We start from the raw sequence: 55,416 nt of genomic DNA, 5'->3' as shown, positions 1-55,416 counted from the left end.
ATCCGGGCCGAAGCGTCGGGTCTGATGGCGGATGGCGAGAAGAAATACAATCTCGGCGTCAGCGACTATGTGACCAAGCGGGCTGCGGACGCAAAGGTGAAGGCCGCCGCGGCGAATTGAGCCGCCATGGCGGTCAAGCCCTTCGCGCCATCGGAAAGAAGCCATGCACAAGATCGAGGTCACGTCACGGCGAGCGCCGCGGGTGGTGGAGCAGGCCCTGTGCCTGAACGATTTCGAGCCGCTCGCCGAGCGGAAGCTGCCACGGGCGATCTTCAAATACGTCTCCGGCCATGCCGAGGACGGCGCGACGCATCGCCGGAACCTGAAGAGCTTTGCCGAACGCTCCTTCGTTCCGAATGTTCTTGTCGACGTCTCGCGGACGGATGCCTCGACCCGCATCTTCGGGGTCGATTATGCCAGTCCCTTCGGGATCGCCCCCATGGGGTTCAGCCGGCTGGTGGCGCCGGATTGCGACGTGCTCTTCGCGCAGGAGGCGGCGCGGGCGAGGCTTCCGTTCATCCTGAGCGGAGCGTCCCTGACCCGGTTGGAGGAGGTGCGGCAGGCCGGGGCGACGAGCTGGTTCCAGGCCTACATTCCGGGCGACGAGACGCGGATCCTTCCGCTGGTCGAACGGGTGGAGCGGGCGGGATTCGACACGCTGGTGGTGACCGTCGATACGGCGGTGCATGGCCAGCATGAACTCGCCGCGCGCCATGGCTTCCGCTCGCCGGTGCGGCCGACCGCCGATCTTGCGTGGCAGGGAGTGACGAGGCCGGTCTGGCTGTGGCGGGTGCTGCTGCGCAGCCTGTTGACACGCAACGCGCCGCATTTCGAGAACATGGATGCGGAGCGTGGGCCGCCGGTGTTCTCCCGGACGCTCGTCCGCGACATCGGCCTGCGGTCGAGCCTGTCCTGGACGCATATCGAACTGCTTCGCCGGCGCTGGACGGGCAAGCTCGTCCTCAAGGGGGTGATGTCGGCCGCGGACGCGCGGATGGCCGAGAAGGTCGGTGTCGACGGCGTCATCGTCTCCAACCATGGCGGCCGGCAGATCGACTGCGCCCAAGCCTCGCTCGACCTGCTGGAGCGCATCGCCGGTCAGGTCGACCGTCTGGCCGTGATGTTCGACGGTGGCATCCGCCGTGGCAGCGACGTCCTGAAGGCGGTGAAGCTCGGCGCGCAACTCGTCTTCGTCGGGCGGCCTTTCCTGCTGGCTGCGGCGGCCGGCGACCGGGTGGGGGTGGAGCATGCCATCGCCCTGCTGAAGGACGAGATCACCCGGACCATGGCGTTGTTGGGCATCAACCGGCTCGACGAGTTCGACGACATTCCACTCATTCGTGACAGCCGGGGCTGAGCGCATGCGGACACCTGTTCGATTCCCGATTGCAGGAGCACCGGCATGACGCTTGATTTCAGCTGGCTGCTCGACCCGCTCTATCAGACATGGCTGTTGCGCGGCATCGGCACGACGATCCTGCTCAGTCTGCTGGGCATGGTCCTGATGTTCGCCATCGGCATCGCCGGCGCCGCCTGCCTTCACCTGAAGCTGCGGTTCCTGCAATCGCCGGTCACGATCTTCGTCGAGCTGTTCCGCAACACCCCGCCGCTCGTCCAGCTGTTCTTCCTGTATTTCATGCTGTCCGAGATCGGCCTGACGCTGACCGATCCGGTGACGGGCGGCCGGATCCCGCTGTTCACCGGCTTCACCTGCGTGGTGCTGTCGCTCGGCCTCTACAATGGGGCCATCGCGGTCGAAATCATCCGGTCCGGCCTGCTGGCCGTGCCGGCCCAGACCGTCGAGGGCGCCCGCTCGCTGGGATATTCCCGCCTGCAGACCTTCCGCTACGTCGAATTGCCCATCGGCCTCAGGATGAGCATCCCGCCCATGACAAGCAACATCGTCAGCCTGATCAAGACCTCGTCCCAGGCCGTGCTGGTGGCCGTGGCGGACATCATGTACGGGGCGACGCAGATCATGCTGGAGACGTTCCGCAATCTGGAGGTCATGCTGCTGATCTGGGTCATCTACCTCGTGATCGCCAGCCTTGCCGTGCTGGTGGTGCGAAGGATCGCCGCCCTCTTCCGCATCCCCGGCTACGGATCGTGACGGCCATGAATGCGGAGCTCAAGCTTTTCGCCCTCGGCACCGCCGGTGTCACGCTGGTCCTCGCGGCGCTGCTCGTCACCGTCTATGGCGCCGAGACCGGACCCGTCCTCCATGCGCTCGCCGCGCGGACGCCGCTGCTGCTGAGCGGTTCCCCGGACTTCAGCAGGTTCGAAGGAGGTTTCGCTGCCAACATCGTCATCAGCATCTGGGCGATGGCCATCGCCGCCGTCGCCGGCACCGCGCTCGGCGTCGGGATGATCTCGCAATCCTCCCTGGTGCGGACCCCGTCGTTCCTCGTGATGAACGTGCTGCGGAACTCGCCCTGGCTCGTCGTGCTTTACGCGATGCTCTATCTGCTGCCGTTCGAGATCGAGCTGTTCGGCACCGTCTTTTCGTTCTCGCCGATGATCAAGGCGATCATCGGGCTGGCGCTGACGGTGACGGCCAACGTCGCCGAGGTGTTTCGCGGCGGCGTCGAGGCTGTCCCGACCGGCCAATGGGAATCGGCCCGCTCGCTGGGCTACCGTCGGCTGCAGATTCTGCGCCGGGTCGTGGTGCCGCAAGCGATCCAGTTCATGACGCCGAACCTGATGACGACCTACGCGATGCTGTTCATCGGCACCAGCCTGGTCGTGGTGACGGGGGCCGACGACGTGCTGTCGGTCGCCCGCACCGTCATCGCCAGCGACGGCGCCCATTACGCCACCGCGATCTACCTTTACGTGCTGTTCCTCTTCTTCATCTTCTGCTTTCCGATCGCCATCCTGACGCGTTGGCTGGAACAACGGGTGCGAGTTCGCCAATGACAGATCATCAGCAATCCGCCCCGTTCATCGAGATGCGGGACGTCCATAAATCCTTCGGTTCCACCGCGGTCCTCAAGGGCGTGACGCTGTCCGTCCGCGACGGCGGGGTGGTCTGCATCATCGGGCCCTCCGGTTCGGGAAAATCGACGATCCTGCGCTGCATCAACGGCCTGATGACGATCGACCGGGGCACGATCCGCGTCGGCTCCTTCGCGGTCGAGACGCTGAAGAGCGACAAGCAACTGGTTCCGCTGCGGCATCAGGTCGCCATGGTCTTCCAGCAGTACAACCTCTTCCCGCACCGCACGGTGCTGCAGAACCTGACCATGGCGCCGGTCCAGGTGCTGGGCGAGAATCCGGCCGCCGTGCGCGAACGGGCGCTGGCCCTGCTCGCCAAGGTCCGGTTGACGGGAAAGCAGGATTCCTACCCCGGCGAACTGTCCGGCGGCCAGCAGCAGCGCGTCGCCATCGCCCGCGCGCTCGCCATGCAGCCGAAGGTCATCCTGTTCGACGAGGTCACCGCCGCGCTCGACCCCGAGATGGTCAGCGAGGTTCTGAACGTCATCCGCGATCTGGCGCGCGAGGGCATGACCTGCGTGCTGGTCACGCACGAGATGCGCTTCGCCCAGGAGGTCGCGGACGAGGTCTTCTTCACCGACCGCGGCGTGATCGTCGAGCACGGCCCGCCCGGCACGATCTTCCAGAACCCCACCGACCCACGGCTGAAAGCCTTCCTCGACAAGGTTCTGTGACGTCAATTCCAGACAAGAGCAATTCCAGACAAGGGCCATTCCCTCAAGGAACGCGATGACACACCCTCTCAAAATCCTGGTCCCCGATGCCCATCTCCGCGACCTCGACGTCGAGCGCGGCGTCTCGGGCGACCGGCTCGACTATCTCGTGTTCGACGAGACCGACCCGGCGGCCATTCCGGACGAGACCTGGCGCTCCTGCGACGCGATCCTGGTCTGGCACCGCATGCGGATCACGCCGGAAGTCGTCGCGAAGCTCGACAACTGCCGTCTCATCGTAAGGGTCGGCGTCGGTTTCGACAATGTCGACGGCGCGGCGTGCCGGGCGCGCGGCATTCCGGTTTCCAACGTGCCGAACTACGGCACGTCCGAGGTGGCCGACCACGCCCTGGCCATGCTGCTCCACCTCGTGCGCGGGCTGGGATCCTACGAGACCCGGTTGAAGGCCGATCTTGCGGCCGGCTTCATGGCGGAGAACGTTCCGGTGGTGCGCCGGATTCGGGGCGCAACCTTTGGCGCCATCGGCATGGGGCGCATCGGCACCGCGATCATGCGCCGGGCCGCCGCCTTCGACATGAAGGTGATCTACGTCGATCCCTATCTTCCGGAAGGCCATGAACTCGGCCTGGGAATCGAGCGGGTGAGGACGCTGCCGGAGCTGCTGTCCCGCTCCGACGTGGTCAGCCTGCATGTGCCGCTGTCGGAGGCGACCCGCAACCTCATCGGCAGGCCGGAACTGGCGCAGATGAAGCCCGGCGGCATCCTCCTCAACATCGCCCGCGGTGGCCTCGTCGATGTGGACGCCGTGCACGATGCGCTGAAAAGCGGACATCTCGCCGCCGCCGGCCTGGACGTGCTGCCCAAGGAGCCGCCCGTCCCGCCGCCGCCGCTGATCGCGGCCTGGCAGGCGGAGGAACCCTGGCTCGCCGGCCGTCTTGTCGTGACTCCGCACGCCGCCTTCTATTCCGCGGCCGGCTATCTCGACATGCGCACCTTCTCCGCCGAGATCCTGCTCGATTTCCTGTTCGAGGGACGGCTGCGGAACAACGTCAACCCGGGGTGGGACGCGAAGGCGTCCTAAGCCCTCCTTCTTCAGGAACGAGCCATGGCCTTCCAGCAGCACGAAACCCACTTCAGGGCCCTGAGCGACGAGGAACTCGACGCGTGGCGGGCGATCCCGCCGGCGGTCGCCTCGGACTGCATGAACCGCACCCAGGTGATGAACGCCGCGATCAAGCCGATCCGGGACGGCCAGATGCTGTGCGGCCAAGCCCGCACGGTGACGACCATGGTCGGGGATTGCGGCCCGATCTGCGCCCTCATCAGCAACGCCCGGCCCGGCGAAATCGTGATGGTCGATGCCGGCGGGGTCGAGGATACGGCGGTCTGGGGCGGTGTCATGGCGGAAGAGGCGATTCATCGCCGGTTGGGCGGTGCCGTCATCGACGGTGCCATCCGCGATGTCGCCGACATCCGCAAGGCGGGCTTCAGCATGTTCTGCCGGTCGGTGGTGCCGCGTGGGCCCCATCATGGCTTCGGCGGCATCATCGACGGGACGATCTCGGTGGCCGGCGTCCCGGTGCGTTCCGGCGACATCGTCCTTGGCAACGATGACGGCGTGGTGGTCGTTCCCCTGGAGCAGGCGGCCACGGTGCTTGCGGCCGCGCAGGCCCATCTCCTCAAGGAGGAAAGCTGGATCCGGGATATCCGCAGCGGCGTGTCGATCCCGAAGATGTTCGAGCTGCCGAGCGCCAAGTGAAGGCAAGGTCAGGCCGGGCGTAAGGCACCATCGACGTTGCCCATGTCCGGTTCCGCTTCCGCGGATGAAACCAGGCGTCTGGTGGTAAAGCCGTCGGCGATGCACGCGCCGTCGCTGTCCCGCAGGATTTCGAACCAATGGGACAGCGACGCCGTGCCGTCGCGGCGTTGCCCACACAGTCGCACGGTCAGGCGTTCGCCCGGATTGATGTTGCCGTGATAGAACAGGTCGCGGTCGGTGGTGACGGCGCGGGCGCTGACGTTGCGGAAAAGCGCCCATTCCGCGCGGTCCAGGATCGATTGGAAGGACGCGAAATACAGGAATCCCGCCCCGTTGAAATCCCCATGCGGGCATGGGTCGATGGCGACGCTGGCGATTTCCTGGCGGTCGGCGCGGCGGAAGCCGCGATGCTCCAGCCAATCCTTGCGGCGGAACCCCTGGCACAGTCGGGCAAGGGATGAGTCCGGCCCCGAATCCGCCAGCATCGGCGGGCAGGGATGGGGCAGGGCGCGCAGGACGCTGCGGTTGTCGCCCGCCACCGCGCGGCGCAGGAAGATCGACAGCAGTTCCAGCGTGGCGACCGGGCGTCCGTCCGCCGTGACCGTCTGGACGCTCCGATATTGGGTGCGGGACACCCGCGCGATCCGGCCGGCAAAGTGCAGACGGTCATGCTCGGCCACCCGGTCGAGCGCGCCGCCGCTCAGGCGCAGGCCGGTGAAGGTGGCATAGAGCGTGGCGCCGTCCCGGTCGCGGAAGGCCGGAACCGGCAGTCCGAAGGTGTCGGCCAGCATCAGCCAATGACGGTGCCCGGCCTCCTTCAGCAGCCAGTTTTCCGACACCCCGTTGCGGGACAGCTGCGGCATTCCCAGCGTCACGGCGTCGGACGCGGCATCGCGCGGGGAAAGGCCGGGCAAGGGTGGCGCGGGCAGGGCGTGGAACATTGTGGAGGGCCTCCGTGGCGCGAAGCGGGTCAGGCGAAGGCGACGACCCGCACCAGGGCCGCCGAATCCCCGGCGAAACGGGCGGCCCGCGCGTCGATGTCGGCGATCTGGCGCGCGGCGCGCGAGCAGGGAAAGCCGTAGCGGGCCGCCACCCGGTCGCTGGCGACGGTCAGGGCGGTCCGGCTGATCCGGGCGAACTCTGCAACGGGATAGGCCGCGCCCACGCTCAAATGCTCCTGCACGACGAGGGACGGCGAATAGCAGTCGTACACTTCGCCGTCCGGCCATTGGACGCGGAAGATCATTTCAGGCATGGGCGAGGCTCCGCTGCTGGGTGAGGAAGGCGTGGTAGGCGTCGAGATGGCGGCGCGCGCAGGCGTCCCAGCCGAACCCGGCGGCCCGGCGCAGACCGGCGGCCCGCAGCCGGCGGGCTGTGGCGGGCTGCAGGATGTCTGTCATCGCGGCGGCGATGGCGGCGGGGTCGAGCGGGTCCACCCATAGGGCGTCGCCGGGGTGCAGATGCTCGGTGAAGGGGGCGATGGCGGGAACGATGGTCGGGATGCCGCTCGCCATCGCTTCGAGAACCACCAGTCCGAAACCTTCGCGCAGCGATGGGAAGACCAGCGCGTCGGCCAGCCGGAACAGGGCGGGCATGTCGGCGTCGGGCAGCGGGCCGGTGCGGATCACCGACGCGGCGGCGGCCGGGTCGTGTGCCAGCAGCGTGTCGAAGGCGCGGGCCTCGCCGCTGTGGTCGAGCAGGGAAGCTCCGCCCGCGACGACCAGTTGGGCGTCGGGCCGGGTCCGTTTGATCATCAGAAAGGCGTTGAGCAGCCGGGCGCTGTTCTTGCGCGCCTCCACCCCGCCGACCGACAGGTAGACCGGGCCGGGTCCAAGCCCCAGCCGGACCCGCAAGGCGTCGTCGTCCGGCCCGGTCTGCGGGGAAAAGCGTGTCCGGTCGACGCCGTTGCCGACCGGCAGGGCGTCGATGCCATGGTCCCGCGCCAGGATCTCCCGCCATAGGTGGCTGACGCAGAACACCCGGTCGGCATTGGCGATGGCACGCCATTGCCGGGCCTCGACGGCAGGATCGGCGAAGCGGTCGAGGTGATGGACGGTGTAGAGATAGCCGGGGATGCGCCCGGCCTCGCGCAGGCAGGCCAGGGCGTTGCCGCTGATTCCGTCCTGCGCGTGGTGGATGTCGTAGCGGGTGGCGTCGCTCCGGGTGAAGAAGGCCAGATAGTCGGCAATCCGCGCCTCCACCAGGGCGGCCAACCCGGTTCCCGCGACGGGACGGGCGGGCACGCCGACGGTGCCGCAGCGGGTAGGGCGGAAGAAGCCGGCCCCGTTTGGATCTGGCGCGTGGACCACGGCGCGGTGGCCAAGCGCGGTCAGCGCCTCGGCCAGTTCCAGCGCGTGGACCACACCGCCGCGCGGGTTGGTGGAGTGGGCCAGCAGGGCGATTGACAGGCGTTGGGGGGATCGGCTCATGACGCGGCCTCCATCCGGCGGGGACCGCAGCCGATCAGTGGGCTGTCGGCGAAATCCCAGACCGGCAGGGACTCCGCCCCATCGGTCAGGGTCAGGACGGTTCCGTCCTCCACCTCTCCGATGACGGCACAACCCAGGCCGCGCGCATGGAAGCGGGCGGCGACGGTGGCGCAATCCTCCGGCGCGACGCTCAACAGAAAGCCGAAGCTGGGAAAGGACAGCAGCCAGCGGTCGAGCGGCACGCCGGCCGGCCGGGGGATCGCGCGCAGGTCGATGCTGCCGCCGACGCCGGAGCATTCCAGCAGCATCAGCGCGGTGCCGACCAGGCCTGCCATGCTGATGTCCTTGGCGGCACGGCAAAGCCCATCCTCGGCCAGCCCGGGCAGCAGGGCCAGATCGCCGCGCAGCCGGTCGGCCGGGGCGGCGGTGGCGGCGTCGAAGAAGGGGTTGGGCTCGTGGTAGCGGCCACGCAGGTCGATGGCGGCCATCAGCCGGTCGCCGGGTTGGGCGTCGTGGCTGGTCAGCAGCCGTTTTCCCGCCCGCCCCAGAATGGCGACGGCCAGCTGCGCCCGGTCGTTGCGGGTGTTGGAATGGCCGCCGACCACCGGTACGCCGTAAGCAGCCGCCGCCGCCCGCAGGCCGTCGAGGATCGGCTGCGCGTCCGCCGCGCCGTTGCTCCACAGCGCGTCGACGACGGCCAGCGGACGCCCGCCCATGGCGGCGACGTCGCTGACATTCACCATCACGCCGCACCAGCCGGCGAACCAGGGTTCGGCGGCGACGAAGCCGTTGACGAAGCCCTCGGCGGCGAACAGCAGATGGCCCTCGCCGTCGGGGATCGCCGCGCAATCGTCACCCAGGGCGATGGCGGACGCATCCGATACCGGCGGCTTCGCCAACGCCGACACCACGGCGTCGATGTCGCGCTTGTGGGCGAAACCGGGGCTGGCGCGCAGGGTGTCGATCAGGCTGGACAGGCTGCTCATGCCGCCCTCCGCGTCAGCGTCAGGAAGCCCTGGGCGCCGTCAGGCCAGGGCGGGTAATGGGCCAGGTCGGCCTGCATGCGGTGGTGCGGGCGGCCGTGCAACTCGACCTCCTCCAGCGTCGTCCAGCGCAGGCGGCGGAACAGCAGGGCGTTGCGGCTCTGGACATGGGCCTGGAAGCAGCGGCAGCCGCGCGCCGTCGCGGTCGAGACGGCCAGCCGGATCAACGACGCGCCGAGCGATGCGCCCATGGACCCGGCGCGCCGATGCTCCTCCGCCACCGCCAGCCGGGAGCCGATCCACAGGCCGGGTTCCGGCTGGTGGATGCGCACGGTCCCCACCACCGAGTCCGGCATGCCGCACAATTCAGCCAAGGCGACGATGGGAATGGCCTGGGCGTCGATGGTGTCGCGGTCGTCACCATCGAACAGTCCCTGTTCGACGCAGAAGACCTGCCGGCGCAGGGCCGCCGCCCCGGCGACCTCCCACGCCTCGGTGGCGAGCTTGACCCGGTGGGCGCCGGCGACGAAGGGGGGCGGCGGACCATCCATCATGGCGGACTCCTCAAGCGGCGGCGGGCGATGGCGGGGGGAGCGGGTCAGGCGGCGACGGCTTTGCCGGCGTTCAGCCGGGCGTCCATGACCTCGGCCAGATGGGCGGCGTCCTCGGCGATGCCGAGGAAGCGGCCCGATCCCCAGGTGTGCAGCCAGGGCAGGCCGATGAAATACAGCCCCTCCACCGGGGAGACGCCGCGGTCGTATTTCGGTGCGCCGCGTCCGTCGAAGACCGGCAGCTCGATCCAGGAATAGTTGGGGCGGAAGCCGATGGCCCAGACGATGGCGCCGATGCCCTGCGCGGCACAATCGACGGCCAGCGGCGTGTCCTGTGGCTGCCAGACCGGAACGAACGGCTCCTCGACCGGCGCGTCGATGCCCCTGGCGGCGATGAAGGCGTCGATGTCGCGGCGGATCGAGACATAGACCGCGTCGGCGTCGTCGAGGTTGGCCGCCAGATCGTCGGCGAAGCGGACGACGGAGCCGTCGATCCCCGCCATGCTGCCATAGAGCGACACCCCGTCCCGCGCGAAGCGGCGCAGGTCGATCTCATGGCCGCCTGCGCGCCCCGACAGGTAATGGTTGGTCTTTTCCTTGGCCTTCTCGCCCTGCGGGTGCTTGTCGATGGTCATGGCGTAATAGCCCATCTCCATCAGCCACTCGGTCGCCTCCTTGCCGCGATAGACGCGGGGGGAGCGGGGGGCCGGGCCGACGCACAGATGGACCTTGCGCCCGGCCAGATACAGATCCTCCATGATCTGCACGCCCGACTGGCCGGAGCCGACGACCAGCACCTCGCCCGGCGGCAGCTGGTCCGGGTTGCGGTAATCGACCGAATGGATCTGGGCGATGGATTTGTCCAGCCCGTGGGCGTAGGGCGGCACGATGGGCACGTCATAGCCGCCGGTGGCGACCACCACATGGCCGGCGGTGAGCGGGCCTTCGCTGGTCTCGACCTCCAGAACCCCGGACTTGCCGCGGCAGACGCGGGTGACGGCGACGCCCTCGCGGATCGGCGGATCGACCATGCGGGCGAACCCCTCCAGATAGGCGACGATTTCGTCCTTCAGCATGAAGCCCTTGGGATCGTTGCCGGCATAGGGGAAATCGGGCAGGCGGCACTGCCAGTTGGGGGTGACGAGGCAGAAGCTGTCCCAGCGGTCGTTGCGCCAGGAATGGCCGATGCGGTTCTTCTCCAGAACCACATGGTCGACACCGCGCTTCTTCAACTCGTGGCTGACCGACAATCCGGCCTGTCCGCCGCCGATGACGACGACTGGAAAATGGGTGGCTTTGGTCATGGCAGGGGACTCCGCTTACTCTTCGAAGGTGGACAGGGAGGAGCAGGCGCCGCATTTGCCGCAGCCGGCCTTGCTGTCGGCGGCGCGCAGGCCCGCCTGTTTCAGCATCGCGCCCAACGGGGCGAGCAGCGCCCGCATGAAGGCCGGGCTGGGCGCCGGGTGATCCTCCAGCGGGGTGCCGGACACCGGGACGAAGGGCACGACGAAGGGATAGACGCCCATTCCGATCAGACGCTCCGCCATCGCCAGGATGGCGTCCGGCGCGTCGCCCAGCCCGGCGAGGATGTAGGTCGAGACCTGCCCGCGCCCGAACACCGGCACCGCGGCGGCGAAGGCGTCGAAATAGCGCTCCAGCGGCACCGAGGCCTTGCCCGGCATGATGCGGGCGCGGATTTCCGGCGTCACCGCCTCCAGATGCATGCCCAGCGTGTCGATGCCGGAATCGTGCATGCGCCTGAACCAGGCATCGTCGTCGGGCGGCTCGCATTGCCCCTGGATCGGCAGGTCGACGGCGGCCTTCACCGCGGCGGCGCTTTCGCACAGGATGGCGGCGCCGCGATCCGGGGTCGGCGGCGTGCCGGTGGTCATCACCATGTGGCGGACGCCGTCGAGCAGAACGGCGGCGCGCGCCACCTCGGCCAACTGCTCCGGCGTCTTGCGCAGGATGGTGCGGCCCGCCGCCAGCGACTGCCCGATGGAACAGAACTGGCAGGTCTTGGTCCGGCTCTGGTAGCGGATGCAGCTTTGCAGGACGGTGGTGGCCAGTACGTCGGCGCCGTGCAGCACCGCGATCTTCTGATAAGGCACGCCGTCCAGCGTCTGCAGCCCGTAGAAGCGCGGCTGGCGGGGAAAGCGGATCGCGCCGACCGGCAGACCGTCGCGCCGCACCACGCTGGCTCCGTCGTCGCCCGGCCGGTCGGCCTGATAGGGCGATTCGAAGGCGCCCGCCGTGTGGACCGGCACCATCACGGTGCGCCCGTCGATGGTGACGGCCTTGTGGTCGCTCGGCCCGGCGCCGCCGCGCCGGCTGGGTGCGCCGGCGCGCGGGTCAGCCAGCCTGATGCCGAAGGATTGCAACTCGCTGATGAGCAGGCTCGCCGGGGATGGGGAAGCGGGCATCGTCATGGTCGGTGTGCTCCTGTTCGAGCGGGGCGGCGGGAGGGGTCGCGGCGGGGATGGCTGCCGGGATCATGGTCGTCATCGGCATGGCGGGACGGTTGTCCAGCCGCAGCGACAGCAGTTCGGGACGGGCGTAATGGCCGACCGAATCCATCATCCGCTTGCGCTTGGTGATGAGGCCCATGTCGAGGTCGGCGACCAGGATCCCTTCGCCCGAGGTCAGCGGCGGCACGACATGCTTGCCTTCGGGGGAAACGATGGCGGTCATGCAGCCGCCGCGCAGGGCGTTCTGCAGGCCGGGCTCGGGGGTGATGGCGGCGATCTGCGCCTCGGTCAGCCAGCCGGTGGCGTTGACGACGAAGCAGCCCGATTCCAGCGCATGGTGGCGGATCGTCACCTCGATCTGATCGGCGAAGATCTGGCCGACCAGCGAGCCGGGAAACTGGGCGACGTGGATCTCCTCGTGCTGCGCCATCAGGGCGTAGCGGGCGAGCGGGTTGTAATGCTCCCAGCAGGCCAGCGCGCCGATGCGTCCGACCGAGCTGTCCACCACGGTCAATCCGGCGCCGTCACCCTGCCCCCAGATCATCCGCTCGTGATAGGTCGGGGTGATCTTGCGCCGCTTCAGGATCAGGCTCCCGTCGGCGTCGAAGACCAGCTGGGTGTTGTAGAGCGAGCCGTGGTCGCGTTCATTGACCCCGAGGACCACCACCACACCATGCGACCGCGCCGCCGCGGCGACGGCGTCCGTGACCGGGCCCGGCACCACCACCGCGCGCTCGTACAGGGTCAGGTGATCGGCCCCGGCCAGGACGGGCGGACGCACGAAGGAGAAGTAGGGGTAGTAGGGAACGAAGGTCTCCGGGAAGACGACCAGCGCCGCCCCCTTGGCCGCCGCCTCGGCGATGGCCTGACAGACCCGCCCGACCGTGCCGTCGGCGCTGTCCAGGTCGGGGGCGATTTGCACCGCCGCGACCCGCACCGTTCGTTTCTCCGTCATGATCCGCCCTCCGGTGGCCGCGCTTACAGGGTCCAGGTGTTCAGGATGAATGCATTCGATTTCCGGTGGAGCAGGACGATGTCCAGCACGTCCAGCGGATTGATCGGGCGGATGCCGGGGATCAGCGCGCCCTCTCCATGGCCGTACAGCGCCTGGAGCGCGAAGCGGCAGGCATAGACCTTGCCGCCCTCCTCCATGAACTTGACCAGCTGCTTGTTGATCGCCTGATGGCCGGGGAACGCCTCGTCGCCCAGCGTCGGGAAGCCGCGCTGCACGCCCAGCGTCACGCCCGGCCCATAGAGCAGGACCGAGGTCTCGAAGCCCTTGCGCAGCAGGCGGGTGGCCTGGAGCAGGTTGACGAGGCCGATGGAGCCCTCGAACGCCACGGTGTGGAAGGTGACGAGCGCCTTTTCTCCCGGTTCCGCCTTGACGTCCTCGAACACCTTCTCTTCGTAATCGACCAGAACATCGCCCTTTTGGTTCGTGGGCTTGGTCACTGCGGGCATCTCTCATCCTCCTTGCTTCGATGGATCCGGCGTTTGGCGCCGGAGGCCCCTGCCGGAGCGACCGGATGGCCGCTCGGGTGGCTTCCAATCATTAGCAAGCGGTGTGCCAGTCGATTTTAGTGCATGATCACATTCTAATGCAGTCGATAAAGTCTCATTGAATGGTGTTTTTCCCGATATTGACTGCATTGATAGGATCTTGCGTGATGCTTCACGAACGGGCGGTTTCTGGTCAAATGATGTGCGGTCAGCTGATTTGCAGTCGAATTAGGCAGAAATCGGGTGCCGTAGATGATTGGATCGTATGGATCGGTGACGGGGCAAAGCCCGCCGCAGAAGCGGGCAGGCGACGGCGCGAGCGCCTGGAAAGCCTTGAACGATCAGGGCTGCGGCGTTAGGAAGCGCTTCGGTGTGGAACGGTTGCCAGACGGATGCGGCCCGCATAGGATGCGGCGCGATGTCCCGAACCGTCTGCCTGCGGATCGGGCGTTGCCCAGTTTGGATCCACATGCTGCGGATCATTGACCGCAGTCGAAAGCCAAGGTTCCGTAGAGTCGATGCAGTCGTCCCCACATCCGTGGCTGCCCCTTATCCGCACCAGCGAGAAGCCGCGCTACCTTGCCATCGCCGACGTGATCGCCGAGGAGTTGCGTCAGGGACGTCTGGCTCCCGGCGACCGTCTGCCGCCCCAACGGACCCTGGCGGACGCGCTCGAGCTCGACTTCACCACCATCGCCCGCGGCTACAGCGAGGCGCAGCGTCGCGGCCTGATCGAATCCCGCGTCGGCAACGGCACCTTCGTCCGCGATCTTCCCGCAGCCAGCGCCGCATTGCCCGAGCCGGCCCAGGCCGAGCGCACGGTGCCCGCACCCTGCCAGCCGGCGGCGCGTGGGCCGCGGCCCCGGCGTACCGCCGACCTGTCGATGAATCTGCCGCCCGAGATCGAGGATCCGGCGTTGCTGGCCCGCATGCGCCAGGGGCTGGCCGAGATCGCCGAGGATCTGGTCGGCGTGCTGCGCTATCAGGAATTCGGCGGTGCGCCGGAGGACCGTCAGGCCGGAGCCGACTGGCTGGCGCGGCGTGGGTTGATCGCGCCGCTGGACCGGCTGCTGGTCTGTCCGGGCACGCACAGCGCGCTGCTGGCGGTGCTGGGGTCGGTGGCCAAGGCCGGGGACGTGGTGTGCGCCGAGGCGTTGGCCTATCCCGGACTGCGCGGACTGGCGGCGCAGCTGGGGCTGGAACTGGTCGGCCTGCCGCTGGATGCGGACGGCATCCGGCCCGATGCCTTCGCCGGGCTGTGCCGGACGCGTGCGCCCAAGGCGCTCTACTGCAACCCGACCCTGAACAACCCGACGACGATCACCAGTTCGCTGGACCGCCGCACCGCCTTGATCGACATCGCCCGTCGCCACAACGTCGCGATCATAGAGGACGATGCCTATGGGGCGTTGCCGGTCGGCGGGCCGCCGCCGCTGGCGGCGCTGGCCCCCGATCTGGTCTTCCACATCGCCGGTCTGGCCAAGAGCCTGGGCGCCGGCCTGCGCATCGCCTATCTGGTCGCGCCCGAGGCCCGGCGGATGTGGCAGCTGTCGGCCTATCTGCGTGCCACCACGGTGATGGCATCGCCGCTGACGGCGGCGCTGGCGACCCGCTGGATCGCCGACGGCACCGCCGACGCGATGCTGGACGCGATCCGCGCCGAAGCCGCCGCACGCCAGAGCTACGCCCGCAGGGTCCTGCCCGTCACCGACACCGGATCGAAACCGGAGGCCTTCCATCTCTGGCTGCCGCTGCCGCCGGACTGGAGCCGGTCGGGCTTCGCCGCCACCTTGCGGGCGTCCGACATCGGCCTCGTCGTCAGCGATGCCTTCGCCGTCAGCGGCCCGCCGCCCGAAGCGGTGCGGGTCTGTCTCGGCGGCGGGGCCGCGGCGGACATCCGCAGCGCGCTCGACAAGATCGCGCACACCCTGTCGCAGCCGCCGGAGTTCGCCTCGGCCTTCCTGTGAGCGGGAGTGGCGGGCGAAGGCCCGTCGCGGACGTCAGTTCAGAAGCCGGTTCTCCCGCAGCCGCGCCGCCGCCAGATCGACGAACGCCCTGACCTTCGCAGGGGCGTGACGTCCCTCGGGGTGGAGGATGTGGATGGGCAACGGCGCTTCCTCATGCTCGCCGAGTACAATCTGTAGCTTCCCCTCCAGAAGTGCCGGGCCGATCTGATAGTGCAGAACCCGCGTCAGCCCCCATCCGTCCTTTGCGGCCGCGATCACCGCCTCGTTGGTGTTGCACTGCATGACGGGGTCGATCGTCACGCGCTGCTCCCCGGCGAACCGCCATTCCGGCGACGCCCATGCACTCGTGGAGGCCGCGATCCGATGGGCTTTGAGATCGGCGGGCGCCATGGGCACGCCATGGCGCTCGAAATAGGCCGGCGAGCCGCAGATCACCCGGCGGACCGTGCCTACTCTGATGGCGGTGAAGCCCGAATCCGGCAGATGGCCGATCCGCACGGCGACGTCGATGCCCTCTTCGACGATGTTGACGGGCCGATCGATGAACAGCGTCCGGGCGCGCATGGTGGGATAGCTGTTCAGGAACTCGGTCAGGATCGGCAGCACATACATCTGCCCGAACAGAGCGGACGCCGTGATGGCGAGTGTTCCGCCGGGCGTGGCATAGGAACCGCCAGCCGCGGCCTCGGCCGCGGCGATGTCAGACAATATCTGGCGACAATCCTCGAAATAGCGGGCGCCCGCTTCGGTCATCTTGACCGAGCGGGTCGTGCGGACGAACAGGCGGGCGCCGATCACCTCTTCGAGGGATGCCACGGCGCGGGTCACCGCCGGCGCACTCATGTGCATGTGGCGGGCGGCTTCGGCGAAGTTCCCGGTTTCCGCGACCTTCACGAATATCCGCATCGCCTGCCAACGATCCATCGGTCCGCCCCTTTCCTGCGCGTCGGAGGATGTTCATCGGGATCTCCGGAGTGATGCCGGGATCCGGCCTCGGAATTTCCTCGCAACGGCCCGGCGACCGTCAAGCCGGTATGAGGGCTGCCGCCAGATGTTCGATCTCCAGGCATGCCCGGCCGTCGATCCCGGCCTTCGCCGCTCGCTCGCGCCGGGACGAGCGATCCTCGTCGTTCGACGCGAGCGCCAGGGCGATTGCCCGCGATATCGGGAAGTCGAAGCTGGATCCACGTCTTGCCGCGTCGACCTCGGCTCCGGTCATGCCGAGTTTTTTGGCATCGGCATCCTGCCGCTGCAACAGCAGCGTGTCGCCGCTGCCCGCGGTCAGGGCCAGCTCGATCGACAGCCGGGCCCGTTCGTCGAGCCTGAATCCACCCATGGCAACGCTCCTCTTTCGGCAGGCCCCGTGTCAGAAGCCGAAGTGGCTAAGGCCGGGATGATCGTCTGGGCGGCGCCCCAGCGGCCAATGGAATTTCCGGTCCTCATCGGCGATCGGATGCTCGTTGATGCTGGCATGGCGGTTGCGCATCAGTCCATCCTCGGCGAACTCCCAATTCTCGTTGCCGTAGGCGCGGAACCACTGGCCGCTGTCATCGTGATATTCATAGGCGTAGCGCACCGCGATGCGGTTTCCCGTGAAAGCCCAGAGTTCCTTGATCAGCCGGTAGTCGAGCTCCCTGTTCCACTTGCGGGTCAGGAAGGCCTGGACTTCCGCGCGGCCGTTCGCGAACTCGGCGCGGTTCCGCCACCGGGTATCCTCGGTGTAGGCCAAGGCGACCTTGGCGGGGTCGCGGCTGTTCCAGCCATCCTCGGCAAGGCGGACCTTCTCGATGGCGGAACGCTCGGTGAAGGGGGGAAGCGGCGGACGGGACATGGCATTCTCCTTGGGGTCGGACGATGGGGGAAGACGGGCGGCATGGAGCGGAAGAAGCCCGCCGCCCGCAGCAGGCGTCAAAGGGCAAGCTGGATGCGGTTCTCCTCGCCGGTCTCCGGCTCGGCCGGTACGGCGCTGCAGATCAGGACCTCGCCGGCGCCGACGCTGGCGGTCGGTTCCCTGACATAGGTGACGGCGCCTTTGAGCAGCTTGGTCCGGCAGGTTCCGCATGTGCCTTCGCGGCAGCTGTACTCGGGCTCCAGGCCACGCGCCTCCGCCAGTTCGAGCAGCGTGCCGGAGCCCGGTGTCCAGCGGGCTTCCTTCAGCGAGTCCATGAAGGCGACGGGCACCGGTCCGGTCGACGGCGGGGGGCGGACGGGCAGGGCGGCACCGGCATCCGCCGTGCGTTTCAAGGACGACGGTCCGAACGCCTCGGCATGGATCCGCCGGTCGGCGATGCTGTAGGCCCGCAACCCGTCATACAGAGCCTGGGTGAAGGCGGGCGGGCCGCAAAGATAGAAGTCGTGGTCGTTGAACGGCAGGATGCGCGTCAGCAGGGCCATGTCGATGCGGCCGGAGACGTCATAGTCGATGCCCTCCTCGGCACCGTCGGGATCGCTGAGCACCCTGATCCATCGCACCGCCCCTTGTGCGGCATTCACGAGCGCGGCGATCTCCCGCTCGAAGGAACGATCCGACTTGGAACGCGCGGCCTGGACGAGGATTGTCGGCCGCATCCGCTGCCTGCGCAGCCCTTCATAGACGACGTGACGCAGCATCGCCAGGAGCGGGGTGATGCCGATCCCCCCGGCCAGCAGGACCGCCGGCCTCGTCTCGAAAGGATCGATGGTGAACTGCCCGTCGGGCGCACGTGCCTCGATGACGTCGCCGACCCGGATACTGTCGTGGAGGTGACGCGATACCGCACCGTCCCGCTTGACGCTGATGCGGTACAGACCGTCGGATGGCGCGACGGACAGGGTGTAGGTGCGGATGACCGGCTTGTCGGTGCCGGAAACGGTGACGCGGATCGGCAGATGCTGACCGGCAATATGGGGCAGCAGGCCGGCCCCGTCGTCCGGCTGGAGGTGGAAGGAGCGGATCGACGGGTTCTCATCGACGACCCGCGTGACCTTGTAGGGCCGCCAGCGGGTCGCGAGGTCGCTCGCCTGCAGACGGGCGGCCGCCTGGGTCCAATCCCCGGTCATCAGCGAACTGGGCGACCAGCCGTCCTTCCGGAACGACCAGCGCAGCGCCAGCGCGCCCGGCCGGCGCAGGATACGGCGCGGCCGGAAGCTCCACAGCCTCTCCGCTCCCTGGAAGGCGGCGATCTCCGGCGAATCCAGGATCACCTCGGCATCGCCGGTCATCTGCAGCATGTCGCCATTCTCGTAATCGATGAAGACGAGGCCGGCCTTGCCGTTGAGGACGATGTTTCCGAGAGTCGAAAAGAAGAGGTTGCCGTTGAAATCGGGCACGGTGAGGGTACCGTCCCCGGCGATACGGACAAATCCCGCCTTGCCGCCACGATGGGACACGTCGACCTGCCGGCGCTCCTTGCGGTCGGCATAGGTGGCGACGAAGAAGGCATCCGCCGCCGCGATCATGGCGCGGGCCGGAGCATCGAGTTCAGGCAGATCCTCCACGACGCCCGTGAATTTCTCCCCGGGATCCCGGGCGAAGGCAATGTCGCGAAGCTGGATATAGCGGGGACAATTCCCGAAGCTCTGGTCGACCTCCACCCGGAATCCGCCCTCGCCGACCGAGAGGATGCCGTTCATGCGGTTGCGGCGCCGGGTGTGCATCTCGATCCCCAGCAGGCCGACGGGATCCCCGTCCCGCATGCCGTCGCCCGCCGGGTCGCCGGGGTCGGCGTGGGCGGCGATGTCGAGGGTCGTGGGCGTCGGCGACGACAGGAAGCCCGGCTTGCCGGCGAGCAGCGTGGCCCAGGGGGCGCCCTGGGGATCGACGCTGCCCAGCACGATGAAGGGAAGCTGGGCATAGAAGTCGCGGTGCTGGTCGGGCATGTGATCGCGGACCGCCCGCTGGCCTATGGCTGCCATCCGCTCGGCGACACCCAGCTTTTCCTGGATGAACGTCTCGCCTTCGTGCCAAGTCGGCAGCGTCGTCAATGTCGCGGTCATCTCGGATGTCCTTATGCGGATCGAGGTTGCGGGCGTGCCGATGCGGGGATCAGGCGGCGAGGCCGACCGGCGTCCGGACGAAGGGGACGAAGCCGGGCAGGCCCTCGACCCGGCGGAGGAACGCGTTGACCGCGGGATAGCCCGAGAGGTCGACGTTGCCCTCCGGTGCCTGGGCGACATAGCTGTAGACCGCAACGTCCGCGATGGTCGGATGGTCGCCGACCAGCCAATCCTGTCCTCCCAGCCGGCTCTCGAGCCGCTTCAGCAGGACATGAGCCCGGGCGATGACCTCCTCGGGATTGTAGGCCGCTCCGAACACGGTGATCAGCCTGGCCGCCGCGGGGCCGTACGCCACCTCTCCGGCCGCCACCGAGAGCCAGCGCTGAACGGCGGCAGCACCGCTGGGGTCTTCCGGCAGCCAGTCGGTGCGCCCCGCCTTCTTGGCGAGATAGACGAGGATGGCGTTCGAATCCGTGATGACGACGCCGTCGTCGTCCAGGACCGGCACTTGGCCGAAGGGGTTGAGCTTCAGGAATTCGGGGCTCTTGTGGGCACCGGCCTTGAGGTCGACCTCGACCAGTTCATGGGGAAGCCCAAGAAGAGAGAGGAAAAGGCCGGCGCGATGCGAGTGGCCCGACAGGGGGTGATGATAGAGCTTCATGTCCTGGTCCTGCGATTGACTGGCCGGGTTCATTCCCGTGCCGCATCGCCAGACTGCTCCATCGATCGCATGACGGGAATGACCCGCTTCGGCACTTCTTCATTGCATAAAGTGGAATGATGGGATTGGGCGCCTGGCCAAGCGGTCAGGGGAGGATCACGCCGTGCCGCCGCCGATGACCCAGGAGGGGGGCGGCACGTCATCCCTCAAGACCGCCGACATGGACGATCAGCCCAGATGTCAGCTTTCCTTGCGGAATATCAACGATGTGTTTATTCCGCCAAAAGCGAAATTGTTGGACATCAGATGGTCGATATCCAGCCGCCGCGCTTCATTCTGTACATAGTCCAAAGGAGCGCAGCGCTCGTCGACGACATCCAGGTTGGCGGTGGGGACGAACAGGCCTTCCTGCATCATGGCGATGCCGAGCCAGGCCTCCATCGCCCCGCAGGCGCCCAGGGAATGGCCGAAATAGCTTTTGAGCGAATGGATGGGCATCCGCTCGCCGAACACCGCGTGGGTGGCGGCGGTCTCGGCGATGTCGCCCCATTCGGTCGCGGTGCCGTGGCCATTGACGAAGCCGACCGCTTCGGGCGGCAGGTCGGCGTCCGCCAGAGCCTGCCGCAGGGCGACCTCCATGGTACCGGCCTGCGGCTGGGTCACATGGTTGCCGTCGGAATTGCAGGCGAAGCCCACGATCTCTGCATGGATGCGGGCGCCCCGCGCCAGGGCGTGTTCGCGCTCCTCCAGGATCAAGGTGGCGGCCCCCTCGCCGATCACCAGCCCGTCGCGGTCGCGGTCATAGGGACGGGGCGAGGTATGGGGCTTGTCGTTCCGGGTGGAGGTGGCGAACAGCGTGTCGAAGACCGCCGATTCCGTCACGTCCAGCTCCTCCGCCCCGCCGGCGATCATCACGTCGGCCTTGCCCCATTGGATCGCCTCGCAGGCATAGCCGATCCCCTGGCTGCCCGAGGTGCATGCGCTGCTGGTCGGGATGATGCGGCCGGTGACGCCGAAGAACAGGCCGATGTTCACCGCCGCCGTGTGGCTCATCATCTGGATGTAGCTGGTGGCGTTCAGCGTCTTGGATGTGCCGGCGGTCATCAATTCGGCGAAGGCGATCACCGGTGCCGGGCTGCCGAAGGAGGAGCCGTAGGCGATGCCCGTGCGCCCTGAGCGGATCGCCGGGTCGCCCAGCAGGCCGGCATCCTCCAGCGCGCGTTCGGTGGCGCGCACCGCCATCCGGGCCACCGGTCCCATGGTCCGGGTCTTCTTGCGGGGGTAGCGGTCGTCGACGGTAAAGCCGGGCACCGGAGCGGCCAGACGGGTGTTGATGCCGTCGAAACGGTCCCATTCGGTCATGGTGCGCACGGCAGTGCGCCCGGCCAGCATATGGGCGCGGATCTCGGGCCAGTTGTCGCCCAGCGCCGTGATTCCGCCCATTCCGGTAACGACGACCCTGCGCATCAGACCATGCCCCCGTTCACGGAAATCACCTGCCGCGTCACGTAGCCGGCCTCGTCGGAACAGAGGAAGGCGACGGCCGCCGCCACCTCCTCCGGCCGGCCCAGGCGGCGCATCGGCACGGCCTTCATGACCTCGTCCATCGGTATGCCGTCGATCATCTGGGTTTCGATCACGCCGGGTGCGACGCAGTTGACGGTGATGTTCCGCTTGGCCAACTCGACGGCGAGCGCCTTGGTGGCGCCGATGATGCCGGCCTTGGCGGCGGAGTAATTCACCTGCCCGCGATTGCCGGTCAGGCCCGACACCGAAGACAGCGTGACGATGCGTCCGCCGGCCCGCGCCGAGACCATGGGCAGAACCAGCGGCTTCAGCACGTTGTAGAAGCCGTCCATGTTGGTGCCGAGCACCGAGTCCCAATCCTCGTCCGACAGGGCGGGAAAGGCGGCGTCGCGGGCGATGCCGGCGTTCAGCACCACGCCGTAATAGGAGCCGTGGGCGTCAAGTTCGGCCTCCAATGCCGCGAGGCAGCCGGCACGGTCGGAAATGTCGAAGCCCAGGATCCGCCCGTCGCCACCCGCCGCACGGATGGCGTCCAGCGTCGTTTCCGCCCCGTCGCGGTCGCGCCCGTAATGGACGGTGATCGCGAAGCCGTCGCGGGCCAGCCGCTCGGCGATGGCACGCCCGATTCCCTTGGAGGCGCCGGTGACCAGGATGCGTCGCGTCATGAATTGTTCTCCAACAGGGTCCGGGCATCCGCGGGCTGATAGACGGTGAGCTGGGCCGCAGCCACGGTCTCGCCGCCGACGGTCGCCACGCAGTCGAACACGCCCATCTCCCCGTCGCGGTAGACCAGCGCAACCCGGATGCCCAGCCGTGTTCCCGGCGCGAACCAGGACCGATGCGCGGTGAAGGCGCGGGTGCCGAGCAGAAGGCCCAGCCGGACCGGCGCGCCGGCTTCCCGCGCTTCCGCTCCGACGAAGGCGCCGCAGGCCTGCGCCATCCATTCGATGGCCAGATGGGCGGGGGCACCGCGGTCGGGGTCAATGAAGGGCTCGCCGGTGCGCACGGTCACCGCCGCCGCGAGGCTTGCGGCATCGTAGCCTTCCACCGTGTCGATCAGGATCATCGGGCGGGCATGGGGCAGAAGCTCTTCCACCGGCCAGGGACAGGATTTCATCCCCGGTCCATCCCCAGGATCAGCGCCACGTTCGACCCGCCGAACGCGAAGGAGTTGCTGAGAATCGCCGCCCGGTCCTCCTTCCCGGCCAGACGGTCGCCCGGCCGGGTCAGGGCGAGCGGCGGCAGGGCCGGATCGGCGGCGCCGTCCCACAGATGCGGCGGCAGCAGTCCGTCGGGGTTGGTGTCCGGGTGCAGCGTCAGCCACAGGAAGGCCGCCTCGCAGGCCCCGGCGGCGCCCAGCGTGTGGCCGGTCATGGCCTTGGTCGAACTGCATGGTGTGGCGGGGCCGAACAGGGCATTCACCGCCTTGGCCTCCATCGAATCGTTGAGCGGCGTGCCGGTGCCGTGCAGGTTGACGTAGCCGATGGCGCCGGGCGCCAACCCGGCATCGTTCAGGGCGGCGCGCATGGCGGCCAGCGCTCCCCGTCCTTCCGGGTCGGGCGCGCTGACGTGATGGGCGTCGGAGCCTTCGCCGATGCCGAGCAGCGTCACCGGCGCCGGATCGCGGGTCAGCAGGAAGGCCGCCGCCGCCTCGCCGATGTTGATGCCGTCGCGGTTGCGGCTGAAGGGCTGGCACAGCCCGGCCGACACCGCCTCCAGCGAGGCGAAGCCGCCCAGCGTCATCCGGCACAGGGTGTCGGCCCCGCCCACCACCACGGCGTCGCACAGGCCGGCGGCCAGCAGGCGGCGGGCCGATGCGAACACCTTGCCGCTGGAGGAGCAGGCGGTCGCCACCGTATAGGCCGGCCCCTCCACCCCCAATGTCCGGGCGACGAAATCCCCCAGCCCGCCGGCTTCCTGATGCCGGTAATGGAATCCCACGGGCCAGGAACCGGTGCGTCGGTGGACAAGGAAGGCCTCCTCGCCTTCGGCGATGCCGGCCGTGCTGGTGCCGGCGACCACGGCGATCCGCTCCCGTCCGAACCGCCGGGCGGCCTGTTCCACCTCCTCCCCGATCTGGTCGAGGGCGAGGCGCATCAGGCGGTTGTTGCGCGGCTCCGCTCCCGGTGCCGCTCCGGGCGGCGGGACCGGGACAGCACCCGACAGCACGGTCCGGCCGGGCACAAGGTCGTCGCGCGGGACCAGCCCGGCGCGGGTGCCGGCGAACAGCGCGGCGGCCACCTCGGCCTTTCCCGCACCGATGGGGGTGACGAGCCCCATGGCGGCGATGCCGGGCCGTATCATGGCACGACTTCCTGCGACTGGACCTCGATCTCGTACCCCCAGGCGCTGTTGGTGTAGCGCATGGTGCCGGTCCAGGGGCCGGGGGAGGGGCCGGCGGCGTTCCAGCCGTATTCGGCGTGCAGGGCCTCCTTTCCGCCCAGGCGGATGGTGCGGGCATGCGGTTCCTGTGCCAGCTCGCCGCCGATGGGCGCCAGGGACCGGCGAACCACCGCTTCTGGCCAGTAGAGGACCACCAGATCGGCGAGCATGGCACCGGGCCTCACTTCCGGCGGCAGCCAGGGCGCGGCGTCGACATCGACCCCGGCATCGGTCCAGGTCACCGTCATGGCGCGGCGTCCCAGCGTATCCAGGCCAACCAGCGTCATTTTCTCAGGAGTCACGCTGATATGCCCTTCAAACGCGAAGGTGCGGTCCCCATGTCTGCCGGAGATGAGCTGCGCCGCCTCCACGTTGCGGCCGAGGTCGGCGGGACGGGGCAGCGCAAGCCGCAGGTCCGGTCCCAGCATCGGCGCGCGGCTGTCCGGTCCGGGGGCCGCGACGCAGCCGCCGAGTATGAATGCCAGCGCCATCCAGGCCTTGCGTGTCATGCCTTTTCGCGTGCCCTTTTCAAAAAGTGCGGCACACTACACGAATCGCTTTTGGTTGCACAGCCCATGCGCGTTCCTCCGCGCTTGCCCGACCGGGCGGCCAGCGGAGCCAGCAGGAACGCCAGCAGGATGCCGAACAGCATGGTCAGGCCGAACCCATGCACGGCCCCAGCCTTGCTGACCGCCAGCAACCCGAAGGACAGCAGCGTGGTCAGCGTCGCCAGCCACACCGCCAGCAGGGTGACCGGCTGCCGGTCCTCCCCCGCCTCGGCGCAGAAGATGGCGTAATCCACCCCGATGGCCAGGATCAGGATCAGCGGCATGATGTGAAAAAAGGTGATGCTCTCCCCGGTCAGGGCGACCAGCGCCGGGGCCAGCGTCACCGCGGACAGCGGGGGCAGCATGGTCCAACCCACACGCCGCCAGCCATACCGCCACGTCAGTGGGCCGACCATCAGCAGCGCCGACACCGCAACCAGCAGCACGGCCCGTTCGCGGTACTTGCCGAGCAGGGCGCTGAAATCGCCGGCGGGATCGACCAGCCGCACCCCGTCCATGCCGGACAGGGCGGCGCGCAAGGCGGCGGGATCGGTCAATCCCTGAAGGGTCACGGCATGCAGTCCCGGCGCCAGCACCAGTTCCCCCAGCATCGGCACGGTGCCCACCGCGTCGTTCAGGCGGAGCGGTTCGGCGGCGGCGGCGGCCGGTGCCTCCGGCAGCCCCGTCTGCGCCCGGTAGGTGGCGAGGAAGGGCGTTTCCAGGGCGTCGCGGACCAGGGCCATGTTTTCTCTCTGCCGGACTGCGGAGGGAACGAAGGAGGCCGGGGACTGGAACCCGGCAATGACGCCGTCGCGCACCAGCCCGACCAGTCGGCCGGCAAGTTCCTCCTCCGTCCGCAACGCCTGCTCGTCGTCCGGCGCGCGCACCAGCACGAACTGCTGGGCGGTGGTGGCGCCGATCAGCCGCTGAATCTCCGCCTGCTGGCGGGCGAGGTCGGGAGAGATCGGCTGCAACCGCCGCACGTCGTCATCCACATGCAGCCGCATCATGCCGACTGTCCCCGCCAGGGCCAGCGCCGCCAGCATCGCCAGCCGCAGCGGGCGCAACCGGGGCGTTTCCCAGAAGGTCCACAGGCGCTCGGCCATGCGCATCATCCCCGCCCCGTGCCGCACCGTCCTGCCGCGGTCGAGCAGCGGCAGCCACAACACGACGGTGGCGAAGGAGGCGACGAGACCGGCGGCCGAGAACACCGCGATCTGCCGCAGCCCCGGAAAGGGCGCCAGGGCCAGCGTGGCATAGCCGATCAGCGTCGTCGTCAGCCCAAGGGTGATGGCTGGCAGGACATGGGCCAGCCGGTCGGCCGGCGTGGGCGTGCGATCGTCGAACAGGCCGCTGCTGTAATGCAGCCCGTAATCCACCGCCACCCCGATCAGGCTGGTGCCGAACAGCAGGGCCGCCACATGCAGCTCCCCGAACAGCAGCAGGCCGGCGGTGAAGCCCATGGCGATCCCCACCCCAAGTGCCAGCACGTTATGCAGCAGCGGCCCGACACGGCGGAACACCGCCAGGATCAGCAGCACGGTGCCGCCCAGTTCCAGCATCGACAGCAGCGTCGCTTCGTCGATGGCGGTGCTGGCTCCGGCCTGGGCGAAGAACACCGCTCCCAGGCGCTTGATCCGCAAGCCGGGATGGGCTGCGGCCAGCTGGGAGGCCGATGCGTCGAAGGCCTCCACCACCCGGCTCTGCACCTCCAGCTCGAACGGTTCGCGTGAGAGCGTGGCGCCGACCAGGATCCAGGTGCTCCCCCCCTCCGTCACCGTCAGCATGCCGTCGTCCAGCGTCAGCCGCGACAGGGGAAAGGGCAGTGCCGTCAGGAAGGACGGCAGCAGCAGGAAGGGATCGTTGCGCAGCAGCCCCGCATCGGCGATGCCGCCAACACCGAACAGTTGCGACAAAGCCCGCGTCGCGAGATCCTCCCCCCGTCCGGCCAGCAGCGCGGTGCGGTCGGCATCGCTCAGCAGGCCCTGGCGGTGGGGGAAATACAGGGCGCCCAGGGCCCGCAGGCGCGACGGGTCCACCCCCTCGTTGACGGTGGCGACCAGCCCGGTCGCGATCAGATCCCGCGCCAGCGTGGCGGCCGCGCCGCGCGCGGCGGCGCGGTCCTCCGACCCGACCAGGGCGATGATCCGGCGGCCCAATGCGCGGGATACCGCGTCGTTCGCGCGCTGAAGGGTGGGGTCCTGCTCCTCCCTCGGCAGCAGGGCCAGCAGATCGGTGCGCAGCGGCATCCCGGACTGCACGCGCCAGCCCAGATAGGCGCAACCGGCGACCACCACCAGAAGCCAGACGAAGGCCAGCAGGCGGGCGGTCCCCGGCCGGAGGAACGGATGCGTCATGGCGACGACGCGCCCAGGCTTTCCAGCAGTTTTTCCTCGTCCGGTCCCGGCGCCGTTGCCGACAGGGCCTGGTCGAGGAAGGTCAGGCGGTCGCTGTCGCCCTCCGGCTTCACGATCTCCACGCTGTCGACAAAGCGGTTACCCCGCACGGCGATCCGGCGGATGGGCATGGCCGGATCGTCGGCACGCAACGGTGCCAGGTCCAGGCTCCAGCCCGCGGCGTCGCTGCCGCGGGTGACGGAGAACAGCCCGTCCAGCGCCTTCCAGTCACCGGTCAGGGCGCCGCCCAGCATGGTGTACATCCGCGACATGAAGGGCAGCTTGGCGGCGGACAGGCGCATGGTCTCATTGCCCCGCACCTCCTGCATCAGGCCGGCGGGACTCATCGCCGTGGTGATGGCGAAGGGCTTCTCCACCTGCCAGATCAAGCCGCGGCCGGGGGCAAGCAGGAACCGGCCCTCGCTTTTCAGCGGTGCCGCGAAGCCCTTGAGGGTTCGTTCCTGTACGAAGCGGCCGCGCAGAACCTGCCCCTCGGCCAGCGCCGCCGGCTCGGCTGCCGGTGCGGGGCGCGCAACAAGCGGGGCGGCGAGGAGCGCGATGGCGAGGAGCATCGGCGCCAGTGCCGGCGGAAGACGGAAGCGGATCACAGCAGCGCCTTCACTTTCTCGATCAGAATGGCCGGGGACTCGAAGGCCAGCTCCTGCGTTCCCATGGCGACGGCGAGCTGGATGGTGCGGGCCTTGGTCAGCACCTCGCCCGATCCGGCGTCGCGGATGCGGTAGTCGATGCGCAGGCGGTTCTCGTACTCCACCAGCATCGCCGTCACCCGCACCGTCTGGGCGAAGCGGATGGGGCGGACATATTTCAGCTGCATGTCGACGATGGGCCACATGAAGCCCGATTCGGCCATCTCCGGATAGTTGTAGCCGATGCGGTCCAGCAGGGCGCAGCGGGCCTGTTCCAGATAGCGGGCGTAATTCCCGTGCCAGACCACCTGCATGGGGTCGAGGTCGTAGAATTGCGCCTGGATGGTGACCTCGGCGGAAATCATATCGGCAGCGCTCATGGTTCCCCCGCGCCCTCCGGCGCCCAGAAATCGAAGAAGTTGTACCATTGGAACGGATCGGCCAGCGCATGGCGCTCCAGGCTGCGGGCGAATGCGGCGGCGTAGCCGTCCAGGGCCTCCGTCCGCCGTCCGCGCGGCAGGTCGATGCGGTCGGCCAGCCGCTCGGCGTACAGGCGGTGGCGGCCGCCTTCGCGCCGGCAGAACAGCAGATAGACCGGGCATTCCAGCAGGGAGGCCAGGATGTAGGGGCCCTGGGAGAAGGGGGCCGGTTCCCCCAGGAAGGACACCCGGCTGACCCGTCCGCCACCGCCCACCGGAGTGCGGTCGCCGGCGATCACCACCCAGTCGCCCCGTTCCACCCGCTCCTTCAGGGCGATGGCGGTATCCGGTCCGACCTCCGTCACCTGGAGGGTGTTGACCCCGGCCTCGGGGTTGAAATCGCGCAACAGGCGGTTGTAGTTCTCCGCATGGCGGGTGTGGACCAGCACCAGCAACCGGCGGCGCGTTTCCTCGTCCAGCAGGGCGCGCGACAGATCCACGTTGCCCAGATGGGCGACGATGAAAAGCGCACCCCGGGGACTGGCCTCCGCCTCGCGGAGGGCGTCGACCTCCGCCGGTTCGACCTCGCCGGTCTTCATCCCGCCCGTCCAGGCGGCGAAGCTGTCCAGGGCCCGTCCGGCGAAGGACAGGAAATGGCGATAGCCGTCCCACCAGCCGGGCGCCCGCGCCATTCCCTTGGCCGCGAAGGCGCGGGTCAGGAAAACATGCGAGGCCAGCCGCTGTTCGGTTCCCGTCAGGTGGAAATACAGGACCACGGGCGCCAGCACCGCCATGCATCCCCGCCGTCCGAACAGGCGGTAGGCGGCGGCGCAGATCCGCAGCCCCCAGGCCATGCCCCGCTCGCCCAGCGCCGCCCAATGGCTGGGTTCGTCCAGCGATGGCAGCGGAGGCGGACGGTTGGCCAGGATCGACGGCAGCCGCGCCAGCATGGTGAACACCAGCCGGGTATGCATCCACGAGATGCGGACATTGTCCCACAGCACATCGAAATTGGAGGTGTTGTCGGGCGGATAGGTGACCCGCACCGGCAGTTCGGCCACCGGCGTGCCGCGCCAGAACAGGCGGACCATGATCTCGGTGTCGAAATCCATCCGCCGCCCGATCCGGGCGCCGGTCGCCGTCAGTGCCGCCACCGGCGCCAGGGGGTAGACGCGGAACCCGCACATGGAATCGCGGATGCGGAAGGACAGGGTTTCGACCCAGACCCACACATGGGTGACCCAGCGCCCGATGGCCCGGCCGGTCGGGATGGAGTCGTCATAGACCGGCTTGCCGGTCACCAGCGCATGGGGATGGCGGCGTGCCAGGGCCAGCAGGCGGGGAACGGCGGTCTGGTCGTGCTGCCCGTCGGCGTCCACCTGCACCGCATGGGTGAAGCCGGCGGCGAGCGCCAGCCGGACACCCTCCATCACCGCCGCCCCCTTGCCCTGGTTCGGTTCCAACCGCCGGACGGTGACGCCATCGGCGGGATCGTGCAGGGCGGCGAGGGTGGAGCGGGCAGGGTCCATGCTGCCGTCATCCACCAGGATGACCGGTATTCCCTGGGCGCGCAGACCCGCAACCACATCGCCCACCACCCGCCAATGGTTGTGGCTGGGAACGATGGCACAGGCACGGAAGGCAGCGGGCAGGGAATCGGGGGCCAGGGGAATCGATGGCGTGGTCATGCGTCCGCCGTCCCGGCGTCCTCGACCTTGATGAAGCCGGACGTGAGAACCCCGCCGCCGTCGCGGTACTCGAAGCCCAGGCGCCGGCGTGCCGGATCGTGGCGCAGGCTCAGCGTGACGGTGCCGCCCGGCGTGGCGATGCGGCGGAACTTGACCTGGAAATTCCGCGCCGCCCCGATGGACAGGCCAAGGTGACGGTCGGCGTTCCTCACCGCCCAATCGACCAGCGCCACCCCCGGCACGATCGGGAAATCGGGGAAATGCCCGTCCAGCGCTGCAAGGTCGGGCGACACGAACAGATCCAGTTCCACCCCGCCGTCGATGGGACGCAGGGCGTGCATATCGGGTTCGGTGGGCTTCACGGACGTCTCCTCGGTGAACAGGGCGGCGAGGGCGGCGGCGCTGCGCTTGCCCAGCGGGCCGGTCGGCAGGCGGTCCACGAAACGCCACAGGCGCGGCAGGCCGGCCGGTTCCTGGGTCGCCGCCAGGTCCCGGCGCAGCAGGCGGCTGAAGCGGAACGGCCCCAGGGCGGCCAGTCGCTCCGCCCCCGCGGGGTCGGGGACGACCACCGCCCCAAGGCGCAGGCGGGCCTCGCCGTCCTCGCCACGGTCCACCACCGTCAGGGCGGCGTCGGCCACCCCGGGCAGGCCGCACAGCCGCCGCTCGACCTCGGTCAGTCCGATGCGCTTGCCTTCGATCTTCACCAACCCGTCTGCCCGGCCCAGGAAGCGGAAGCCGCCATCCGCCGCCATGTCGATCCGGTCGGCGCCCTCGTGCTTTCCTCCGGGGACATGGTCGGCCAGGACACGCATTCCGCCGTCCTCCATGCGTTCGACCCGCGTGCCGGGCAGCGGACGCCAGGGCGGGTCGGCGATACCGCCGACACGGTGGCGCAAGGCGACGGCGCCCGTTTCGCTGCTGCCGAAAATCTCGGTGGGGACGGTGCCGAGCAGATCGGCCGCCAGGCGCGCCGCCCGCTCCGGCAGCGGCGCACCGGCCGACAGGATCAGGCTGGGACGCCGGTCGGCCGGCAACCGGGCCAGCCCTTCCAACCGGGTCAGGTGGGCCGGACTGGAGACGATCACATCTCCTCCGCCCAGCGCTGCCGTCGCGGTTTCCCACAGGTCATGCGCCATCCCGGCGAAGGGCCGCCCGCTCGCCAGCGGCCAGCACAGTCGGAAGGCCAGGCCGTAGACATGCTGATGGGGAACCGTCGCCTGCACCCAGGCTCCGGCGGGCACCACGGCGCCCAGTGCCGCCTCGACCGCCGCCGCCTCCCGCTCCAGATGCTCCAGGGTCTTGGCGATCCGCTTGGGTGCGCCGGTGGTGCCGGAGGTGAAAACCGTCAGCGGCGAGGCCGGGTCGATCGCGTCGAGCGGCAGTCCGCCCTCCCCCGGCTCCAGCCGCAGGAACGGTTCCGCCGCCGGACTCCCGTCGCCGACCAGCATATCCCAGCCGCCGCGCAGTCCCTCCAGCGTGCCGGGCTGGGCGTTGGGCGGCAGAATCGCCTCCGACCCCGCCAGCCAGAGGGCGAACAACCCCACTGCACCCCAATAGGCGTCTGTGGTGACCAGCATTCCCCGCCGGCAACCGGCCCGGCGCAGCCGCAGGGCGTTGGCCGCCACGTCGGCGCGGAAACGGGCGGCGCCGATCACGCCGCCGCTGCTGGAGGCCAGCGGCCTGTCATGCCCGTCGATCAGGATCCGGCCGAGGGAACAGAGAAGCGGTGCGTTCATCGGACGGTCCCGCGCACCCGCCGTCTGACCACCCATTCCCCAGCGAACAGAGCCCCCATGGCCCCATAGGCAAGCAGCCCGGTCCACAGCGCCCAGGCCTCGTCGCTTCCTGCCAGGGCCAAGCCGGCGGCGATGGCGGCGTTGAGGGTCAGCCAAACCGTCCATACCCAGGTGACTGCCCGGCAATAGGCCTGTCCTTCCGGCGGCAGGTCCGGCTCGCGCAGGCGGGCCAGCCGTTCGACCAGGGACGGCGGATCGCGCAAGGTGACGGCGAAGGCAGCAGCGAAGCCCAGGCTGAGCACCACGGGATAGGCCCGCGCCGCGAGCCAGGGGTCGAGCGGCAGCAGGGCGGTCAGCGCTGCGGCGCCGGCCAGCAGCGGCGGACGCCATGCGCGCGCCGCTTCCCCGCCCGAATTCAACAGCCGCAGCCCGATCAGCCCCAATGCCGCCGCGACGAATGCCGCAGGCGGCACCGTATCGCGGGCGGCATAGACGATGGCCGGGTAGAGCATGCCGGCGGCCGTCAGTGCCACGGCCGTCGGAGAGATGCGCCTAGGCCGCAAGAAGAAGCGCCTGCACGCGGTCGAGAACGTCGCCGACGGTGCGCACGCTCTTGAACTCCTCGGGCTTGAACTTGCGCCCGGTCAGGTCCTGAAGCTTCACGACGAGATCGACGGCGTCGATGCTGTCCAGATCGAGATCCTCGAACAGGTGCGATTCGGGTGTCACCCTGTCCGGTTCCACCTCGAACATGTCCTCCAGATAGCCCTTCAGCTTTTCATAGACTTGGTCGCGGGTCATCATGCCCGTTCACTCCACCTGCTGCGACTGGACGAAAAGCGCAAGGCTCCGCACATTGGCGAAATGCGCCTTCACATCTCCGGTGACCGAGTCGATCTTGATGCCGAACCGCTTGCGAAGTGCGACGCCAAGCTCCAACGCATCAATCGAATCCAGTCCGAGGCCATCGACGAACAATGGTTCCGAACTGTCGATATCCTCCGCCCGGATATCTTCCAGTTTAAGAGACTCGACGATCAGCTTTTTTATTTCGTTTTCTAAATCAACCATTGGCCGAGCATTCCATGTAATACTCTTCAAGCTGTCTGACTAACTTGCGTGCAGCAAGTGACCGATACTCATACCCCAACCATTCACGGGCGTCCAGGCGGTCGCCGACCTCGACGTGGAAGCGCGGGCGGCGGTATGGAACCTTCCACCACGGCTCTCCCTTTACCAGCGTCAGCGGCCTGCAGGTGATGACGACGAGCTGGATTTCTGTTTCCAGCATCGTGGCAATGTTGGCGAAGCCGCGCCGGAAACGCGGCGGCTCGCCCGGTATCGTCCGTGTGCCTTCGGGAAAGATGATCAGGCTGTCGCCGCGCGCAATGGAATCCCGGCATGCCTCCAGAAGCGCTTCCGGTTCCAGATCGTTGCGGATATAGCCGGTCCCCCGCACCACGCGCCCAAGATAGGGGCTGTTCCAAAGCGCACCTTTGACGATGCACTGGCTGCGCGGCACCAGCCCCATCAGCAGCACCACGTCCAGCAGGGTGGGGTGGTTGGCGACGATCATCCGGCCGCCGGCCGCACGCAGCCGGTCGGCCCCCCGCACCGTCACCTCGATCACCCTCAGCCGTGTCAGGGTCCATACATAGCCGCGGAACAGCCAGTGGACGAGCCACTGGTTGCGTTCCCGGCGCTTTGCCCCCGACGGCGTCAGCAGGGTCACCAGGGGAAACACCGTCAGGGCAAGAACCGCCCCGCCGCCGAACAGCGCGGCAAAGGCCAGGCCCGTGCACACCACACGCCGCAGATGATCGAGCCGGTCAACCATGGCGCCGCCAGGTCCAGGTCATGCGTCCGCCCGCCGAGATGGCTGCCGGCTCATCCGACAACAGGAAGCGCAGGAAATCGGATGCGGCGGAGGGCGCCGGATGCATGCTGCCGTGGTTGGGGGTGGCGTGAAAAAGGATATCGTCCCCGGTTTCCAGCAGGAGGGCGCAGGCCATCGGCAGTTCGGCTTGGTCCGCCTCGCGGAACGCGTCGTAGACATCGGGCAGCGCATCGTCGCCGTAGAGCAGAAGCACCGGTTCGTCCGGTCGCTCCGCCAGACAGGCGGCAGCCTCCAGCAGGCCGAAGCCGAAGCTGTCCGGCCCGGCGGCAAGCGCCGTGTGGCCGGCGCGGTTGCCGGTATGGATCGACAGCAGTCCGGCCAATCCATGGTGGACCGCCATGCTGAATTCCGCCGGCGACGGTGCTTCCCCAGCGTCCAGCGCCTCCAGAATGGTCACGGTCCGGCTCAACTCCCCATGACGGGACGCCAGCACGTAGCGCGCCCGCGCGACCGCGTCGCCGCAGGCCAGCGCCGCCGCGATCAGCTTCTGTCCCAGGGGAGTCGCCCGTCGGCGCAGCATCATGGGCAAGGGAGGTGGCGCCGCACCCGCCTCGATCCAGTCCGGCGCACCGGCCCAGCCGCACCATGCAGCACCCGTCTCACGCACCGGCGCCCAGGCCGACCAGCGGTTCACGGCGAAGCGCAACCCGGTCCCGACCGGCCTGGACCCGTTCACGGAATGGCCATTCATCGCCATCGCCCGGATCAATAGCCGGCGCGGTAGAGACGGCGCTCGATCTCGTCCTCCAGCGCCTTGACGTTCGTATTGTAGGCGCGGTGGACCATTCCCCCCCGTTCCTTGAGGTTGGAGGTCGTGACGTGTTCGATGCCGTAGCGGTTCTGATCGTAACGGATGTTGACCGTCATCGTATGCGTCCGCCATTTCTGGGTGGCCCGCATCAAGCCGGGCTGGACACGGTCCACGGTCCAGCGCTTCTCTGCCGCCGCTTCGAGGATCGCCTGTTCGACCGACCTCATGGGGAGGGTCCGCGCCGCCGCCGGCACGGGGTGATCGGTGACCGTGTAGATGGGCTGCTGTCGGTTGCAGGCCCCCAGGCCCAGCACTGCCGTCAGTGCCACCGCCGCGCATGCCGAACGCCGTGTCGAAGTCATAACGATCCCCATGGCCCCTACCATCAGGCTCCTATCCGGATGCCGTTCGCGTATCCGCACACGCCTGTCTCGGCAGGGGTTGGTGAATAGCATATTCAGATGATGGTATGCATTGGTTTGCTTACGGTATGATTGCGGCGGATCGATGCGGACAGGGCATCCTCGGGATGCAGGACAAGAGACATCCCGGCTGACGGTGTCTCAGCCCAGCTGAGTTGGACAGCGGAGCCGGCCTCTTGGATAGTTTCCGCCACAGGCACGGCTCTTCGGAGCGACCCGATTCAGATGACGATGCCGATCACCGCAGGGCTCTGCTCCAGGGTATCGGCCAGTGTTTCCAGCATGCGGCGGCAATCGGCGCGGGCAGGTGGGGCGCCGAGGCAGATGCGCAACGCCTCCGGGGCCGGGCCGGGCTGGAAACCAGAGACGAGGTCGGGGCCGGGGACGAGGAAGGTGTCGCTGACTGCGGCGGCGATGCCGCGGGTGCGCAGGTGGGAAGCGAATTCGCCTCTCGTCCAGCTCGGCGGCAGGGTCAGCCACAGGTGGAAGCCGTCGGGATGGGCGGTCATCGCCGTTGCCGGCAAAAGATCGCGCGCCATGCCCTGGCGCACCCTCGCCTCCGCCCGGATGGCGGACAGGAGCTGTTCGGCGGTGCCGTCGCCGATCCATTGGGTTGCGACCGCGGCAGGGATCGGCGGGGTGCCGAGCATGGTCGCCCGCAGGGCGGAAGCGAGCCGGATCGCCTGCCGCCCGTCCGGTGCGGCGACATAGGCGATGCGCAGGCCGGGCGCCACGCATTTCGCCAGACCCACGACATGGAAGGTCACGTCCGGCGCGAATGCCGCGATGGGCGGCGGTGCATCCTGCGGCAGGACGCCGTAGATGTCGTCCTCGATGATGGGAAAGCCATGGTCGCGCGCGATGGCGGCGATGGCCTCGCGCCGCTCCGCCGGCAGGGTCGCCGTCGTCGGGTTGTGCAGGGTCGGGGTACAATAGAGCGCCCTGGGCGCATGGGCGGTGACGGCGGCGCGCAGCGCATCCGGGTCCAGCCCCTGGCCGTCCATCGGTATGCCGATCACCCGCAGCCCCAATTGCCGCGCGATGGCCTTGAAGCCGGGATAGGTCAGCGCCTCCGTGCAGACGGTGTCGCCGGGGCGGGCCAGCATGCTCAGCAACGCCAGCAGGGCGCCCTGCGTGCCGGGGCAGACGACGGTTCGGGTGGCGATCCGGCTGGCGGCCTCTTCGGCGTTGCCGCCGCCGTCCGGGTCGGGCTGCCGCCTGGCAAGCCATCGCGCGCCGGCCACCCGGTCCTCGTCGCTGGCGCCGGCACCGGAATCGGGGTAGCGGAGCAGCGACTGCGGATCGATCTGCCGGACCGCCAGCTCGATGCCCTGGCGCACCCGGTCCAGCAGCTCCGGCGCGTCGGGAAGGGGTGGCTGATTCATCGTCATGTCGATGACGGCCGGGATGGCGCTGGGAGCGGGAGCGGCCGGCAGGCGTCGGGCCGGGCCGGAAACCGGGGCGTCCTGCTGGCGGACGAAGGTCCCCTGGCCGACACGGGCGTCGAGCAGGCCGCGCCGGCGTGCCTCGCCATAGGCACGGCTGACCGTGGTCAGGTCCAGACCCAGCCGGTCGGCCAGCGTGCGTTGCGGCGGCATCCGCTGTCCCACCGCCAGCCGGCCGTCGCGGACATCGTCGGCGATGGCATCGGCGATGGCGAGATAGAGCGGCCTGTCCCGGTCGGTCAGGTCGGGCTGCCAGAGGCCGCCGCCGGTTTGCTCTGCCATATCGGATTGCATGGATATCCTGACCGTTGCCGGCACCGGGCCGGATTGTCCGCAACATATGCGCGTTTCGCGGCCCGGGCCGCAAGCCGTTCCACCGGATCGGTGCCGGCGTCGCCGGATCAGGGGGCGAGGAACACGCTGTCGTGACGGACCGGTTCGCCGGCCGGACCGGACAGCGCATCTGGCGTCAGCGTGAGGGTGAGCGGCGTCGAGGGGGCCGACAGCGCGGCCTGGGGCACGCGGACCTGGATGCGGTAGGTATCCACCGCGTTGGCGCGGGCCGACAACGCCAATTCGTTCAGTTCCCCGCCCTCGCCCGACAGGCTGAGGCTCGCCTGAGGCAGGCCGGACAGGGTCAATCGATAGTGCCGGCCTGTCAGGGACATGTTGGCGATCTTGATGGTGTAGGCGTTCTGGATGCGTCCGTCGCTGAGCATCACGAACAGCGGCGCACGGTCGCGCAGCACGGCGATATCGTTGCTCGGCTTGAACGCCAGGGCGATGGCCATCGCCCCGCCGACCACCACCAGCATCAGGCCGTAGACGATGGTGCGCGGCCGCAACAGGCGGTAGCGGGGCAGGGCGACCGCCGCCTTGGCGGCTTGTGTGGTATTGGCCGCCTTCGCGGCCTGGGCGGTCAATGTGTCGAAGCGGATCAGGTCGCCCGGCTGGCCGATGCGCGCCATCACGTCGTTGCAGGCATCCACGCACAGGCCGCAGCCGATGCATTCCATCTGGATGCCGTCGCGGATGTCGATGCCGGTCGGGCACACATGGACGCATTGGCCGCAATCGATGCAATCGCCCAAGCCCTGGTGCCGGCGCGTGTCCCAGCCCTCGTTCTTGCGCAGCGGTGCGCGCCCCTCGCCGCGCCAATCCTGGTAGGTGACGACCAGGCTCTCCTCGTCCAGCATGGCGGCCTGGATGCGCGGCCAGGGGCAGACGTAGAAGCACATCTGCTCGCGCATGAAGCCTGCCATCAGATAGGTGCAGGCCGTCATGAACAGGATGGAACCCACCGCCAGTGCCGAAGCGTCGAACCGCAGCAGGTCCGCTGCCAGGGTCGGCGCATCGGTCAGGTAGGCGATGCCGAGGAAGCCGGTGACGAAGGCGATGGCCAGCCATGCCGTGTGCTTGACCGCCTTCTTCGCCAGCCAGTTCGCGGTCCAGGGATGCTGATCCAGCCGGATGCGGGCACCGCGGTCGCCCTCCACCTGCCGTTCGACCCAGACGAACAGGTCGGTCCAGACCGTCTGCGGACAGGTGAAGCCGCACCAGACCCGCCCGCCGACCGCCGTAGCCAGGAACAGCCCGATGGAGGCGATGATCATGATGCCGGTGATGTAATAGACCTGCTGCGGCCACAATTGGACGGCGAACATGTAGAAGCGCTGGCCGTCGAGATCGAACAGGACCGCCTGATCGGGCGCGTCCGGCCCCCGATCCCACCGCAGCCAAGGCAGCAGTGCGAACAGCGCCAGCAGCACCGCGCCGAGCACCGTCTTCAGACGCCGGTATCGCCCGCGCACAGCCTTGGGGTGGATCTTGCGATGGGAGGCATAGGCATAGGCGGGGGCGGGGGCGGAAGCGGAAGCAGGCGCCGGAGCGGCGGCGTGTTCCGGGCGGCGGGTGATGAGGGGCGCGTCGCTTGGCATGGGGCACCTGGCTCGAAGGAACCGTCCGGCCGCCTGCCCCTTGCCGGGGCGAATGGCGGGGCGACCATCTGGCAATGAGTTTTGTATGGAATATTGACCGCATGCCTGCAAGTTTATTGTATGGCTATAAGCCGTGCAATTTCGCCGATGCGCCAGTATGCCGCACCGTTCAATTCCTCCTGCATCGAATCCATACAATGTTGGAGGGCTTTGGTGCGAGCGGCCGCCATTGTCGCAGGGGCGTTCCGAAACGACATTGTCGTCGACTGGAAGCGATCATTCGACAGGGCCCCATGGCTAGGACCACAAGCAGCAAGGACACCGGGAACCCGTGCATCGGAAGCTGCCGCTTCGACATGAGCGGCGCATGTCGCGGCTGCCATCGGACGAAGGCGGAAGTGAAAGGCTGGAAACGGCTGCCGGATGAGGCCAAGGCGGCGATCAACGGGCGCATCCGGGCCGAACGCATCGCGGCAAAGCCATCGCGAAAACGCCTGCGCAAGCTTGGAAAGGAGATCCGCAAGCTGGAAACGAAGCTCGAGTCTCTGCGGGCAGAGCGCGAAGCCCTGGAAAGCGCCCGGCCTGCGGAGTGACTGTCCGGCGTCGGGGCGGATGCGTCGTCAGCGGAACTTGAAGGGCAGGCGGATACCGATGGCGGCAGTGTTGAACCCGGCGGTCTGGAAGGCGTTGTTCATGTATTCCATGCCTTTCAGCCGGCTGACGATGTAGGAGTCCTGCCTGTCGAGCTTATCGATCGTCCAGCCTCCGAACGAGGGAGTAACGGTGTTTAGGGCGGAAACCGCCTGTTCGATCAAGCCGTCGAACATGTTCGGAGCCGGGCTGTTTCCAAGGTTGCCGTGCAGGGCAGCGCTTCTCTTCCCCCACCAGGACTTCCGCGCGATGTAATATTTGGAATTGGCGGAAATCGTACCGGCCGCCTGCTTGACCGAATTGCTGACCCCATCGGATTCGAGGTTCATCGAGCCCCAATGGCCGTCCCCCTTGCCCCAGCCGGATTTTGTCGAGGCATCGCCCTGATCGACCAGCCATTCGAAGATGGCCTTGACCTTGGCCTTGGACGGCGACTGCTTGAATTGTTCGAGGCAGGTCAGGAACACCGCTTCGGCGGCACCGCCGGCCGAGATGGACCACATCATCACCAGCGGGCGCTCGTTCATGCTGAGTTTGCTGTCCAGCAATCGTGAGAAATCGTACGACATGGATGCTGCCTCCGGCCGAAAGGGATCGGGCGCCGATCGGCGCTTCGAATGCCGTACGCTAGCGTGGCAACGGAACCCGGACCATGACCGTGGGTCCATTTTCCTTGACCGCGCGTCCACGGCTCCGGCGGAGCGACGCTTCAGGCGCGAAGCTGGCGCAGCCAGTCGGGAAACTGTCCGGCTGTGGCCCTGGTGTCGTGGCCCTCGGCACCACGCGCCCGATGGCAACCGTCTGCGGGGGCGGATGCCCAGCCGTGCCGGATGTCCGATGGCGTACAGCCGAACGCGCGCCGGAAGATCCGGCTGAAATGCGCCTCGCTGGTGAAGCCGAACGCGAAGGCGATTTCGCCGATGCGGCGGCTGTCGGCGGGATCGGAAAGGATTTCGCGGATTCGCAGCAGACGCCGGCCCTGGATGTAGCGCGCAATGCCCCGATGCGGCTCGAAAAGCTTGTAGAGGGCCGAGCGTGACAGGCCCAACTCCAGACACAGGCGGTCGGCGGACAGTCCGGGGTCGTTCAGGTTGGCGTCGACAAGGCGCCGGGCCTGCATCATCAGGGTTGCCGCGATCTGCGGCCTTGCCTGCAGGAGCGCGTCATGGGTGGGGGCCAGGCAGGCGGTGAGGATCCCGCGGATGGCCCGCACCAGATGCGGCGCGTCTGCCATCGTCGATGCCGGAGCGTTCCGGGCCAGCGACCGCAGATGGTCGGCCAGCAATTGCCCCATGATGCCGCCCAGGCGCGTTCCATGCAGCGCGTCGGCCCGCGGCAGCATCTCGGTCATGATGTCCCGGGGCACGATCACGCAGGCTCCCTGCAACCGCATCGTCGGCAGCTCCAGCGGCTGGCCCATGTCCTTGACCAGGATCTCGTCCGACGCGTTGCCGGCGGCGCCGGCGCTGTCCAGGCGTATGATGAAATGGTCGATATGGTCCGAACGGATCCGGGCCGGCGTCCGGTGGTAGGCCAGGGCGTCGACATCCATGGTCCCGACGATCAGTGGGCCGAAATGGGTGCTGGTTGCCGTTCCGGTGAAGTGCCGGCGCGCGTCGCCGTCGGGCGGAGCGATCTCGTAGACCGAGGTCATGGCGTCCCGCCACGCGCCGAAGCGCTCCTTTTCCGGCAGGACGTCCGTCGAGAAGCGCCGGAAGGGAACGGGCTGCGTGTTCAAGGGTAAAACCGGTTTAGATCAGTGTCCGATCCATCTTCCCGATGTCGTGCCCGGAGGTCAAGGGGCCGGCGGTACGGAACCGGTCGATCCGGTCAATCCGGGCCCCGCAGGCGGTAGCCGACCCCGGTTTCGGTCAGGATGTGATGGGGGCGGTCGGGTTCCGCCTCGATCTTCTGGCGCAACTGGCGGATGTAGATGCGCAGATACTGGATGTCGGTCTCGCCGCCCCAGACCTCCTTCAGGATCATGCGGTGGGTCAGGACCTTGCCGGCATGGGCGACCAGCAGGCGCAGCAGGTCGTATTCGCGCGGCGACAGCTTCACCTCTCCGCCGCGTGCGGTGACGATGCGGCGGACGAGGTCGACCGTCAGGTCGCCGCTGCGGAACAGCGGCCGCTCGCCCTGGCGCTGCAGGCGGTGGCGCAGGGCGGCGCGGATGCGGGCCAGCAGCTCGTCGACGCCGAAGGGCTTGGTGACGTAGTCGTCGGCGCCGAGGTCGAGCGCCTCCACCTTGCCGGCCTCGTCGACCCGGCTGGACAGCACGATGATGGGCAGCGCCGCGATCGCGGGGGAGGCCTGGTCGCCGGCCCGCAGGCGGCGGATCACCTCCAGCCCGTCGATCCCCGGCAGGCCGAGGTCGAGCACCAGCAGATCCGGTACCCGGCGATGGATTTCCCGGAGCGCCGCGTCGCCGTCCTCGGCCTCCACGATGTCATAGCCCTGGGCCGACAGGCTGGTCCGCAGGAAGCGGCGGATCGGCGGCTCGTCGTCGACGACCAGGACGCGCAGCGGGGCGGAGGGCGAGGTCATGGCGCGGTTTCCTCGGGCATGGGCAGCTCCGCCGCGGCGGGAATGGTCAGGGTGAAGACGGCGCCGGACCGGTCGCGACGGTTGCCGGCGACGATGCTTCCCCCCATCGCCTCGACGAAGCCGCGGCAGATCGCCAGCCCCAGCCCGGTGCCGGCGCGCTGCCGGTCCTGGGCGTGGACACGGTAGAACTTGTCGAAGATGCGGTCCACATCGGCAGGCGGGATGCCGTCGCCCTCGTCCATCACCTGGGCCTCCACGCCGGCCGGCACGCGACGAGCCCGCACCGTCACCCGCGATCCGGCCGGCGCATATTTGGCGGCATTGTCCAGCAGGTTGAACAGGGCCTGTTCGAACAGCACCGGGTCGAGATCGGCCATCGGCAGGTCGGCGGCGAGGTCGACCTCTACCCGGTGGCCGGCAAGGATGCGGCCGGCGCGCTCCAGGGCGCTGCCGACCACCTCCGACAAATCGACCGGGCCGGTGCGTGGGCGGATGGCTCCGGATTCCAGGCGGGTCATGTCCAGCAGGTTGGCGATGAAGCGGTTCAGCCGCTCCGCCTCTTCCTGGATCGTTGTCGCCAGTTCGAGCCGGGCGGGCTCGTCCAGCGCGGTGCCGTAGCGGGTGAGGCTTGTGGCCGAGCCCAGGATGGAGGCCAGCGGGGTGCGCAGGTCGTGCGAGATCGAGGTGAGCAGGGCGGAGCGCAGGCGCTCGGTCTCCGCCGCCAGCTTGGCGCGGTCGACATCCTCCGCCAGCATCACCCGCTCGATCGCCAGCGCTGCCTGATCGCTGAGCGCGTCGAGCAGGCGGCGCTGGTCCGGGGCCAGCAGGCCGCCGCGTTGCCGGCCGGGAGTACCGGCGCCGGTGTCTATGCCGACCAGCGCCACCGGTCCGCGGCCGGTCCGCATCGGCAGGAACAGCCAGCGGGCGCCCGGCAGGGTGTCGGCACCGCGGCCGGCGGGCTTGTTGTTGCGCCAGCTCCACATCGCGGCGGCGAGATCGGCCTCGTCCAGCACATCCTCCGGCGGATAGCCGGCGCGCACCGCGAGGCGGTCGCCCTCCCTGTTGCCGTCCTTGCCGGTCTCCCCGTCGCCCTCCGGCATCAGCAGGACGACATGCACCTTCAGCATCGCGGCGATCTGGTAGGCGGTGGCCCACAGCAGGTCGTCCATGGTGACGACGCCGGCCAGCTTGCGGCTGAACCGGTAGAGATCCTCCGTCGTCCTGGCGCGCAGCCGTGCCGTCACCGCCTGGGCGCGGACGCGGGCGGTCAGGTTGCTGGCGATCACCGCGACCACCGCGAAGACGAGCAATGCGACGATGTTCTCCGGATCGGAGATGGTGAAGGTGTAGAGCGGTGGCAGGAAGAAGTAATTGAAGGCCAGCACGCTGGCGATGCTGGCATAGAGCGACGGCCCCAGTCCGCCGGTTACGGCGCTGCCCAGCACGGCGGTCAGGAAGACCAGCGCGATGTTGCTGAGCCCCAATGTCAGGTGCAGCAGGTGGCCCAGCCCCAGCGCCGCCGCGACATAGGCGCTGGCGGCGAGGTAGGGCAGTCCCTGGAAGGACCACCGGTCGGCGGCAGCGGTCCGCACCGTCCTGGGCGGCACCGGGTCGGCGGCGGTCGCGGCGATGACATGGACGCTGATGTCGCCGGCCCGGCGGATCAGGCCGTGCGCGACCGAGCCGTGCAGCAGCTCCGCCCAGCGGGGGCGCCCGGACTTGGCGATGACGATATGGGTGATGTTGTTGGCGCGCGCATAGTCGACCACAGCGTCGGCGACGTCGCGGCCGGGAACCGTCACCGCTTCCCCGCCCAGCCGTTCGACCAGCCGCAGGGTGTCGGCGATGCGGTCGCGCTCCGCCTCGCTCAGCCGCAGGTCGCGGCTGGTCTCGACATGGATGGCGCCCCAGCGGGCGCGCAGCCGTTCCGCCTGCCGCCTCGCATAGCGGACCAGTGTCCCGCCGCTGGCGTCCTGGTCGATGCACACCAGCAGCCTCTCGCCAGCGGCCCAGGGACCGGCGATGGCGTGCGCCTGCATGTGGGTCAGTAGCTGGTCGTCGACCCGTTCGGCGGTGCGGCGCAGCGCCAGTTCGCGCAGCGCCGTCAGGTTGCCGGGGGAGAAGTAATGGCGGATCGCCTGTTCCGCCGTGCGGGGGACATAGACCTTGCCCTCCTGCAGGCGCTGGATCAGGTCCTCGGGCGTGATGTCGATGACTTCGATGTCGTCGGCACGGTCGATGATGGAATCTGGAACGGTCTCGCGCACGCGGACGCGGGTGATCTTGGCGACGACGTCGTTCAGGCTTTCGACATGCTGGATGTTCAGCGTGCTGTAGACGTCGATGCCGGCATCCAGCAGTTCCATGACGTCGAGATAGCGCTTGGCATGGCGTCCGCCGGGGGCGTTGGTGTGCGCCAGCTCGTCCACCAGCACGATCTTCGGCCGGCGGGCGAGGATGGCGTCCAGGTCCATTTCGGCCAGCGCATGGCCCTTGTGGCGGACTGTGCGGCGGGGCACGACCTCCAGCCCGGCGGTCAGCTCCTCGGTGTCGGCGCGGCCGTGGGTCTCCACCACACCGACGACGAGGTCGGCGCCCTCGCGCCGCTTGGCATGGGCGGTCAGCAGCATGGCGAAGGTCTTCCCCACGCCGGGGGCGGCGCCGAGGAAGATCTTCAGCCGTCCGCGCTCCTCCCGTTCCGCCTGGCGCAGCAGGGCGTCCGGCGACGGGCGTTTGTTGCGGTCGCCCTTGTCCTCGATCATGCCGCCGTCCCGCTGCGCTCTGGTTGCTGGATCTTTAGCGGGGAGCCGCCGCCCTGTCCAAGGCAAGATTGAGCGCCAGCACATTGACCGTCGGCTCGCCGAGGAACCCAAGCGGGCGCGGCGCGGTGTTGGCGGCGACCAGTTGGCGTACCGCATCCTCGCCCATGCCGCGTGCCCGGGCGATGCGCGGCACCTGGAAGTCGGCGGCGGTCGGCGACAGGTGGGGGTCGAGCCCGCTGCCCGACGCGGTCACCAGTTCCACCGGAACCGCAACGCCAGGGTTCTCCGTCTTCAGTCTCCCGGCGTCGGCCTGGACCCGCTCGGCCAGCGCCTTGCTCGTCGGACCGAGGTTGGAGCCCATGGAATTGGCGGCATTGTAGGGTTGCGAGGTCGATTTCGCCGGGTCGGCCGGGTCGGCGCCGGTGGTGGCCGACGGGCGCGGGTGGAAATAGCGGTCGCTGGCGAATTCCTGCCCGATTAGGCCGGAGCCGACGACGGTTCCGTTCCGTTCGATCAGGCTGCCGTTGGCCTGATGCGGGAAGAGGGTTTGCGCGATGCCGGTGACGGCCAGCGGGTAGGCGAGGCCGGTGACGACCGTCAAAGCGACGGTCATCACCAGGGCGGGACGCAGTTCCTTCAACATGTCGGGCTCCTCAAACCAGGCCGATGGCGGTGACGATCAGGTCGATGGCCTTGATACCGGCGAAGGGCACCACCAGCCCGCCAAGGCCGTAGATCAGCAGGTTGCGGCGCAGCAGTGAAGCCGCCCCGACCGCGCGGTAGCGCACGCCGCGCAGGGCCAGCGGGATCAGCGCCACGATGATCAGCGCGTTGAAGATGATCGCCGACAGGATGGCGCTTTCCGGGCTGGCGAGATTCATCACGTTCAGCGCCTGGAGCTGCGGGTAGAAGGCGAGGAACATCGCCGGGATGATGGCGAAATACTTCGCCACGTCGTTGGCGATGGAGAAGGTGGTCAAGGCGCCGCGGGTCATCAGCAGCTGCTTGCCGATTTCGACGATCTCGATCAGCTTGGTCGGGTCGCTGTCGAGGTCGACCATGTTGCCGGCCTCGCGCGCCGCCACCGTGCCGGTGTTCATCGCCACGCCGACATCGGCCTGGGCGAGTGCCGGCGCGTCGTTGGTGCCGTCGCCGCACATGGCGACCAGCTTGCCCTTCGCCTGCTCGTCGCGGATCAGCTGCAGCTTGGCCTCCGGCGTGGCCTGGGCGAGGAAATCGTCTACCCCGGCCTCGGCGGCGATGGCGGCGGCGGTCATCGGGTTGTCGCCGGTGATCATCACCGTGCGGATGCCCATCCGGCGCAGTTCGGCAAAGCGCTCGCGGATGCCACCCTTGACGATATCCTTCAGATGGATGACGCCGAGCAGCCGCCCGTCGCGCGCCACTGCCAGCGGCGTGCCGCCGGACTTGGCGACCCGTTCGGAAATCGCGAGGATCTCGCGCTCCACCGGGTCGGCTGCCGGGTGCAGGGCAGCGACACTGCGCCCGCCGGCCACCGCGATGCGTTGCGAGCCGCGGACATGGGCCAGAACCGCGTCCACCGCACCCTTGCGGATCACCGCCCCGTCGGTGTCGATGCCGCTGATGCGGGTCTGGGCGGTGAAGGGGACGAAATGGGCGTGCATCTCCTCCATGGCGCGGGCGCGGATGCCATAATCCTGTTTGGCCAGCACGACGATGGAGCGGCCTTCCGGCGTCTCGTCGGCCAGCGAGGCGAGTTGGGCGGCGTCGGCCAGTTCCTCTTCGCCGACGCCGGTGACCGGCAGGAACTCCGATGCCTGGCGGTTGCCCAGCGTGATGGTGCCGGTCTTGTCGAGCAGCAGCGTATCGACGTCGCCCGCCGCCTCGACCGCCCGGCCCGACATGGCGAGCACGTTGAAGCGCACCAGCCGGTCCATGCCGGCGATGCCGATGGCCGACAGAAGCGCGCCGATGGTGGTGGGGATCAGGGTGACGAACAGCGCCACCAGCACCAGGACCCCGACCGAGCCGCCGGCATAGACGGCGAAGCTGGGGATCGTCGCCACCGCGATGACAAAGACGATGGTCAGCCCGGCCAGCAGGATGTTCAGCGCGATCTCGTTGGGCGTCTTCTGGCGCTGGGCGCCTTCCACCAGCGAGATCATGCGGTCGAGGAAGGTCGAGCCGGGCGCGGCGGTGATGCGCACCTTGATGTGGTCGGAGATGACCTGCGTGCCGCCGGTGACGGCCGAGCGGTCGCCGCCGCTCTCGCGGATGACCGGAGCGGATTCGCCGGTGATGGCGGCCTCGTTGACCGAGGCGACGCCCTCCACCACCTCGCCGTCCGACGGGATGATGTCGCCGGCCTCCACAAGCACGAGATCGCCGGGCTTGAGGGCCGTGGCGGGAACGGTGCGGATCGTGCCGTTCTCCAGCTTCTTGGCGCTGGTCTCGGTGCGGGTCTTGCGCAGGCTGGCGGCCTGGGCCTTGCCGCGCCCCTCCGCCACCGCCTCGGCGAAATTGGCGAAGACCAGGGTGAACCACAGCCAGACGACGATCTGGACGGCGAAGCCCGTGACACCGGCCCCGGCGAGCGCGTCGCGCAGGACCAGCAGGGTGGCCAGCGCCGCCACCGCCTCGACGCAGAACATCACCGGGTTGCGGATCATCTGGCGTGGGTCGAGCTTGCGGAGCGAACCGCCGATGGCCGGCAGCAGGATGGCAGGGTCGAGCAGCGTGCTGGCCGCCGATTTCGCCGGTTTGCGGCCCGACCGTTTGCTTTTGGCATGCATGGGAGCGTTCCCGATCAGAAGAGGGTGCCGGCGGTCATCGCCAGATGCTCGGCCACCGGGCCGAGGGCGAGCGCCGGGAAGAAGGTCAGGCCGCCGACGATCAGGATGACGCCGACCAGCAGTCCGACGAACAGCCCGTCATGGGTGGGGAAGGTGCCGGCCGAGGCGGGTGCCCGCCGCTTGGCCGCCAGCGAGCCGGCGATCGCCATCATCGGCACGATGACGAGGAAACGGCCGACCAGCATCGCGACGGCAAGCGTGACGTTGTACCAGGGCGTGTTGCCGGTCAGCCCGCCGAAGGCGCTGCCGTTGTTCGCGGCACCGGAGACATAGGCGTAGAGCGCTTCCGAGAAGCCGTGCGGGCCGGCGTTCGCCATCGACGCGGTGCCGGTGTCGAGAACCACGGCGAAGGCGGTGAAGCCCAGCATCATCAGCGGCAGGCAGAGGATGGCGAGCATGGTCATCTTGACCTCCTTCGCCTCCAGCTTCTTGCCGAGATATTCCGGCGTGCGGCCGACCATCAGCCCGGCGACGAACAGCGCCACGATGGCGAACAGCAGCATGCCGTACAGGCCGGCGCCGACGCCGCCGACGATGATCTCGCCCAGCATCATGTTGATCATCGGCACCATGCCGCCCAGCGGCATGAAGCTGTCATGCATGGCGTTGACCGCGCCGCAGGAGGCGGCGGTGGTGACCGCGGCGAACAGCGCGGAGGCGGCGATGCCGAAGCGGGTTTCCTTGCCCTCCATATTGCCGGCCGAGCCGTCGATGCCCCACGCGGCGAAGGCCGGGTTGCCCTGCGCTTCCGCCCAATAGGCCAGCGCGACGCCGGCGACGAACAGCAGCCCCATGGCGGCCAGGATTGCCCAGCCCTGGCGCTCGTCCCCCACCATGCGGCCGAACAGGTTGGTCAGCCCGGCCCCCAGCGCAAAGATCGACAGCATCTGCACGAGGTTGGTCAGGGCGTTGGGATTCTCGAAGGGGTGGGCGGAGTTGACGTTGAAGAAGCCGCCGCCGTTGGTGCCCAGCATCTTGATCGCCTCCTGCGAGGCGACGGGGCCGAGCGAGATGGTCTGCTTCGCCCCTTCCAGCGTGGTGGCGTCGACGGCCCCCGCCAGCGTCTGCGGCACACCCTGCCACACCAGGAAAAGGGCGTAGAGGATGCAGAGCGGCAGCAGGACGTAGAGCGTGCAGCGGGTCAGGTCGACCCAGAAATTGCCGACCGTGCGGGAGGAGGCGCGGGAAAAGCCGCGCACCAGCGCCACCGCCAGCGCGATGCCGGCCGCCGCCGAGACGTAGTTGTGGAACGTCAGCCCCATCATCTGGACCAGATGGCCCATGGTGCTTTCGCCGCCGTAATTCTGCCAGTTGGTGTTTGTGGTGAAGCTGGCCGCGGTGTTGAAGGCGAGGTCGGCGGGCACCGCCGCCATGCCGAGCGGGTTCAGCGGCAGCACGTCCTGCAACCGCTGCAGGGCGTAGAGCAGCAGCATGCCGGCGGCGCTGAACAACAGCATCGACACGGCGTAGGTCACCCAATGCTGCTCGGCCTTCTCATCGACCCCGGCCAGACGGTAGAGCCCGCGTTCGACGGGGCCGAGAACGGGCGACAGCAGTGTGCGTTCACCGGTGAAGACGCGCGTCATGAAGCCGCCCAGGGGCCGCGTCACCGCGGCGACCAGGGCAAGGAAGACGAGGATTTGAATCCAGCCGTTGACGGTCATGGGATGGAACTCCTCAGAACCGCTCGGGGCGGATCAGGGCGTAGACCAGATAGGCGAACAGCCCGATGGCCATGATGACGGCCAGTGCGTAGTCGAGGGTCATGCGGCTGCCCTCCTACAGCCGGTCGCAGGCGTGGACATAGGCGACCGACGCGGCGAAGAAGCCGACGGTGAGTGCCAGGAACAGGATGTCGAGCATGGTGTCGTCTCCGGGATTGCGCACCCTTCGTCCCGATCGTCGCGCCGGTTCGCCGCCGGCGGGATAACCTGGATCAAGAGGGAGCGCGACCATGGGAGCGTGCGCCGGAACCGCGTATAAATTCGATGGGGGCCGGCGGGGCCGAAAAATATAAAAGACGTATACGGAGGGGGGCTGCCCGATGGCCGGACCGGTACTCAGCCGCCGAAGATCACCTCGCGGTCGATGTCGGACAGACGTGGCCGCCCGGTCAAGGCCATCGCCACCTCCAGCTCGGTCTGGAGCAGGGTCAGCATATGGGCCACGCCGGCAAGCCCGCCGACCGCCAGCGCATGCAGCACCGGCCGCCCGACCAGCACGGCGTCGGCGCCCAGCGCGATCGCCTTCAGGATGTCGGTGCCGCGGCGGATGCCGCCGTCCATCAGCAGCGGCAGGCGGCGGGCGACCCTGGCGGCCACTGCCGGCAGTGCGTCGATCGAGGCGGGCAGGGTGTCGAGCGTCCGGCCGCCATGGTTGGAAACGATGAGGCCGCGTGCTCCTGCCGCGATGGCCGGCTCTACGTCGTCCGGATTGAGGATGCCCTTGAGCAGGATGGGCAGCGCCGTCCGTCCGCACAGCCACTCCACCGTGTCCCAGGTCGGGGCGGCGTGGAGCATGCCCTGGAACACCGGGCTGCCGGGCCTTGCCGGCTTGAAGCCGTCGGGTGCAAGGCCGGCGAGGTTGACCGGGGCGATGTCGGGAGGCAGGCGGAAGCCGGCGCGCTGTTCGATGTTGCGCATGCCGTTCACCGGCGCGTCTACCGTCAGGACCAGCGCCTTGCAGCCGGCATCCTCCGCCCGCCGCACCAAGGTCAGGGTATCGCCCCGCAACGGCTGGGTGTAGAGCTGGAACCACAGGGGCGCCGTCGCCCGCGCGGCGATCTCGTCCAACCGGGCGCTGGCCTGGGTGCTGACGGTCATCCAACTGCGGGTCAGGCCGGCGGCCTCCACCGTCGCCAGTTCGCCGTCGCGATGGACCAGCTTGTGATAGGCCATCGGTGCCAGGATGATCGGGTAATCCAGCACCTCCCCGAACAGCTCCGACCGGGCGGTCGCGCCGGACAGGTCGCGCAGCACGCGCGGCATCAGCCGCAGCCGGTCGAGGGCCTCGCGGTTGGCATTGAGGGTGATGCCGTCTGCCCCGGCCCCGGCGATGTAGGCGCGGATGGCCGGATCGACCCGGTCGTCGAAATGGCGCTCGTAATCGGCGAGCGAAACGGTGTCGGGCGGAACCATCATGGACGAGCCTCATTCCGGTGTGCCGGCCCCGCGCAGGCCTGCCAGTGCTCCGGCCTGAGCAGCCAGGGCCCTGATGCGGGGGTTGGGATGCGGTGCCAGCGCCGCGGCCATGCCGCGGTAGAAGTCCGGGAAGCCACTGTCGAGCGCGCGGCGGAACCAGATCAGCGCCTCTTCCTCCGATCCATCCTGCAGAAGCATGCGGGCATGGTTGAAGCGGCCCCAGCAGTCGCCGCTTTCCGCCGCCGCCCTGAACAGGGCGCGCGCCGAGTTGCCATCGGCCGGAACCGCCCGTCCGCTCTCGTGGAACAGCCCCAGCATGTTCAGCGCTTTGGCATTTCCCTTGGAGGCCGAGGCGGCATAGAGCCGGTAGGCGACCTCGTCGTCGGCGGGAACGCCGATGCCGCGGCAATGGAGGTCGGCCAGATTGAACATCGCCCAGCCGTCGCCGAGATCGGCGGCCTTGCGGTAATGTGCGGCGGCCCGGCAGGGATCGGCGGGAACGCCCCAGCCACGCTCATGGCAGCGGCCCAGCATGGTGATGGCGCGGGCGTCGCCACCGCGCGCGGCGCTGCGGAACCAGGCGACGGCCCGGTCCCCCTCGCCGCGGTCGAGACAGGACTGGCCGAGCGCCAGCAGGGTGTCGGCAATGCCCAATCCCGGCGAACCGGAGGCTCTCGTGCCCTCTGTCATCACAGCTCCGCCCAGCGGCGCAGCAGGTTGTGGTAATGGTTGACCAGCGACAGCACCGCGTGGTGGGTGTCGCCCAGCTCCTGCCGCAGACCGATGATCGCCATGTCGAGGTCGTAGAGCATGGCGCGCAGCCCGTCGTCGCGGACCATCGACTGCGTGAAGAAGAAGGAGGCCCAGCGCGACCCGCGCGTCACCGGGCTGACCCGATGCAGGCTGCTGGACGGATAGACAATGGCGTGACCGGCCGGCAGCTTGACCGACTTGGTGCCGTAGGTGTCCTCGACGATCAGTTCGCCGCCGTCATAATCCTCCGGATCGCCGAGGAATATGGTGGTCGACACGTCTGCCCGCATGCGCAGGCCGCCGCTGCCGGGAATGCTGCGGATGCTGTTGTCGACATGGAAGCCATAGGTCATCGCCGGATCGTAGCGGTTGAACATCGGCGGCAGGACCCGCAGCGGCAGCACCGCCGAATTGAAGGCCGGGCTGCGGGCCAGCGCGCGGAGGATGACCACGCCGAGCTCCTGCGCGGTCCCGCTCTCCTCCGGGATTTGCAGGTTGTGCTTTGCCCCGGCCGCCTGGTCGCCGGCGGTGACGCGCCCGTCCACCCAGGGGGAGGCCTCCAGCACCGCCCGGCACTGCGCGACCTCTCCGGAGGTGAGGATATCGGGAATCTGCAGGAGCATGGCGGGTTTCCTCGTGGAGCAGAGATCCGGCAACGGACAGAAGACAACGGACAACCGGCCGGACCGCCCGTCGCAGGCGGTCCGGCCGGCCTTTTCAGACCTTGTGATGACCGATCAGCGTGCTCAGAACGTCAGTCCCGTCGTCAGCATGACCGTCCGACCCGACGCGGGCACGGCACGGCTGGCGTTGAACGCCGAGGTGTAGTTGCGATGGTCGGTCAGGTTGTAGCCGTTCAGGGCCACCGAGACGTTGCTGAACTCGTAGGACACCATCGCGTCGGCCGAGAAGCTGTCGGGCATGCGGGCGGTGTTGGAGCTGTCCGCCCAATATTCCGACGCATATTGCACGCCGCCGCCGACCGTGAACTTCCCGGGGATGCCGGCCTCGAACCCGTAGGTCGTCCACAGGCTGGCGTTATGCTTGGGCACGTTGGCGGCGACCTTGCCGACGACGGCCGGGTTGGTGCGGGACTCGGTCACCTTGCCGTCGAGATAGGCGTAGTTGGTATAGATGTTCCAGCGCTCGGTCACCTTGCCGCTGATGCTGGCTTCGAAGCCGCGGACGCGGATGCCGAGACCGGCTTCGGAGAAGCCGTCGGTGATGGTGCCTGTGGTCGGATCGATCGAATAGGTGTTGGACTTCTCGGCCTGGAAGATCGCTGCACTGACGCCCAGCCGGCCGTTCAGGAAATCGGCCTTGCCGCCGATCTCGTACAAGTCGGTCTGTTCCGGATCGAAGTTGCGGGCGCTGTTCGGCGTCTCGGCCGTGCCGTTGGTCAGCGCCGCGGCGATATCCGTGCCGATCGGCTTGTAGGAGCGCGAGAAGGAGGCGTAGACCGACGAGTCCTTGGTCGGCTCGTAGATCAGGCTGACCGAGGGGCTCCAGGTCCGTTCGGTTCCGGTGCCGCCCGCGACCGTCGGGCTTGCCGACCCGAAGCTGGTGCGGAAGTAATCCCAGCGCAGGCCGCCCTGGACCGACAGTTGGTCGAACAGCCACACGCGGTCGGTCACGAACAGGCCGGTGTTGGTGACGCTGGCCTCGCGCCCGCCGCTTTCAGGAAAGATGATGGCGGTGTTGGCGGCATAGCTGTGGGAGGGCGACCGTACGGTCTGGCTGTTGGTGCGGTTGACCCAGGTGCCGTTTTCGCGCTTGTCGCGCTGGTGGCTGACGTCCAGGCCGCCGTTCAACGCGTGGCGCAGCCCGAACAGCGTGCCGTCGGCCTTGGCGCCGGTGACGTTCTGCACGCCCCAGCCCTGCTGCTTGAACGCCAGGCCGCCGCCTGCGCCGTAGGCCAGCGCAGGGTTGCGGCCGGCCAGGAACTGGGTCGCGCTGGCACCGCTGACCGCCGCCGGGGTGGTGGATGCAAAGTTGCGCTGGTAATGGCTGAAGCGGGAGTCGTTGTAGATCGACAGCGACTTGTTCACCTCGTGCGAGAAGGTCGAGGTGAGGATATGATTGGCGGTGTCGTCGCGGTCGAGGTGGCGGACGTAGGAGGTGGAGCGGTCCAGGCCGAATTCGCCGGCCGGCCGGAAGATGCCGTCACGCCCCTGCACCATCGGCTGACCCATGTCGGGCGTCTTCTCGCCTTTCAGGAAGGCGTAGTTGAGGTGCCAGGTGGTCGATGTGCCCAGCCCCAGGCCGAGGTCGGCGGCGATGCCGCGGCGGTCGGACTCGACCTCGTCGCGGTCGGCGACGTTCTGGCTGTGGTAGAGGCCGTTCACCCGCAGCGCTGCGGTGTCGCCGAGCGGCTGATTGACGTCCACCGTCGTGCGATAGGTCGGGCCGCTGCCGACCGACTGGTCGATCTGCACCTTCGGTTGCAAGGATGCCTTCTTGGTACCCTGGTTGATGACGCCGCCGGAATTGCCGACGCCGAACCCGTTGCCGGACGGGCCCTTGAAGACCTGAACCGTCTCGGTGTTGAAGACGTCGTGGGTATAGACGCCGAAGTCCTTGAGGCCATCGGTGTAGATGTCGCCCCGTGCCGTCAGGCCGCGGATGCGGAACTGGTCGCCGTTCTGGCCGCCGTTGCCCTCGCCGGTCGAGATGGTGATGCCGGGCACATTGCGCAGCGTCTGTTCCAGCGAGGTGGCGCGCTGCTGTTCGATGATCTCCTGCGGGACGACGTTCACGACGCGCGGCGTGTCCTTGACCGTGTCGGGCAGTCGGGACACGCCGGTCGGTGCGCTGTTGACGTTGCCCGTCCCGGGCGCGGCGGCATTGACCTCGATGGAATCGAGCTGAAGGGCATCGCCGGAGGAGCGCTGCGGCGTGGGGCCGGTTCCCGGAGCGCCGGTTCCCGTGCCGGCCGCCTGGGCATCCGCCGTTGACGGAAGAGCGAAGGTCATGGCCAGGCTGGCGGTGGCGGCCGCACCGGCCAGAAGGGGGCGCAGTCCTTGGGTGGAGGTGGTCTGTCGCATCAAGTTCTCCCGAAATGCGCCAAGGGCGTGTGTCTGTCGCTGTCAGCGCTTCTACCAACGGGATAGGCCCCTCGGACAATGACTGAGATTCAGAATTATTCTAAATTGTAAAATCCGATGGATATCGATTGCGCCCAATCGGCAGCTTCGCGCACCAATGGCGTGTGGATGTTCTTGTCGGAGTTTTCTGGCGCCGGACCTTCGATGTTTGAATTTTTATTTTATATCAAAGATTTGCCGCTGGATTTGAGTCGCGGTTCAGTCGCGCGCCGGCTGAGAATCCCTTTTGGTGCCCGGTCACTGTTGCCGAAGCGCCACTATGATAATAAGAATTACTTGCAGATTTGAGCTGTCAGCAGGACCGGCGGGCTTTCCACAGTTCCTCGGCCCTGGCCATGGCCTCGCCGATGCCCATACGGGCGGTGTCCGGCAGGGCGAACAATGCGAAAGCGGTGGTGCCGACGATGATCCGTTCGGCACGGGCATCGCGCATGGCTCCGCTCCACACCCCTTGCCAGTAGTCCAGGCTGGAGCCGCGTGGGCGCGGGGTGGCGGGCGGTTCCCCGATGAGGGCGGGCAGGGCGAGGTCGACCGGCTCGCCGTCGATCAACCGATGGATGGTGGCAGGCCGGAAGGGCGCGTATTGGGCGACGTCGCGAACGCTGCCCAGCACCGCCATCTCCTTCCAGCCCAGGAGCCGGGCGGTATCGCGGTGCAGGTCCCGATAAGACGGCTTTGCCACACCCAGCAGGCTGGTCCGTCCGCCGCCGGGCTTCAGCAGATGGACGGCTTCCAGCGCGGCGGTGCGAAACTGGGTCAGCCGGTGCAGGGCGATCAGCCGGTGGATCTGCGGGGCGAGCGCGGTCAGCGGGACATAGGCGATCCGCTCGCCGTCCAGGGCGGCGGCAATGTCGTCCGCGGTTGGGCAGACCGGGATTCCCAGCGCGGAGGCAACCACCTCATAGCGTCCGGCAGCAGCGCCGCTGCCGGTGTTGCCGTGCAGCAGGACGCGATGCCCGGCCTGTGCCACCAACTTCGCGGCGTGAAAGAACCAGGGCGGGTTGTGGTAGTTGGGCGAGGTGAAGCAGGGCCAATCCACATCGGCGTGGATCGGTCGGCCCAGCCGGCCGGCGACATGCGCCTGCATCGCCCGTACGAAGCCGGCAAGTTCCGGCGCGGTCGCTCCGCGCACGCGCATCATGCCGAACAGGGCGCCGATCTGGATCGGGTCGGCATCGCCGGCCAGGACGATGCCCATCGCCTCTTCGGCTTCACCGCCGGTCAGCGGGCGGCCATGCCCGCCGCCGGCGATCCCGAGCGTGCCGACATGGCGGGCCAGGCGGTCATGGGGGGAAGCGCTCTGGCCGAGCCGTTCCAGATTAGCGATCACCTCATCCGGGGTCGGCTGCCCCTCCAGCAGGTTGGCCGGGCGGGTGGCGAGAGGCGGAGCCGGGGTACCGCCGGGCTTGTTCCAGCCGGGATCGAAGGGCGACTCAGCGGCCGGGCCGGCCACCATCGGTACGAACAGGCCGTCGATCGCCGCCGCCAGTGCCTGCACCTTCGGTCGCAGCGCCTCGGCGAAGGGGGTGGGGACGAGGCCACGGCCCGAGCGGACGAACAGCGGGTCGCCGAACGCCTCCCGCATCTGGCCGAGCAGGCGGCTGAGCGCCGACGTCTGCATGTCCAGCTGCCGGGCCGCCAGGGTGACGTTGCGCTTCGACAGCAGGGCATCGAAGGCGACGATCATGCGACCGCGCTTCAATTGATCGCTTCGCCGGTGGGATGCGAGCGTGTCCGGCCAGGGCACGGATGGAAGATCGTTCATGGTGCCCATCGGGTGCCCCAGGGTCTTGCAGTTGCTTTCCGCGGATGCGGCGCGGCCATTGTACTGATCTCCGATAATGATATGCATTCGCGTTGCGGTGCAAG

Annotated in this window: 55 protein-coding genes (1 of these 55 cut by a window edge); 10 read left to right on the top strand and 45 right to left on the bottom strand. The window is 68.5% G+C overall.

Going from position 1 to position 55,416, the window contains the following annotated elements; translation table 11 throughout:
• The 7 genes in view from ABMY26_RS03505 to ABMY26_RS03475 are tightly spaced (at most 55 nt apart) and all read left to right on the top strand, a layout consistent with a single transcriptional unit that may run on beyond the window.
• Nucleotides 1-120, top strand: partial view of a transporter substrate-binding domain-containing protein gene (locus tag ABMY26_RS03505; protein WP_372395081.1) — the 3' end only. The gene continues 726 nt to the left of window position 1, outside the view; 120 of the gene's 846 nt are visible here — the last part of the coding sequence; its start codon lies beyond the left edge, outside the window; its stop codon occupies nt 118-120.
• A 43-nt stretch (nt 121-163) separates the two neighbouring features.
• Nucleotides 164-1,357, top strand: coding sequence for an alpha-hydroxy acid oxidase (locus tag ABMY26_RS03500; RefSeq protein ID WP_372395080.1), 1,194 nt, complete (start codon nt 164-166; stop codon nt 1,355-1,357).
• Between the two features lie 45 nt (nt 1,358-1,402).
• Entirely contained in the window at nt 1,403-2,110 is a 708-nt protein-coding gene (locus ABMY26_RS03495; protein WP_045582839.1) for an amino acid ABC transporter permease, read from the top strand.
• Nucleotides 2,111-2,115: 5 nt separating this feature from the next.
• Nucleotides 2,116-2,916, top strand: coding sequence for an amino acid ABC transporter permease (locus ABMY26_RS03490; RefSeq protein ID WP_372395079.1), 801 nt, complete (start codon nt 2,116-2,118; stop codon nt 2,914-2,916).
• The gene (locus tag ABMY26_RS03485; protein ID WP_372395078.1) at nt 2,913-3,668 is read left to right on the top strand and encodes an amino acid ABC transporter ATP-binding protein; all 756 of its coding nucleotides are present in this window, start codon (nt 2,913-2,915) and stop codon (nt 3,666-3,668) included. The genes ABMY26_RS03490 and ABMY26_RS03485 overlap by 4 nt, the downstream gene beginning before the upstream one ends.
• Nucleotides 3,669-3,723: 55 nt before the next feature.
• Nucleotides 3,724-4,749, top strand: a complete 1,026-nt coding sequence (locus tag ABMY26_RS03480) for a C-terminal binding protein (RefSeq protein WP_372395077.1) — start codon at nt 3,724-3,726, stop codon at nt 4,747-4,749.
• A 24-nt stretch (nt 4,750-4,773) separates the two neighbouring features.
• Nucleotides 4,774-5,427 (top strand): RraA family protein, encoded by a 654-nt coding sequence (locus ABMY26_RS03475; RefSeq protein ID WP_372395076.1) that lies wholly within the window; start codon nt 4,774-4,776, stop codon nt 5,425-5,427.
• A gap of 8 nt (nt 5,428-5,435) precedes the next feature.
• Here the strand turns inward: ABMY26_RS03475 and ABMY26_RS03470 are convergent, their stop codons facing one another.
• Genes ABMY26_RS03470 through ABMY26_RS03430 form a run of 9 tightly spaced genes read right to left on the bottom strand, consistent with a single transcriptional unit; the run spans nt 5,436 to nt 13,319 of the window.
• Entirely contained in the window at nt 5,436-6,368 is a 933-nt protein-coding gene (locus ABMY26_RS03470; RefSeq protein ID WP_372395075.1) for a Pnap_2097 family protein, read from the bottom strand.
• Nucleotides 6,369-6,397: 29 nt separating this feature from the next.
• Entirely contained in the window at nt 6,398-6,682 is a 285-nt protein-coding gene (locus ABMY26_RS03465; RefSeq protein ID WP_372395074.1) for an MSMEG_0570 family nitrogen starvation response protein, read from the bottom strand.
• Nucleotides 6,675-7,856 (bottom strand): MSMEG_0565 family glycosyltransferase, encoded by a 1,182-nt coding sequence (locus ABMY26_RS03460; protein ID WP_372395073.1) that lies wholly within the window; start codon nt 7,854-7,856, stop codon nt 6,675-6,677. Before ABMY26_RS03460 ends, ABMY26_RS03465 begins: the two co-directional genes overlap by 8 nt.
• Complete coding sequence (locus ABMY26_RS03455; RefSeq protein WP_372395072.1) at nt 7,853-8,842, bottom strand: sll0787 family AIR synthase-like protein; 990 nt, start codon at nt 8,840-8,842, stop codon at nt 7,853-7,855. Before ABMY26_RS03455 ends, ABMY26_RS03460 begins: the two co-directional genes overlap by 4 nt.
• On the bottom strand, nt 8,839-9,393 hold the full coding sequence (locus ABMY26_RS03450) for an MSMEG_0567/Sll0786 family nitrogen starvation N-acetyltransferase (RefSeq protein ID WP_372395071.1): 555 nt from the start codon (nt 9,391-9,393) through the stop codon (nt 8,839-8,841). The genes ABMY26_RS03455 and ABMY26_RS03450 overlap by 4 nt, the downstream gene beginning before the upstream one ends.
• 44 nt (nt 9,394-9,437) lie before the next feature.
• Nucleotides 9,438-10,694, bottom strand: a complete 1,257-nt coding sequence (locus ABMY26_RS03445; RefSeq protein WP_372395070.1) for an MSMEG_0569 family flavin-dependent oxidoreductase — start codon at nt 10,692-10,694, stop codon at nt 9,438-9,440.
• A 15-nt stretch (nt 10,695-10,709) separates the two neighbouring features.
• The gene (locus ABMY26_RS03440; protein WP_372395069.1) at nt 10,710-11,819 is read right to left on the bottom strand and encodes an MSMEG_0568 family radical SAM protein; all 1,110 of its coding nucleotides are present in this window, start codon (nt 11,817-11,819) and stop codon (nt 10,710-10,712) included.
• A complete protein-coding gene (locus ABMY26_RS03435; RefSeq protein ID WP_372395068.1) occupies nt 11,743-12,813 on the bottom strand; it encodes a Nit6803 family nitrilase in 1,071 nt (356 codons plus the stop codon). The genes ABMY26_RS03440 and ABMY26_RS03435 overlap by 77 nt, the downstream gene beginning before the upstream one ends.
• Nucleotides 12,814-12,836: 23 nt before the next feature.
• Nucleotides 12,837-13,319 carry an MSMEG_0572/Sll0783 family nitrogen starvation response protein gene (locus ABMY26_RS03430; RefSeq protein ID WP_372395067.1) on the bottom strand — a complete coding sequence of 161 codons (483 nt, stop codon included), beginning with the start codon at nt 13,317-13,319 and terminating at the stop codon, nt 12,837-12,839.
• A gap of 557 nt (nt 13,320-13,876) precedes the next feature.
• Here ABMY26_RS03430 and ABMY26_RS03425 point away from each other — a divergent pair.
• The gene (locus ABMY26_RS03425) at nt 13,877-15,325 is read left to right on the top strand and encodes a PLP-dependent aminotransferase family protein (RefSeq protein WP_372395066.1); all 1,449 of its coding nucleotides are present in this window, start codon (nt 13,877-13,879) and stop codon (nt 15,323-15,325) included.
• A gap of 33 nt (nt 15,326-15,358) precedes the next feature.
• On the opposite strand, the gene ABMY26_RS03420 is transcribed toward ABMY26_RS03425, so the two are convergent.
• From ABMY26_RS03420 to ccoG, 23 genes are all read right to left on the bottom strand, one after another.
• On the bottom strand, nt 15,359-16,249 hold the full coding sequence (locus ABMY26_RS03420) for a LysR family transcriptional regulator (protein ID WP_372395065.1): 891 nt from the start codon (nt 16,247-16,249) through the stop codon (nt 15,359-15,361).
• A gap of 100 nt (nt 16,250-16,349) precedes the next feature.
• Complete coding sequence (locus ABMY26_RS03415; RefSeq protein ID WP_372395064.1) at nt 16,350-16,661, bottom strand: hypothetical protein; 312 nt, start codon at nt 16,659-16,661, stop codon at nt 16,350-16,352.
• 30 nt (nt 16,662-16,691) lie between these two features.
• Complete coding sequence (locus ABMY26_RS03410) at nt 16,692-17,156, bottom strand: DUF1348 family protein (protein WP_372395063.1); 465 nt, start codon at nt 17,154-17,156, stop codon at nt 16,692-16,694.
• A 77-nt stretch (nt 17,157-17,233) separates the two neighbouring features.
• Entirely contained in the window at nt 17,234-19,300 is a 2,067-nt protein-coding gene (locus ABMY26_RS03405; RefSeq protein ID WP_372395062.1) for a pyridoxamine 5'-phosphate oxidase family protein, read from the bottom strand.
• A gap of 49 nt (nt 19,301-19,349) precedes the next feature.
• Nucleotides 19,350-19,961: a glutathione S-transferase family protein gene (locus ABMY26_RS03400; RefSeq protein ID WP_372395061.1), complete on the bottom strand. Its 612-nt coding sequence runs from the start codon at nt 19,959-19,961 to the stop codon at nt 19,350-19,352.
• Nucleotides 19,962-20,201: 240 nt separating this feature from the next.
• Nucleotides 20,202-21,428, bottom strand: coding sequence for a beta-ketoacyl-ACP synthase (locus ABMY26_RS03395; RefSeq protein WP_372395060.1), 1,227 nt, complete (start codon nt 21,426-21,428; stop codon nt 20,202-20,204).
• Nucleotides 21,428-22,153, bottom strand: a complete 726-nt coding sequence (locus tag ABMY26_RS03390; protein WP_372395059.1) for a 3-ketoacyl-ACP reductase FabG2 — start codon at nt 22,151-22,153, stop codon at nt 21,428-21,430. The genes ABMY26_RS03395 and ABMY26_RS03390 overlap by 1 nt, the downstream gene beginning before the upstream one ends.
• Nucleotides 22,150-22,605: a hypothetical protein gene (locus ABMY26_RS03385; RefSeq protein ID WP_372395058.1), complete on the bottom strand. Its 456-nt coding sequence runs from the start codon at nt 22,603-22,605 to the stop codon at nt 22,150-22,152. Before ABMY26_RS03385 ends, ABMY26_RS03390 begins: the two co-directional genes overlap by 4 nt.
• Nucleotides 22,602-23,792 carry a beta-ketoacyl-[acyl-carrier-protein] synthase family protein gene (locus ABMY26_RS03380; protein ID WP_372395057.1) on the bottom strand — a complete coding sequence of 397 codons (1,191 nt, stop codon included), beginning with the start codon at nt 23,790-23,792 and terminating at the stop codon, nt 22,602-22,604. The genes ABMY26_RS03385 and ABMY26_RS03380 overlap by 4 nt, the downstream gene beginning before the upstream one ends.
• Nucleotides 23,789-24,379, bottom strand: a complete 591-nt coding sequence (locus ABMY26_RS03375; RefSeq protein ID WP_372395056.1) for a DUF3261 domain-containing protein — start codon at nt 24,377-24,379, stop codon at nt 23,789-23,791. The genes ABMY26_RS03380 and ABMY26_RS03375 overlap by 4 nt, the downstream gene beginning before the upstream one ends.
• Nucleotides 24,376-26,775 carry an MMPL family transporter gene (locus tag ABMY26_RS03370; protein WP_372395055.1) on the bottom strand — a complete coding sequence of 800 codons (2,400 nt, stop codon included), beginning with the start codon at nt 26,773-26,775 and terminating at the stop codon, nt 24,376-24,378. The genes ABMY26_RS03375 and ABMY26_RS03370 overlap by 4 nt, the downstream gene beginning before the upstream one ends.
• A complete protein-coding gene (locus tag ABMY26_RS03365; protein WP_372395054.1) occupies nt 26,772-27,422 on the bottom strand; it encodes an outer membrane lipoprotein carrier protein LolA in 651 nt (216 codons plus the stop codon). Before ABMY26_RS03365 ends, ABMY26_RS03370 begins: the two co-directional genes overlap by 4 nt.
• Entirely contained in the window at nt 27,419-27,841 is a 423-nt protein-coding gene (locus tag ABMY26_RS03360) for an acyl-CoA thioesterase (protein ID WP_372395053.1), read from the bottom strand. The genes ABMY26_RS03365 and ABMY26_RS03360 overlap by 4 nt, the downstream gene beginning before the upstream one ends.
• The gene (locus tag ABMY26_RS03355; RefSeq protein WP_372395052.1) at nt 27,838-29,568 is read right to left on the bottom strand and encodes a glycosyltransferase; all 1,731 of its coding nucleotides are present in this window, start codon (nt 29,566-29,568) and stop codon (nt 27,838-27,840) included. Before ABMY26_RS03355 ends, ABMY26_RS03360 begins: the two co-directional genes overlap by 4 nt.
• Nucleotides 29,565-31,304, bottom strand: coding sequence for an AMP-binding protein (locus ABMY26_RS03350; protein ID WP_372395051.1), 1,740 nt, complete (start codon nt 31,302-31,304; stop codon nt 29,565-29,567). Before ABMY26_RS03350 ends, ABMY26_RS03355 begins: the two co-directional genes overlap by 4 nt.
• The gene (locus ABMY26_RS03345; RefSeq protein WP_372395050.1) at nt 31,301-31,837 is read right to left on the bottom strand and encodes a hypothetical protein; all 537 of its coding nucleotides are present in this window, start codon (nt 31,835-31,837) and stop codon (nt 31,301-31,303) included. The genes ABMY26_RS03350 and ABMY26_RS03345 overlap by 4 nt, the downstream gene beginning before the upstream one ends.
• Nucleotides 31,838-31,856: 19 nt before the next feature.
• Nucleotides 31,857-32,108, bottom strand: coding sequence for an acyl carrier protein (locus tag ABMY26_RS03340; RefSeq protein WP_372395049.1), 252 nt, complete (start codon nt 32,106-32,108; stop codon nt 31,857-31,859).
• A 6-nt stretch (nt 32,109-32,114) separates the two neighbouring features.
• Nucleotides 32,115-32,375: a phosphopantetheine-binding protein gene (locus ABMY26_RS03335; protein WP_372395048.1), complete on the bottom strand. Its 261-nt coding sequence runs from the start codon at nt 32,373-32,375 to the stop codon at nt 32,115-32,117.
• On the bottom strand, nt 32,368-33,141 hold the full coding sequence (locus tag ABMY26_RS03330) for a lysophospholipid acyltransferase family protein (RefSeq protein ID WP_372395047.1): 774 nt from the start codon (nt 33,139-33,141) through the stop codon (nt 32,368-32,370). Before ABMY26_RS03330 ends, ABMY26_RS03335 begins: the two co-directional genes overlap by 8 nt.
• Entirely contained in the window at nt 33,134-33,877 is a 744-nt protein-coding gene (locus ABMY26_RS03325) for a beta-ketoacyl synthase chain length factor (protein WP_372395046.1), read from the bottom strand. Before ABMY26_RS03325 ends, ABMY26_RS03330 begins: the two co-directional genes overlap by 8 nt.
• Before the next feature lie 29 nt (nt 33,878-33,906).
• Entirely contained in the window at nt 33,907-34,281 is a 375-nt protein-coding gene (locus ABMY26_RS03320; RefSeq protein ID WP_372395045.1) for a hypothetical protein, read from the bottom strand.
• Nucleotides 34,282-34,595: 314 nt separating this feature from the next.
• Nucleotides 34,596-36,101, bottom strand: a complete 1,506-nt coding sequence (locus tag ABMY26_RS03315) for a PLP-dependent aminotransferase family protein (RefSeq protein ID WP_372395044.1) — start codon at nt 36,099-36,101, stop codon at nt 34,596-34,598.
• A gap of 119 nt (nt 36,102-36,220) precedes the next feature.
• Nucleotides 36,221-37,756 (bottom strand): cytochrome c oxidase accessory protein CcoG, encoded by a 1,536-nt coding sequence (gene ccoG / locus ABMY26_RS03310; protein ID WP_372395043.1) that lies wholly within the window; start codon nt 37,754-37,756, stop codon nt 36,221-36,223.
• A gap of 74 nt (nt 37,757-37,830) precedes the next feature.
• Here ccoG and ABMY26_RS03305 point away from each other — a divergent pair, with 74 nt between their 5' ends.
• Nucleotides 37,831-38,349, top strand: a complete 519-nt coding sequence (locus tag ABMY26_RS03305) for a DUF1289 domain-containing protein (protein ID WP_372395119.1) — start codon at nt 37,831-37,833, stop codon at nt 38,347-38,349.
• A 27-nt stretch (nt 38,350-38,376) separates the two neighbouring features.
• Here ABMY26_RS03305 and ABMY26_RS03300 read toward each other — a convergent pair whose 3' ends face one another.
• The 12 genes from ABMY26_RS03300 to ABMY26_RS03245 form a co-directional block, all read right to left on the bottom strand.
• The gene (locus tag ABMY26_RS03300) at nt 38,377-38,976 is read right to left on the bottom strand and encodes a hypothetical protein (RefSeq protein WP_372395042.1); all 600 of its coding nucleotides are present in this window, start codon (nt 38,974-38,976) and stop codon (nt 38,377-38,379) included.
• Between the two features lie 140 nt (nt 38,977-39,116).
• Nucleotides 39,117-40,145: a helix-turn-helix domain-containing protein gene (locus tag ABMY26_RS03295; protein WP_372395041.1), complete on the bottom strand. Its 1,029-nt coding sequence runs from the start codon at nt 40,143-40,145 to the stop codon at nt 39,117-39,119.
• A gap of 92 nt (nt 40,146-40,237) precedes the next feature.
• Nucleotides 40,238-40,954: a response regulator gene (locus ABMY26_RS03290; RefSeq protein WP_372395040.1), complete on the bottom strand. Its 717-nt coding sequence runs from the start codon at nt 40,952-40,954 to the stop codon at nt 40,238-40,240.
• Nucleotides 40,951-43,716, bottom strand: a complete 2,766-nt coding sequence (locus ABMY26_RS03285) for a DUF4118 domain-containing protein (RefSeq protein WP_372395039.1) — start codon at nt 43,714-43,716, stop codon at nt 40,951-40,953. Before ABMY26_RS03285 ends, ABMY26_RS03290 begins: the two co-directional genes overlap by 4 nt.
• A 34-nt stretch (nt 43,717-43,750) precedes the next feature.
• Nucleotides 43,751-44,359 carry a K(+)-transporting ATPase subunit C gene (locus tag ABMY26_RS03280; protein WP_372395038.1) on the bottom strand — a complete coding sequence of 203 codons (609 nt, stop codon included), beginning with the start codon at nt 44,357-44,359 and terminating at the stop codon, nt 43,751-43,753.
• Nucleotides 44,360-44,369: 10 nt separating this feature from the next.
• A complete protein-coding gene (gene kdpB, locus ABMY26_RS03275) occupies nt 44,370-46,490 on the bottom strand; it encodes a potassium-transporting ATPase subunit KdpB (RefSeq protein WP_372395037.1) in 2,121 nt (706 codons plus the stop codon).
• 14 nt (nt 46,491-46,504) lie between these two features.
• Entirely contained in the window at nt 46,505-48,214 is a 1,710-nt protein-coding gene (gene kdpA, locus ABMY26_RS03270; RefSeq protein WP_372395036.1) for a potassium-transporting ATPase subunit KdpA, read from the bottom strand.
• 13 nt (nt 48,215-48,227) lie between these two features.
• Nucleotides 48,228-48,317: a K(+)-transporting ATPase subunit F gene (gene kdpF / locus ABMY26_RS03265; RefSeq protein ID WP_372395035.1), complete on the bottom strand. Its 90-nt coding sequence runs from the start codon at nt 48,315-48,317 to the stop codon at nt 48,228-48,230.
• A gap of 293 nt (nt 48,318-48,610) precedes the next feature.
• Complete coding sequence (locus tag ABMY26_RS03260) at nt 48,611-49,690, bottom strand: alpha-hydroxy-acid oxidizing protein (RefSeq protein WP_372395034.1); 1,080 nt, start codon at nt 49,688-49,690, stop codon at nt 48,611-48,613.
• 9 nt (nt 49,691-49,699) lie between these two features.
• Nucleotides 49,700-50,380, bottom strand: coding sequence for a tetratricopeptide repeat protein (locus ABMY26_RS03255; protein ID WP_372395033.1), 681 nt, complete (start codon nt 50,378-50,380; stop codon nt 49,700-49,702).
• Nucleotides 50,380-51,066, bottom strand: coding sequence for a Fe2+-dependent dioxygenase (locus ABMY26_RS03250; RefSeq protein ID WP_372395032.1), 687 nt, complete (start codon nt 51,064-51,066; stop codon nt 50,380-50,382). The genes ABMY26_RS03255 and ABMY26_RS03250 overlap by 1 nt, the downstream gene beginning before the upstream one ends.
• Nucleotides 51,067-51,189: 123 nt before the next feature.
• Nucleotides 51,190-53,487, bottom strand: coding sequence for a TonB-dependent receptor (locus ABMY26_RS03245; RefSeq protein WP_372395031.1), 2,298 nt, complete (start codon nt 53,485-53,487; stop codon nt 51,190-51,192).
• Nucleotides 53,488-53,604: 117 nt separating this feature from the next.
• Between ABMY26_RS03245 and ABMY26_RS03240 the strand changes: the two genes are divergently transcribed.
• Nucleotides 53,605-53,835: a hypothetical protein gene (locus ABMY26_RS03240; RefSeq protein ID WP_372395030.1), complete on the top strand. Its 231-nt coding sequence runs from the start codon at nt 53,605-53,607 to the stop codon at nt 53,833-53,835.
• Nucleotides 53,836-53,839: 4 nt separating this feature from the next.
• On the opposite strand, the gene ABMY26_RS03235 is transcribed toward ABMY26_RS03240, so the two are convergent.
• On the bottom strand, nt 53,840-55,234 hold the full coding sequence (locus tag ABMY26_RS03235) for a glycosyl transferase family protein (protein ID WP_372395029.1): 1,395 nt from the start codon (nt 55,232-55,234) through the stop codon (nt 53,840-53,842).
• Nucleotides 55,235-55,416: the final 182 nt, after the last annotated feature.

It is taken from the genome of Azospirillum sp. HJ39, from assembly GCF_041507355.1.
Classification (GTDB): Bacteria; Pseudomonadota; Alphaproteobacteria; order Azospirillales; family Azospirillaceae; genus Azospirillum; species Azospirillum thiophilum.
Note: the sequence above shows the minus strand (reverse complement) of the source record. Positions and strands in the feature narration are given on the sequence as shown.

Coding starts and splice junctions, on each gene's coding strand:
- ABMY26_RS03500 (WP_372395080.1), top strand. CDS start 164: ATGCACAAGATCGAGGTCACGTCACGGCGAGCGCCGCGGGTGGTGGAG.
- ABMY26_RS03495 (WP_045582839.1), top strand. CDS start 1,403: ATGACGCTTGATTTCAGCTGGCTGCTCGACCCGCTCTATCAGACATGG.
- ABMY26_RS03490 (WP_372395079.1), top strand. CDS start 2,116: ATGAATGCGGAGCTCAAGCTTTTCGCCCTCGGCACCGCCGGTGTCACG.
- ABMY26_RS03485 (WP_372395078.1), top strand. CDS start 2,913: ATGACAGATCATCAGCAATCCGCCCCGTTCATCGAGATGCGGGACGTC.
- ABMY26_RS03480 (WP_372395077.1), top strand. CDS start 3,724: ATGACACACCCTCTCAAAATCCTGGTCCCCGATGCCCATCTCCGCGAC.
- ABMY26_RS03475 (WP_372395076.1), top strand. CDS start 4,774: ATGGCCTTCCAGCAGCACGAAACCCACTTCAGGGCCCTGAGCGACGAG.
- ABMY26_RS03470 (WP_372395075.1), bottom strand. CDS start 6,368: ATGTTCCACGCCCTGCCCGCGCCACCCTTGCCCGGCCTTTCCCCGCGC.
- ABMY26_RS03465 (WP_372395074.1), bottom strand. CDS start 6,682: ATGCCTGAAATGATCTTCCGCGTCCAATGGCCGGACGGCGAAGTGTAC.
- ABMY26_RS03460 (WP_372395073.1), bottom strand. CDS start 7,856: ATGAGCCGATCCCCCCAACGCCTGTCAATCGCCCTGCTGGCCCACTCC.
- ABMY26_RS03455 (WP_372395072.1), bottom strand. CDS start 8,842: ATGAGCAGCCTGTCCAGCCTGATCGACACCCTGCGCGCCAGCCCCGGT.
- ABMY26_RS03450 (WP_372395071.1), bottom strand. CDS start 9,393: ATGATGGATGGTCCGCCGCCCCCCTTCGTCGCCGGCGCCCACCGGGTC.
- ABMY26_RS03445 (WP_372395070.1), bottom strand. CDS start 10,694: ATGACCAAAGCCACCCATTTTCCAGTCGTCGTCATCGGCGGCGGACAG.
- ABMY26_RS03440 (WP_372395069.1), bottom strand. CDS start 11,819: ATGACGATGCCCGCTTCCCCATCCCCGGCGAGCCTGCTCATCAGCGAG.
- ABMY26_RS03435 (WP_372395068.1), bottom strand. CDS start 12,813: ATGACGGAGAAACGAACGGTGCGGGTCGCGGCGGTGCAAATCGCCCCC.
- ABMY26_RS03430 (WP_372395067.1), bottom strand. CDS start 13,319: ATGCCCGCAGTGACCAAGCCCACGAACCAAAAGGGCGATGTTCTGGTC.
- ABMY26_RS03425 (WP_372395066.1), top strand. CDS start 13,877: ATGCAGTCGTCCCCACATCCGTGGCTGCCCCTTATCCGCACCAGCGAG.
- ABMY26_RS03420 (WP_372395065.1), bottom strand. CDS start 16,249: ATGGATCGTTGGCAGGCGATGCGGATATTCGTGAAGGTCGCGGAAACC.
- ABMY26_RS03415 (WP_372395064.1), bottom strand. CDS start 16,661: ATGGGTGGATTCAGGCTCGACGAACGGGCCCGGCTGTCGATCGAGCTG.
- ABMY26_RS03410 (WP_372395063.1), bottom strand. CDS start 17,156: ATGTCCCGTCCGCCGCTTCCCCCCTTCACCGAGCGTTCCGCCATCGAG.
- ABMY26_RS03405 (WP_372395062.1), bottom strand. CDS start 19,300: ATGACCGCGACATTGACGACGCTGCCGACTTGGCACGAAGGCGAGACG.
- ABMY26_RS03400 (WP_372395061.1), bottom strand. CDS start 19,961: ATGAAGCTCTATCATCACCCCCTGTCGGGCCACTCGCATCGCGCCGGC.
- ABMY26_RS03395 (WP_372395060.1), bottom strand. CDS start 21,428: ATGCGCAGGGTCGTCGTTACCGGAATGGGCGGAATCACGGCGCTGGGC.
- ABMY26_RS03390 (WP_372395059.1), bottom strand. CDS start 22,153: ATGACGCGACGCATCCTGGTCACCGGCGCCTCCAAGGGAATCGGGCGT.
- ABMY26_RS03385 (WP_372395058.1), bottom strand. CDS start 22,605: ATGAAATCCTGTCCCTGGCCGGTGGAAGAGCTTCTGCCCCATGCCCGC.
- ABMY26_RS03380 (WP_372395057.1), bottom strand. CDS start 23,792: ATGATACGGCCCGGCATCGCCGCCATGGGGCTCGTCACCCCCATCGGT.
- ABMY26_RS03375 (WP_372395056.1), bottom strand. CDS start 24,379: ATGACACGCAAGGCCTGGATGGCGCTGGCATTCATACTCGGCGGCTGC.
- ABMY26_RS03370 (WP_372395055.1), bottom strand. CDS start 26,775: ATGACGCATCCGTTCCTCCGGCCGGGGACCGCCCGCCTGCTGGCCTTC.
- ABMY26_RS03360 (WP_372395053.1), bottom strand. CDS start 27,841: ATGAGCGCTGCCGATATGATTTCCGCCGAGGTCACCATCCAGGCGCAA.
- ABMY26_RS03355 (WP_372395052.1), bottom strand. CDS start 29,568: ATGACCACGCCATCGATTCCCCTGGCCCCCGATTCCCTGCCCGCTGCC.
- ABMY26_RS03350 (WP_372395051.1), bottom strand. CDS start 31,304: ATGAACGCACCGCTTCTCTGTTCCCTCGGCCGGATCCTGATCGACGGG.
- ABMY26_RS03340 (WP_372395049.1), bottom strand. CDS start 32,108: ATGATGACCCGCGACCAAGTCTATGAAAAGCTGAAGGGCTATCTGGAG.
- ABMY26_RS03335 (WP_372395048.1), bottom strand. CDS start 32,375: ATGGTTGATTTAGAAAACGAAATAAAAAAGCTGATCGTCGAGTCTCTT.
- ABMY26_RS03330 (WP_372395047.1), bottom strand. CDS start 33,141: ATGGTTGACCGGCTCGATCATCTGCGGCGTGTGGTGTGCACGGGCCTG.
- ABMY26_RS03315 (WP_372395044.1), bottom strand. CDS start 36,101: ATGGCAGAGCAAACCGGCGGCGGCCTCTGGCAGCCCGACCTGACCGAC.
- ccoG (WP_372395043.1), bottom strand. CDS start 37,756: ATGCCAAGCGACGCGCCCCTCATCACCCGCCGCCCGGAACACGCCGCC.
- ABMY26_RS03305 (WP_372395119.1), top strand. CDS start 37,831: ATGAGTTTTGTATGGAATATTGACCGCATGCCTGCAAGTTTATTGTAT.
- ABMY26_RS03300 (WP_372395042.1), bottom strand. CDS start 38,976: ATGTCGTACGATTTCTCACGATTGCTGGACAGCAAACTCAGCATGAAC.
- ABMY26_RS03290 (WP_372395040.1), bottom strand. CDS start 40,954: ATGACCTCGCCCTCCGCCCCGCTGCGCGTCCTGGTCGTCGACGACGAG.
- ABMY26_RS03285 (WP_372395039.1), bottom strand. CDS start 43,716: ATGATCGAGGACAAGGGCGACCGCAACAAACGCCCGTCGCCGGACGCC.
- ABMY26_RS03280 (WP_372395038.1), bottom strand. CDS start 44,359: ATGTTGAAGGAACTGCGTCCCGCCCTGGTGATGACCGTCGCTTTGACG.
- kdpB (WP_372395037.1), bottom strand. CDS start 46,490: ATGCATGCCAAAAGCAAACGGTCGGGCCGCAAACCGGCGAAATCGGCG.
- kdpA (WP_372395036.1), bottom strand. CDS start 48,214: ATGACCGTCAACGGCTGGATTCAAATCCTCGTCTTCCTTGCCCTGGTC.
- kdpF (WP_372395035.1), bottom strand. CDS start 48,317: ATGACCCTCGACTACGCACTGGCCGTCATCATGGCCATCGGGCTGTTC.
- ABMY26_RS03260 (WP_372395034.1), bottom strand. CDS start 49,690: ATGATGGTTCCGCCCGACACCGTTTCGCTCGCCGATTACGAGCGCCAT.
- ABMY26_RS03255 (WP_372395033.1), bottom strand. CDS start 50,380: ATGACAGAGGGCACGAGAGCCTCCGGTTCGCCGGGATTGGGCATTGCC.
- ABMY26_RS03250 (WP_372395032.1), bottom strand. CDS start 51,066: ATGCTCCTGCAGATTCCCGATATCCTCACCTCCGGAGAGGTCGCGCAG.
- ABMY26_RS03245 (WP_372395031.1), bottom strand. CDS start 53,487: ATGCGACAGACCACCTCCACCCAAGGACTGCGCCCCCTTCTGGCCGGT.
- ABMY26_RS03240 (WP_372395030.1), top strand. CDS start 53,605: ATGGATATCGATTGCGCCCAATCGGCAGCTTCGCGCACCAATGGCGTG.
- ABMY26_RS03235 (WP_372395029.1), bottom strand. CDS start 55,234: ATGATCGTCGCCTTCGATGCCCTGCTGTCGAAGCGCAACGTCACCCTG.